Annotated in this window: 36 protein-coding genes and 1 pseudogene (2 of these 37 only partly in view); 25 read left to right on the top strand and 12 right to left on the bottom strand. The window is 61.9% G+C overall.

The window, feature by feature from the left end; genetic code table 11:
- From AC0Z4S_RS20105 to AC0Z4S_RS20125, 5 genes are all read right to left on the bottom strand, one after another.
- Positions 1–10,496 carry the 5' portion of a non-ribosomal peptide synthase/polyketide synthase gene (locus AC0Z4S_RS20105; RefSeq protein ID WP_485624346.1) on the bottom strand. Its footprint begins 1,819 nt before the window's first position, so the window shows 10,496 of its 12,315 coding nt (coding positions 1–10,496); the start codon lies at positions 10,494–10,496; its stop codon lies beyond the left edge, outside the window.
- 13 nt (positions 10,497–10,509) lie between these two features.
- The gene (locus AC0Z4S_RS20110) at positions 10,510–18,333 is read right to left on the bottom strand and encodes an amino acid adenylation domain-containing protein (RefSeq protein WP_485624347.1); all 7,824 of its coding nucleotides are present in this window, start codon (positions 18,331–18,333) and stop codon (positions 10,510–10,512) included.
- On the bottom strand, positions 18,330–21,731 hold the full coding sequence (locus AC0Z4S_RS20115) for an amino acid adenylation domain-containing protein (protein WP_485624348.1): 3,402 nt from the start codon (positions 21,729–21,731) through the stop codon (positions 18,330–18,332). Before AC0Z4S_RS20115 ends, AC0Z4S_RS20110 begins: the two co-directional genes overlap by 4 nt.
- 187 nt (positions 21,732–21,918) lie before the next feature.
- Positions 21,919–22,902, bottom strand: a complete 984-nt coding sequence (locus tag AC0Z4S_RS20120; RefSeq protein ID WP_485624349.1) for a TauD/TfdA family dioxygenase — start codon at positions 22,900–22,902, stop codon at positions 21,919–21,921.
- A gap of 39 nt (positions 22,903–22,941) precedes the next feature.
- Positions 22,942–23,682 carry a thioesterase II family protein gene (locus AC0Z4S_RS20125; RefSeq protein WP_485624350.1) on the bottom strand — a complete coding sequence of 247 codons (741 nt, stop codon included), beginning with the start codon at positions 23,680–23,682 and terminating at the stop codon, positions 22,942–22,944.
- A 135-nt stretch (positions 23,683–23,817) separates the two neighbouring features.
- Here AC0Z4S_RS20125 and AC0Z4S_RS20130 point away from each other — a divergent pair, with 135 nt between their 5' ends.
- The gene (locus AC0Z4S_RS20130) at positions 23,818–24,951 is read left to right on the top strand and encodes a cupin-like domain-containing protein (RefSeq protein WP_485624351.1); all 1,134 of its coding nucleotides are present in this window, start codon (positions 23,818–23,820) and stop codon (positions 24,949–24,951) included.
- Positions 24,952–25,096: 145 nt separating this feature from the next.
- Here the strand turns inward: AC0Z4S_RS20130 and AC0Z4S_RS20135 are convergent, their stop codons facing one another.
- A complete protein-coding gene (locus AC0Z4S_RS20135) occupies positions 25,097–26,278 on the bottom strand; it encodes an MFS transporter (protein ID WP_485624352.1) in 1,182 nt (393 codons plus the stop codon).
- A 245-nt stretch (positions 26,279–26,523) separates the two neighbouring features.
- Between AC0Z4S_RS20135 and AC0Z4S_RS20140 the strand changes: the two genes are divergently transcribed.
- The 5 genes from AC0Z4S_RS20140 to AC0Z4S_RS20160 all read left to right on the top strand — a co-directional run bounded on the left by AC0Z4S_RS20140 (position 26,524) and on the right by AC0Z4S_RS20160 (position 31,920).
- A complete protein-coding gene (locus AC0Z4S_RS20140) occupies positions 26,524–27,528 on the top strand; it encodes a family 2 encapsulin nanocompartment cargo protein terpene cyclase (protein ID WP_485624353.1) in 1,005 nt (334 codons plus the stop codon).
- A 90-nt stretch (positions 27,529–27,618) separates the two neighbouring features.
- On the top strand, positions 27,619–28,419 hold the full coding sequence (locus tag AC0Z4S_RS20145; RefSeq protein WP_485624354.1) for a glucose 1-dehydrogenase: 801 nt from the start codon (positions 27,619–27,621) through the stop codon (positions 28,417–28,419).
- Entirely contained in the window at positions 28,412–30,238 is a 1,827-nt protein-coding gene (locus AC0Z4S_RS20150) for a glycoside hydrolase family 15 protein (protein WP_485624355.1), read from the top strand. The genes AC0Z4S_RS20145 and AC0Z4S_RS20150 overlap by 8 nt, the downstream gene beginning before the upstream one ends.
- A gap of 307 nt (positions 30,239–30,545) precedes the next feature.
- Positions 30,546–30,935: a hypothetical protein gene (locus AC0Z4S_RS20155; protein ID WP_485624356.1), complete on the top strand. Its 390-nt coding sequence runs from the start codon at positions 30,546–30,548 to the stop codon at positions 30,933–30,935.
- A 97-nt stretch (positions 30,936–31,032) separates the two neighbouring features.
- The gene (locus AC0Z4S_RS20160) at positions 31,033–31,920 is read left to right on the top strand and encodes an alpha/beta fold hydrolase (RefSeq protein WP_485624357.1); all 888 of its coding nucleotides are present in this window, start codon (positions 31,033–31,035) and stop codon (positions 31,918–31,920) included.
- Here the strand turns inward: AC0Z4S_RS20160 and AC0Z4S_RS20165 are convergent.
- Positions 31,889–32,872, bottom strand: coding sequence for a GlxA family transcriptional regulator (locus AC0Z4S_RS20165; protein ID WP_485624358.1), 984 nt, complete (start codon positions 32,870–32,872; stop codon positions 31,889–31,891). The genes AC0Z4S_RS20160 and AC0Z4S_RS20165 overlap by 32 nt on opposite strands.
- A gap of 89 nt (positions 32,873–32,961) precedes the next feature.
- Between AC0Z4S_RS20165 and inhA the strand changes: the two genes are divergently transcribed.
- The 3 genes from inhA to AC0Z4S_RS20180 all read left to right on the top strand — a co-directional run bounded on the left by inhA (position 32,962) and on the right by AC0Z4S_RS20180 (position 36,334).
- On the top strand, positions 32,962–33,648 hold the full coding sequence (gene inhA / locus AC0Z4S_RS20170) for an isonitrile hydratase (protein WP_485624359.1): 687 nt from the start codon (positions 32,962–32,964) through the stop codon (positions 33,646–33,648).
- 226 nt (positions 33,649–33,874) lie between these two features.
- Entirely contained in the window at positions 33,875–34,666 is a 792-nt protein-coding gene (locus AC0Z4S_RS20175; RefSeq protein WP_253500667.1) for a CPBP family intramembrane glutamic endopeptidase, read from the top strand.
- Positions 34,667–34,768: 102 nt separating this feature from the next.
- A complete protein-coding gene (locus AC0Z4S_RS20180; protein WP_042608406.1) occupies positions 34,769–36,334 on the top strand; it encodes a methyl-accepting chemotaxis protein in 1,566 nt (521 codons plus the stop codon).
- Positions 36,335–36,598: 264 nt separating this feature from the next.
- Here AC0Z4S_RS20180 and AC0Z4S_RS20185 read toward each other — a convergent pair whose 3' ends face one another.
- From AC0Z4S_RS20185 to AC0Z4S_RS20195, 3 genes are all read right to left on the bottom strand, one after another.
- On the bottom strand, positions 36,599–36,952 hold the full coding sequence (locus AC0Z4S_RS20185; protein WP_485624360.1) for a DUF6124 family protein: 354 nt from the start codon (positions 36,950–36,952) through the stop codon (positions 36,599–36,601).
- Between the two features lie 1,058 nt (positions 36,953–38,010).
- Positions 38,011–38,364, bottom strand: a complete 354-nt coding sequence (locus AC0Z4S_RS20190; protein WP_471879408.1) for a DUF6124 family protein — start codon at positions 38,362–38,364, stop codon at positions 38,011–38,013.
- 1,047 nt (positions 38,365–39,411) lie between these two features.
- Positions 39,412–40,092, bottom strand: coding sequence for an alpha/beta family hydrolase (locus AC0Z4S_RS20195; protein ID WP_485624361.1), 681 nt, complete (start codon positions 40,090–40,092; stop codon positions 39,412–39,414).
- 92 nt (positions 40,093–40,184) lie between these two features.
- On the opposite strand from AC0Z4S_RS20195, the gene ccoN (AC0Z4S_RS20200) reads away from it, so the two are divergent.
- The 10 genes from ccoN (AC0Z4S_RS20200) to AC0Z4S_RS20245 all read left to right on the top strand — a co-directional run bounded on the left by ccoN (AC0Z4S_RS20200) (position 40,185) and on the right by AC0Z4S_RS20245 (position 48,283).
- Positions 40,185–41,609: a cytochrome-c oxidase, cbb3-type subunit I gene (gene ccoN, locus AC0Z4S_RS20200; protein ID WP_263469602.1), complete on the top strand. Its 1,425-nt coding sequence runs from the start codon at positions 40,185–40,187 to the stop codon at positions 41,607–41,609.
- Positions 41,610–41,619: 10 nt separating this feature from the next.
- Positions 41,620–42,228 (top strand): cytochrome-c oxidase, cbb3-type subunit II, encoded by a 609-nt coding sequence (gene ccoO / locus AC0Z4S_RS20205; RefSeq protein WP_459728046.1) that lies wholly within the window; start codon positions 41,620–41,622, stop codon positions 42,226–42,228.
- 5 nt (positions 42,229–42,233) lie between these two features.
- The gene (locus AC0Z4S_RS20210; protein ID WP_485624387.1) at positions 42,234–42,431 is read left to right on the top strand and encodes a cbb3-type cytochrome oxidase subunit 3; all 198 of its coding nucleotides are present in this window, start codon (positions 42,234–42,236) and stop codon (positions 42,429–42,431) included.
- A complete protein-coding gene (gene ccoP, locus AC0Z4S_RS20215; RefSeq protein WP_485624362.1) occupies positions 42,428–43,381 on the top strand; it encodes a cytochrome-c oxidase, cbb3-type subunit III in 954 nt (317 codons plus the stop codon). Before AC0Z4S_RS20210 ends, ccoP (AC0Z4S_RS20215) begins: the two co-directional genes overlap by 4 nt.
- Positions 43,382–43,862: 481 nt before the next feature.
- A complete protein-coding gene (gene ccoN, locus AC0Z4S_RS20220) occupies positions 43,863–45,305 on the top strand; it encodes a cytochrome-c oxidase, cbb3-type subunit I (protein ID WP_253500661.1) in 1,443 nt (480 codons plus the stop codon).
- On the top strand, positions 45,305–45,913 hold the full coding sequence (gene ccoO, locus AC0Z4S_RS20225) for a cytochrome-c oxidase, cbb3-type subunit II (RefSeq protein WP_042558541.1): 609 nt from the start codon (positions 45,305–45,307) through the stop codon (positions 45,911–45,913). Before ccoN (AC0Z4S_RS20220) ends, ccoO (AC0Z4S_RS20225) begins: the two co-directional genes overlap by 1 nt.
- 5 nt (positions 45,914–45,918) lie before the next feature.
- A complete protein-coding gene (locus AC0Z4S_RS20230) occupies positions 45,919–46,104 on the top strand; it encodes a CcoQ/FixQ family Cbb3-type cytochrome c oxidase assembly chaperone (RefSeq protein ID WP_016775513.1) in 186 nt (61 codons plus the stop codon).
- Positions 46,101–47,084, top strand: coding sequence for a cytochrome-c oxidase, cbb3-type subunit III (gene ccoP, locus AC0Z4S_RS20235; RefSeq protein WP_253500660.1), 984 nt, complete (start codon positions 46,101–46,103; stop codon positions 47,082–47,084). The genes AC0Z4S_RS20230 and ccoP (AC0Z4S_RS20235) overlap by 4 nt, the downstream gene beginning before the upstream one ends.
- A gap of 525 nt (positions 47,085–47,609) precedes the next feature.
- A complete protein-coding gene (locus tag AC0Z4S_RS20240) occupies positions 47,610–47,864 on the top strand; it encodes a type II toxin-antitoxin system Phd/YefM family antitoxin (RefSeq protein WP_253505171.1) in 255 nt (84 codons plus the stop codon).
- Positions 47,864–48,283, top strand: a complete 420-nt coding sequence (locus AC0Z4S_RS20245; protein ID WP_485624363.1) for a PIN domain-containing protein — start codon at positions 47,864–47,866, stop codon at positions 48,281–48,283. The genes AC0Z4S_RS20240 and AC0Z4S_RS20245 overlap by 1 nt, the downstream gene beginning before the upstream one ends.
- Positions 48,284–48,319: 36 nt before the next feature.
- Here AC0Z4S_RS20245 and AC0Z4S_RS20250 read toward each other — a convergent pair.
- A pseudogene (locus AC0Z4S_RS20250) lies at positions 48,320–49,319 on the bottom strand (metallophosphoesterase family protein).
- A 486-nt stretch (positions 49,320–49,805) separates the two neighbouring features.
- Here AC0Z4S_RS20250 and ccoG point away from each other — a divergent pair.
- The 6 genes from ccoG (at position 49,806) to hemN (ending at position 57,454) form a co-directional block, all read left to right on the top strand.
- Entirely contained in the window at positions 49,806–51,221 is a 1,416-nt protein-coding gene (gene ccoG / locus AC0Z4S_RS20255; RefSeq protein WP_253500657.1) for a cytochrome c oxidase accessory protein CcoG, read from the top strand.
- Between the two features lie 13 nt (positions 51,222–51,234).
- Positions 51,235–51,774: a FixH family protein gene (locus AC0Z4S_RS20260; protein WP_485624364.1), complete on the top strand. Its 540-nt coding sequence runs from the start codon at positions 51,235–51,237 to the stop codon at positions 51,772–51,774.
- Positions 51,775–51,987: 213 nt separating this feature from the next.
- Complete coding sequence (locus AC0Z4S_RS20265; protein WP_485624365.1) at positions 51,988–54,447, top strand: heavy metal translocating P-type ATPase; 2,460 nt, start codon at positions 51,988–51,990, stop codon at positions 54,445–54,447.
- Between the two features lie 23 nt (positions 54,448–54,470).
- Complete coding sequence (ccoS, locus tag AC0Z4S_RS20270) at positions 54,471–54,683, top strand: cbb3-type cytochrome oxidase assembly protein CcoS (protein ID WP_039763029.1); 213 nt, start codon at positions 54,471–54,473, stop codon at positions 54,681–54,683.
- A complete protein-coding gene (locus AC0Z4S_RS20275; protein ID WP_083353207.1) occupies positions 54,676–55,359 on the top strand; it encodes a sulfite exporter TauE/SafE family protein in 684 nt (227 codons plus the stop codon). The genes ccoS and AC0Z4S_RS20275 overlap by 8 nt, the downstream gene beginning before the upstream one ends.
- Before the next feature lie 712 nt (positions 55,360–56,071).
- On the top strand, positions 56,072–57,454 hold the full coding sequence (gene hemN, locus AC0Z4S_RS20280) for an oxygen-independent coproporphyrinogen III oxidase (RefSeq protein WP_485624366.1): 1,383 nt from the start codon (positions 56,072–56,074) through the stop codon (positions 57,452–57,454).
- On the opposite strand, the gene AC0Z4S_RS20285 is transcribed toward hemN, so the two are convergent.
- Positions 57,451–57,671, bottom strand: partial view of a hypothetical protein gene (locus AC0Z4S_RS20285; protein ID WP_485624367.1) — the final stretch only. 262 nt of this gene lie beyond the right edge of the window; the window shows 221 of its 483 coding nt (coding positions 263–483); the start codon falls outside the window, past its right edge; its stop codon occupies positions 57,451–57,453. The two genes, hemN and AC0Z4S_RS20285, sit on opposite strands and share 4 nt — an antisense overlap.

Raw genomic sequence — 57,671 nt, forward strand, 5'->3', positions numbered from 1 at the left:
CTGACCGCCGGCAACTGCCGCAGACTGGCCTCGACTTCGCCCAGTTCGATGCGGAAGCCGCGCACCTTGACCTGATGGTCGATGCGTCCGACGTAATCAACCACGCCGTCCGGGCGGCGGCGCACCAGATCGCCGCTGCGGTACAGGCGTTCGCCCGGCGCAAACGGGTTGGGCACGAAACGCTCGCCAGTCAGATCGGGGCGCCCGTAATAACCGCGGGAGATACCGTAGCCGCCGATGTACAACTCACCGGCAAAACCCGGCGGCAGCGGATTCAGATCGTCGTCGAGCACGTACAGCGAACGCGCACCGACGGCGCGACCGATCGGCGCGTACGCCGCTTCGCAGTGCTGGCTGATGGCGACTTTCCAGAGCATCGGCGTGACCACGGTTTCGGTCGGGCCGTAGCCGTTGGTGAAGTACTGCGGACGCAAAGCGGCTTTGACCTGTTCGAAGGTTTGCTCCGGCACCGCATCGCCACCGAAGCAGTAGATGCGCACCGCTGGCGGCGCGATGCCGCTGGCTGCCGCGTACTCGGCCAGTTGCTTGAGGTAGGCCGGCGGGAAGCAGGCGATGGTCACGCCGTAATCGTGAAGGGCCTGATAGGTCTGCTCCGGGGTCCACAGGCAACCGTCGCGGATCACCAGACGACCGCCGCTGTACAACGTACTCAGCCAGCGTTCATGAGCGCCGTCGAAAGCGAACGACATGAAGTGCAGCTCGCAACTGCTGGCGTCCATTTCGTACAACTCGGCTATGGCCTGGCAGTGCATGCTCAGCGGGCCCTGGGTGACGGCCACGCCTTTCGGCCGCCCGGTCGAGCCGGAGGTGTAGACCAGATAGGCCAGGCTCTGCTCGTCAACATCGCAGATCGGAGCGGCATCGCTGTACAGACTGCGATCGAGCTGATCGATTTCCAGACGCAGCAGGCCTGGCGGCGTCGGCATCGTCGCGCGCAGGCTGGTTTGCGTCAGCAGCAGGGCCATGTGCGAATCTTCGATCATGTACGCCAGACGCTCCGGCGGATAATCGATATCCAGCGGCACGTACGCCGCGCCGCTCTTGAGCACGGCGAGGAAGCTCACCAGCATTTCCAGCGAACGCGGCAACGCCACGCCGATCACCACTTCCGGCCCGGCGCCGTGGGCGATCAGGCACTGCGCCAGTCGATTGGCCTGCCGCTCCAGCTCTGCGTAGCTCAGGCTTTCGCCGGCGCATTGCACGGCGATCGCATGGGGTTGCTGTTGCGCATGACGACTGATCAGCTCCGGCAGCAACTGCGGCGCGTGGCGGTGGGAAGGCTCAGCGCTCCAGGCCTGCGCCGCTTGCCATTGCTCGGCGGACAGACGCTGCAGATTGCCCAGCCGCTCATACGGCGCGGCCATCATCGCCGCGAGGGTGTTTTCCAGGGTCAGGCGAATGCCTTGCACCGCCTCGGCACTGAAGTGGCTGCGCAGGTACAGGTATTCGATCGACAATTCATCGCCGAGCATCACCGCAAGGTCCATCGGCACGTTGGTCACGCCATGGCCGATGGATTTGCCGAAAGTCAGCTCGGTGTCGGTTTCTTCCTGCAAGCGCTCGTCGATCGGGAAGTTTTCGAACACCACGATGCTGTCGAACAGCGCCTGCCCCCCGAGGTTCGACCAGCGCTGCACATCCGCCAGCGGCGCCTGGGAGTAATCACGAATGTCGAGGTTGTAGGCCTGCACTTCGCCCAGCCAGTCGGCCAGGCGCTGATCGGCCTGCGGCGTCTGAATGATCGGCAAAGTATTGATGAACAGGCCGAGCATGTTGCCGACGTTCGGCAGGCTTTCCGGACGTCCCGACACCGTGGCGCCGAAGGTCACCGTTTGCTGGCCGGTGTAGCGCTGCAACAGCAGCAGCCACGCACCCTGGATCAGCGTGTTGGGGGTGATGCGCAGGTCGCGGCAGAACTCCAGCAGACGCGCGGTTTGCGCCTTGTCCCAATTCGAATAGAGCGCATCGTGGCCGGTAACGTCGGCGCTGTGGCGCGGGTGCATCGCCTGACTCAGCGCGGTCGGTTCGTTGACCACCGCCAGACGCGCCTTCCAGAACAGCTCCTGGGCGTCCTGATCCTGCGCCTGCAACCAGGCAATGAAGTCGCGATAGCGGCCATTTTCGCCAGTCACCTGGCCCGTGGAGTAATACTGCAAGACCTCGCCGAACAGCCGCGAACTGCTCCAGCCGTCCATCAGAATATGGTGGCTGGTCCAGATCATCTGGTACTGCTCGTCGCCCAGATGCAACAGGGTCACGCGCTGCAAACGCGCTTCGGACAAATCAAAACCCAATGCGCGGTCGGCGCTGGCGAATTCGGCAATCGCCGCCTCGCTGCAGTCCTGCGCACGCCAATCGAGCACCTGCATCTGCAGCGGCGCATGGCGATGCACGACCTGCAACGGCTTGGCCAGCCCATCCTGCCAATGGAAACTGGTGCGCAGGATCGCCTGCCGGACGATGACGAATTCCCAGGCCCGGCGGAAACGCTCCACGTCGAGACCCTTGATCGGCAGGCTGACCTGTTGCACGTAGAGGCTGCTGCCGTTATCCGACAGCGTATGGAACAGCATGCCTTCCTGCATCGGCGACAGCGGGTAGACGTCTTCGATCAGCTCCGCTGGCACCGGCAAGGCATCGAGCTGGGCCTGATCCAGTTGCGCCAGCGGGTAGTCGGCAGCGCTGGCGGCTTGCGCGTCTTCAAGCGAAACCACTGCGGCGAGTTTCTGCACCGTCTGCTGCTGGAACAGGTCTTTGGGCGTGAAGCAAATGCCCTGCTGCCGCGCGCGGCTGACCAACTGGATCGAGATGATCGAATCACCGCCGAGGGCGAAGAAATTGTCGGTCACGCCGACCCGCTCTATCTTCAGAATGTCCTGCCAGACCTCGGCCAGTTGCTGCTCCAGCGGTGACGACGGCGCGACGAAATCGCGTTGCGACTGACTGGCGTCCGGTGCCGGCAAAGCCTTGCGATCGAGTTTGCCGTTGGGCGTCAGCGGCAATTGCTCAAGGAACAGCCACTGCGCCGGCACCATGTAGTCCGGCAGATGCGCCTTGAGTGCGGCTTGCAGTTCGGCGCTCATCGCGTCCAGTTGCGCGGGGCTTTGATCGGCTTCGGCCGGCACCACATAAGCCACCAGTTGCTGGCCGCCAACGCCGTCCACCGCCAGCACCACGCCTTCGCGCACGCTGGTTTGGGCCAGCAGACGCGCTTCGATTTCGCCCAGTTCGATACGGAAGCCACGCACCTTGACCTGATGATCGATGCGGCCGACGTATTCGATACGGCCGTCATCCAGCCAGCGCGTCAGGTCGCCAGTGCGGTACATGCGCTCGCCGTTGCTCGCCAACGGGTTGGGCACGAAACGTTCGGCGGTCAAGCCTGGGCGCAACAGATAGCCACGGGTGATGCCATCGCCGGCCAGATACAGCTCCGCTGCGATGCCGAGCGGCGCTTCCTGCAATTGCTCATCGAGCAGGTACGCGATGGTGTTGCGCAGTGGCCGGCCGATATTGGCCTGGCCGCCGAGTTCGCGACGGGTCCAGGTCGAATACGTGGTGTCTTCGGACGGCCCGTACAGATCGTAAACGTGGGCGACCGAAGTCTCGCGGTACAGGGTGTCGACCAGCGCCTGCTTCAGCGGCTCGCCGGCCAGATTGATGATGCGCACGCCCGGCGGGATCTGGCCGATGCGTTGCAGCGCGGCAATCGCCGACGGCACGGTGTTGATCAGGCGCACCTGATCACGCTCGGGCAAGTCCGGCAGTTCCAAGGCATTGCGCGCCATGACCATGGAGCCGCCACGCGCCAGGGTGACGAAAATCTCCCACACCGACAGGTCGAAGCACACCGACGTCGAGGCCAGCACGCCGTGCAGGTCGTCTTCGCTGTAGACCTCGGCGGACCAGTGAATCAGTGCCTGCACGTTGCGATGGGCGATGGCCACGCCTTTCGGTTTGCCGGTGGAACCGGAGGTGTAGATCACATAGGCAAGATTGGCCGAGTCAGCGCGCGCCGGCAGGTTGTCCGGTTCCTGCGCGGCAAACGCCTCGCCGCCGGCCTCGACCAGCACCACCTGCGCTTGCGTCGATGGCAATTGCGCCAGCAATGCTTGCTGGGTCAGCAGGACTTTCGCCTGGCTGTCGTCGAGCATGTAGGCCACGCGGTCGGCCGGGTAGTCAGGGTCCAGCGGCACATAGGTGCCACCGGCCTTGAGCACCGCCATCAGGGCGATCACAAGCTCTGTCGAACGCGGCAGCGCCACGCCGACGCGCACCTCGGCCGTCACGCCGAGCGTCAACAAATGTCGGGCCAACTGGTTTGCACGCCGATTCAGTTCGCCGTAGCTCAAGGCCACGCCGGCATGACTCAACGCCAGTGCCTGCGGATGTGCCGCCACCCGCGCTTCAAAGCTCTGCGAGATCAGGCGCTCGGCCGAATAAGCTGCGTGATTGTCGTTCCACTGCGCCAGCGTCTGACGCTCGGCCAACGGCAGCAGACCGATCTCGCCAAGTGCCCGCTGCGGGGCCTGGATAAATTGCTCGAGCACTTCGCGCAAATGCCCGGCCAGAGCGAGCACGCTGCGCTCGGCAAAGTGCTCGGTGAGGTAATTGAAATCGAGGTTGAGCACTTCGCTGGCGCCAGCGATCAGGGTCAGACCGTAGTTGGTCTGCTCGCGATGCTCCAGGCCGGAGAAACGCAGGCCGCCCGGATTGGCCTCCAGCGCTTCGGAGACCGGGTAGTTCTCGAACACCAGCAAGGTGTCGAACAACGCTTCGCCGCTCAGGGCGGCCAGACGCTGAATGTCCTGCAACGGCGTCTGTTCGTAATCGCGTAGCAGCAGGTTCTTGTCCTGAACGCTGCGCACCCAGTCACCCACGCTGAGGGCGGCCTGCGGGCTGGCGATCACCGGCAAGGTATTGATGAAAAGCCCCAGCTGCTCCTCGATGCCCGGCAAATCCACCGGACGCCCGGATACCGTGGCGCCAAATGCCACGGTGGCCTGACCGGTGTAGCGCTGCAACACCAGCAGCCATGCCGCTTGCACCAGACTGTTGAGCGTCACCTGTTGCTGACGGGAAAAATGGTTCAGACGCTGGGTGAGTGCTTCGTCGAAGTGCAGACGATGCATCTGTTTGCCCGGCCCCGGCACTGTGCGTCCGTGGCAGGCCGACGCCAGTCGGGTCGGTTCGTCGAGTTCGGCCAGTTGCCCGCGCCAGAAGTCCTGCGCAGCCGCCTTGTCCTGGCCCTGCAGCCACACCAGAAAATCGCGATAGCGACCCTGCGCGCTCGGCACTGGCTGGCCGGCGTAATCCTGCAGCACCTCGCCGAACATCCGCGAGTTGCTCCAGCCATCCATGAGGATGTGGTGGCAGGTGAAAATCAGCCGATGGCGATCGTCAGCAGTGCGCAGCAGGCACAGGCGCAACAGCGGTGGATTCTGCAGATCGAAGCCGCGTTCACGGTCAGCCTGCGCCCGTGCTTCAAGCACCGCCGGCAGATCGGCGACATCGCGCACATCGATTTCCGGCATTTCCAGGGTCAGTTGGCGGTTGATCACCTGCAACGGCGCGTCGAGGCCATCGCGGCCCCAGATGAAACCGGCGCGCAGCACTTCATGGCGATCGACCACGCGCTGCCAGGCTTGCTGGAACCGCACGACGTCGAGGCCGTCGATGTCCAGCAGCATCTGATAGACATAGGCGCTGGCGTCCGCGTCGTACAGGCTGTGGAACAGAATGCCTTGCTGCATCGGCGCTAGCGGATAGATGTCCTCGATGCGCTGGGCGGCGATCGGCAGGCTGTCCAGATGCGCCTGGGACAAACCGGCCAGCGGCACATCGGACGGCGTGAGGCCGCCCGCATGGCTGAGGCAGTGATCGATCAATTCGCTCAACGCCGTTTCGTAGGCGCGGGCCAGAGCGGCAATCGTCGCCTCTTCGAAGACGTCGCTGCTGTAGGTCCAGGTCAGGCTCAACTGGCCCTGATAAACCCGGCCATCGATGGTCAGCCAATTGGCCATCGGCGCGTTTGCGTCCTGACCGGCGCCTTTGTCTTCGGTGGCCGGCCGCCACAAAGCGTCTTCGTCGAAGTTGTTATCGAACTGCCCGAGGTAGTTGAACGTCACCTGTGGTTGCGCCAGTTCATGCAACGCCGCTTGTGCGTCGGGCGTGCCGAGATAACGCAGCAAACCGTAGCCGATGCCCTTGTTGGGGATCGCGCGCAGTTGTTCCTTGATGGCTTTGATCGAGGTTTCCAGACTGGCGTTTGGCGTCAGGCGCACCGGGAACATGCTGGTGAACCAGCCCACGGTGCGGCTCAGGTCGATGTCATCGAAGAGGTCTTCGCGGCCGTGTCCTTCGAGCTGCACCAGCGCACTGTCGCTGGCCGTCCACTGACACAACACTCGCGCCAGTGCCGTCAGCAGCAGGTCGTTGACCTGGGTGCGGTAGACCGCCGGGGCCTGTTGCAGCAACTGGCGGGTACGTTCGGCGTCCAGCCGGGTGTCGACGCTGCGCTCGAAGCGGTTGTTCAACTGGCCCTGCGGATTATCCAGCGGCAAACCGAGCGGCGCGTCGCGCAACTGCTCGCGCCAGTACGTCAGTTCACTGTCCAGCGCCGCGCTGCGCGCATGCTCTTGCAGGCGCAAGCCCCAGTCCTTGAACGCGCTGGTCTTCGCCGGCAGGTGCACGCCCTGTCCGCTGCTGATCTGTTGATAGGCGCTTTGCAGGTCTTCCAGCAGGATTCGCCACGACACGCCGTCGACTACCAAGTGATGAATCACCAGCAACAGACGCTGACTGGCGTCCGGCAAATCGATCAGCGCCGCGCGGATCAGCGGGCCGTTGTGCAGGTCGAGGCTGCGTTGCAGGTCCAGGCACAGCGCTGGCAAGGCCGCGCTGTCGTCCAGCGCAAAGGTGCGCAGCAAGTCGTGTGGCTGATCCGCCGCGCCGTGACTTTGCTGCCAGCCCTGCTCGGTTTGGCGATAACGCAGACGCAAGGCGTCATGCTGTTTTTGCACCTGCGCCAGGGCCTGTTGCAGCGCAGCGGCTTGCAGGGTTTTCGCCGGGGTCAGCAGGATCGACTGGTTCCAGTGATGGCGCGCCGGGATGTCGCTGTGGAAGAAATAATGCTGGATCGGCGTCAGCGGCGCGTCGCCGAGCACCTCGCCCTGTTCCGTTTGCACGGCGTCGCTCTGTTGCGCGACGGTGGCCAGACGCTGCACGGTCTGGTGCTGGAAAATGTCTTTGGGCGTGAAGCGAATGCCGACCTGCCGCGCGCGACTGACTACCTGAATCGAGATGATCGAATCGCCGCCCAGCTCGAAGAAGTTGTCGTGCAGCCCTACCCGTTCGACCTTGAGCACGTCCTGCCAGATCTCGGCCAGACGCTGTTCCAGCTCACTGCGCGGCGCCGCGTAGGCCTCTTGCACTTGGGCGACGTCCGGCTGCGGCAGTTGCTTGCGATCGAGCTTGCCGTTGGCGGTCAGCGGCAGCCGGTCGAGGAACGCCCAACTGACCGGAACCATGTAATCCGGCAGGGTTTCGCGCAGGTGCGCTTTGATCGAATCGCGCAGGGCGCCCTGCTCGTCCGCGTTCACTGCCTCGACGGGCACGACCCAGGTTGCCAGTTGCTGGCCGCTGAGGCCGTCCACCGCCAGCACCACCGCTTCGCGCACCTGCGGATGCTTGAGCAGTTGCGCTTCGATTTCGCCGAGCTCGATACGGAAGCCACGGATCTTCACTTGGTGGTCGATACGACCGATGTACTCGATCACCCCGTCGCCGCGCAGCCGTGCGAGGTCGCCGGTGCGGTACAGGCGCTCGCCGGCCTTGCGGTTGAACGGATCGGGCACGAAGCGGCTGGCGCTCATGCCGGACTGATTCAGATAACCACGGGCCAGACCGGCGCCGGCGATGTACAACTCGCCGATGCAACCTTGCGGCACCAGATTGAGCGAACTGTCGAGCAAGTACCACGACAGGTCGACAATCGGCGCGCCGATCGGGCTGCTGTGATTGCTGTGCAGATCCGCCAGTGACAACGGCCGGTAAGTCACGTGCACGGTGGTTTCGGTGATGCCGTACATGTTGATCAGCGTCGGCGCGCGGTCGCCAAAACGCTCGAACCACGGGCGCAGATTCTGCACTTTCAGCGCCTCGCCACCGAACACCACGTAACGCAGGGCATTGCTGCGCGAGGATTCACAGGCGACCTGCATCAACGGCTTGAATGCCGACGGTGTCTGGTTCAACACCGTGACATTTTCATCACACAGCAGCGTGTAGAAATCTTCCGGCGAACGGCTGACATCGTGGGGCACGACCACCAGTTTGCCGCCGTACAACAGCGCCCCGAAAATCTCCCACACCGAAAAGTCGAATGCGTAGGAATGGAACAGCGTCCAGCTGTCCTGCGCGCCGAAATCGAACCAGTGCTCGGTGGCGCTGAACAGGCGCATGACATTGCCGTGCGGCAGCAACGCGCCTTTGGGTTTGCCGGTGGAACCGGAGGTGTAGATGACGTAGGCCAGATTGTCCGGCGTGGTCAGGCATGGCGGGTTGCTTTCGATGCTGTGTTCCGGCGCCTGATCCAGATCGAGGCAGACCAGCCCCGACGGAATCGGCAACTGCCCGAGCAAATGACCCTGGGTCAACAGCAATTGAATGCCGCTGTCGTCGATCATGTAGCTCAAGCGGTCATCCGGGTAGCTCGGGTCCAGCGGCACATAGGCGCCGCCCGCTTTCAGCACCGCGAGAATGGCGACGATCATGTCCAGCGAACGCTCGACCGCAACGCCGACGCGCACATCAGGGCCGACACCCCGCTCGATCAGCGTATGTGCCCATTGGTTGGCGCGGCGATTGAGTTCGGCGTAGGTCAGGCGCTGTCCGGCAAAGCTCACCGCCACCGCATCGGCATGCCGCGCGGCCTGGGCTTCGATGGCTTGCTGGATGCACTGGGTCAGCGGTTGTTCGACCCGCGGCGGATTCCATTGCGCCAACAGCTGTTGCTGCTGGCCGGCGTCGAGCATCGGCAACTGGCCAATGCGCTGGCTCGGCTCGGCGACGATCGCCTGCAACAGCGCAGTCCAGTGTTGCGCAAGGCGCTCGATAGTCGCCGCGTCGAACAGGTCGGTGGCGTACTTGAGCACCGCTTCGATGCCGTGGGCCTGTTCGGTGGTGTTGAGGGTCAGGTCGAATTGCGCGGTCTGGCTCTGCCATTCCAGCGGTTCGATGTTCAGGCCGTTCAGGCGCGTCGCAACGCTCGCACGGCGCTCGGCCTGGTGGTTGAACATGACCTGGAACAACGGACTGTGACTGAGGCTGCGGCCCGGTTCCAGCGCTTCGACCAGTTGCTCGAAGGGCAAGTCCTGATGCGCCTGCGCCTCCTGCGCCGTCTGTTTGACCTGACGCAGCAGTTCGACAAACGGCAGCTCTGCGTCGATGTCCGCCTTGAGCACCTGGGTGTTGACGAAGAAGCCGATCAGCCGCTCGATTTCCACCCGACCACGGTTGGCCACCGGCACCCCGACCCGGATGTCGCTTTGCCCGCTGTAGCGATGCAACAAGGCCTGAAACGACGCCAGCAGCACCACGAACAGGGTGACGTTTTCCTGCCGGGCAAATGCCTTGAGGGCGTGGCTCAGCGCCGGTTCGAGAATCAGGTTATGACTGGCGCCGGCGAAGCTCTGCTCGACCGCGCGCGGGCGATCCAGCGGCAGCTCCAGTACCGGCTGTTCGCCGCCGAGTTTTGCCTGCCAGTAGGCCAGTTGGCGCTCCTGCTCCCCGGCCTCCATCCACTGGCGCTGCCACAAGGCGTAATCAGCGTATTGGATCGGCAGTGCCGGCAGACCGGCGTCGTGACCGAGGTTGAAACCGGCGTAGAGCTGCACCAGTTCCTCGATCATCACTTGCAGCGACCAGCCATCGGAAACGATGTGGTGCAGGGTCAGCACCAGCACATGCTCAGCGGGGCTGACCTGCAGCAGCGCGGCACGCAGCAACGGGCCGTGCTGCAGGTCGAAAGTCTTCTGGCTCTGGGTCTGGACGAAGGCCTGGATCGAGGTGTCCGGGTCGTTCGCCAGATCAGCGCTCAGGTGATGAATCTCCAACGCAAAAGGTCCTGCGGGCAAGACCACTTGCAAGGGTTGTGCACTGTCTTGAGTGAATACCGTGCGCAAGGTTTCGTGGCGTTCGATCAGCGCCGCGATGCTGCGTTCCAGTGCCGGCACATCCAGCGGGCCCTGCAAGCGCAGGGCCGTCGGAATGTTGTAGGCCGCGCTGTGCGGTGCCCACTGCCAGAGGAACCACTGGCGCTGCTGAGCGTAGGACAGCAGCAACGGCTCTTCAGCCGTGCGCTTGAAAACCGGGGCAATGTCAAAGAGGTTGACGCCTTTCTGCTTGAGCAGAACCGCCAGAGCCTTTCTTTGCTTAGCCGAAAGTTGTCCTACCGACTCGATTAACTCTTGCACGCGTTTTTCCCTCTCAAGAAATCAGTTTTTCCAGATCATCGAGGGATAGACGTTTGAGGGCCTCCAGTGATTTAGCCAATTCATCCTGAACGGGCGACATTTCGACACGCAGCGCTTCGATCCGCGCGCAGAACTCCTTGAGCGTGTCGGTTTCGAACAACGCCTTGAGCGGCACCTTGTCGCCGAGGCGCTCCTGCACCCGGGTCACCACCAGCGTCGCCAGCAACGAATGGCCGCCGAGCTGGAAGAAGTTGTCCGTCAGCCCTACCCGCTCGACTTCCAGCACTTCCTGCCAGATCGTCGCGACCTCCCATTGCAGATCGCTTTGCGGCGCCTGGTATTGCTCCTGCATCGGGCTCTCGGCCAACGCCATCAGCGCCTTGCGATCGAGCTTGCCGTTGGGCGTCAGCGGGATCGCGTCGATCAGGTGCAAATGCCCCGGGACCATGTGCGCCGGCAAGCGGCTGACCAGTGCACTGCGCACCCGCTCGGTCAGGGTCGACCGCTCGCTGTCCGGCGCGGCGACGAGGTAGGCATGCAGGTGTTTGCCGGCGGCGCCGTCCTGCGCCAGCACCACCGCTTCGCCGATATCGTCGAGCTCCAGCAGGCGCGCTTCGATCTCGCTGAGCTCGATGCGGAAGCCGCGAATCTTCACTTGATGGTCGGCGCGACCGATGTACTCGATATTGCCGTCATCGCCCTGACGCACCAGATCGCCAGTGCGGTAAAGGCGCTCGCCGTCGGTCGCGTAGGGATTCGGCACAAAGCGTTCGGCGGTCAGCGCGGCGCGGCGCAGATAGCCGCGCGTCACCCCGGCACCCGCCAGGTACAGCTCAGCCGGCACACCCGCGGGCAGCACCTGCAGCTGACTGTCGAGCAGGTACGCCACGGTGTTGTCCAGCGGCCGGCCAATGTTCGCCCGCCCCTGCGGCGTGCGCAGGGTGAAGGTCGAATAAGTGGTGTCTTCCGACGGCCCGTAGAGGTCGTAGACCTGCTGCACTTGGGTGCTGGCATACAGGCTGTCGACCAGACTCTGTTTGAGCGGCTCGCCGGCGAGATTGATGGTGCCAACCGAAGCCGGAATCTGCCCGGCCCGTTGCAACGCGGCAATCGCCGACGGCACCGTATTGATCAGCGTAACCTGATCGCGCGCCGGCAAATCGGCCAGCGCCAGGGCGTTGTCGGCCAGCACCAGACAGCCACCGCAGGCCAGCGTGACGAAGATTTCCCACACCGACAGATCGAAGCAGATCGACGTCGAGGCCAGCACGCCGCGCAATTGCTCTTCGCGATAGACCCCCGCCGACCACTGAATCAGTGCCGACAGATTGCCGTGGCTGATGGCTACGCCTTTCGGTTTGCCAGTGGAGCCGGAGGTGTAAATCACGTAGGCCAGATTGTCTGCGGCGAGATTAACCAGCGGCGCAGTGGCCGGGCATTCGCTGGCGACGTTTTCGTCCACCAGCAACACTTGCGCGTCCAACGATTCAGGCAGCATGGCCAGCGCCGCTGGCGCAGTGAGCAGCACGGCTGCGCGGCTGTCGTCGAGCATGTGCAGCAAGCGTTCCTGCGGGTAATCCGGGTCCAGCGGCACGTAGGCGCCACCGGCCTTGAGGATCGCCAGCAAGCCGACCAGCATGTCCGGCGTGCGGCGCATGCACACACCGACGCGCACTTCCGGCCCGACGCCCATGCCTTGCAGCTTGTGCGCCAGACGATTGGCCCGGATATCGAGGCTTTGGTAATCGATGCACTGCTCGGCGAACAGCACCGCGCTCGCCTGCGGCTGTCGCCGCACCTGCGCGGCGATGTGCGCCAGCACCGTGCGTTGATCCGGCGCGGTAACCGGCGCCTTGCCCCACGCGATTGCTTGTTGCCGTTGTGGCTCGGCGAGCAGTTGCAGCGCACCCAGCGGCTGGGTGGCGTCGGCGAGGAACTGCTCGAGCAGACCTTGCAACTGCGCATTCAATGCACTGATCGCTTGAGCGTCGAAACTGGCCTGATCGTAACTCACGCGCAGACTCAGTTCGCGGCCGGTAACCGCCACCAGCGTCAGCGGATAATTGGTCTGCTCCTGGCGGCGGATTGCAGAGAACTTCAGGCCGGTCTCCGGCCCCTGCGCCAGCGCTTCGGCCATAGGGTAGTTTTCGAACACCAGAATGCTGTCGAACAACGCCCCGGCACCCGCCCCGGCCCAGCGCTGAATGTCATACAGCGGCGTGTGTTCGTGCTCGCGCAACGCCAGATTGAGGTCCTGCACCTGTTGCAGCCATTGGCTGACGTCGATCTCCGCCGACGGCGCCGCCACTACCGGCAAGGTGTTGATGAACAGACCGATCTGTTGCTCGACACCCGGCAAATCCGTCGGCCGCCCGGCCACGGTCGCGCCGAATGCCACGTGATCCTGCCCGGTGTAACGCTGCAACAGCAGCAGCCACGCCGCTTGGACCAACGTGTTGAGGGTGACTTTCTGTTCGCGGGCGAAGCGGTTCAGTTCGGCCGTCAGCTGTTCGCTGAACACATGCTGGTGATCGGCATAGCCGCTGGCCGCGTGCCTGACCGGCATGGCGCTGGCCAGTCGCGTCGGCTCTTCGAGATTCGCCAGCGCCGCGCTCCAGAACTGCCGACTGGCCTGCTGATCGCGCTGCCCGAGCCATTCGATGTAATCGCGATAACGCCCCGGCCCTGCGCTCGGCGTGATGCCGGCGTAGCGTTGCAGCACTTCGCCGAACAATTGCGAAGTACTCCAGCCATCCATGAGGATGTGATGACAGGTGTAGATCAGGTGATGAGTGTGCTCATCGGTGCGCACCAGCGTCACGCGCAACAGCGGTGCCTCGAGCAGATCGAAACCGTTGTGCAGGTCTTCAGTGGCCAGATGATCAAGCGCTGAATGGAGGCCATCGCGACCGCGCCCGTCCTGCACCTGCCACGGCATCTGCACACGGCTGCGCACCACTTGCACTGGCGCGGCGGCATCCTGCGGCCAGACGAACGCGGTACGCAGGATATCGTGGGCGTCGAGGGTCTGCTGCCAGGCCTGGCGGAAGCGCTCGGCGTCAAGCTGCTCGACGTCGACGCGTAGCTGATTGGTGTAAGCCGGGCTGTCCGGCTCGTTGCGGCTGTGGAACAGAATGCCTTGCTGCATCGGCGACAGCGGGTACAGATCAACGATGTCACGCGGCGCGATCGACAGCGCCGACAGCTGCGCCTGCGTGAGGTTGGCGAGGCCGAAGTCCGAGGGTGTCACGCCACCGGCGCCGCTCTCGCAGCAATGTTCGATCAGGCGTTCCAGTTCGCGGCGATAAGCCTCGGCCAACGCCTCGATGGTCTCGGCGCGGTACATGCCGGTGCCGAAGGTCCAGCTCAGTTCCAGCTCTCCGCCGAAGACCTGACCGTCAACACTCAGCCAATTGCCCAGCGGCGCCTGCCCATCCTGATTGGCACCAGTGCTGTCGCTGCTCGGCAGGAACAACGCGCCTTGCTCAGCACTGAAGGCGCCATCGAACTGGCCGAGATAATTGAATGTCACCCGTGGTTGCGCCAGCGCCTGCAACTCGGTGGAACGCGTGAGGTAACGCAGCACGCCATAACCGATGCCCTTGCCCGGCACCGCGCGCAGTTGCTCCTTGATCGCGCACAGCGACGCAGCCGGATTTGCTTGCGGGGTCAGGCGCACCGGGAACAGGCTGCTGAACCAGCCGACCGTGCGGCTCAGGTCGATGTCGTCGAACAGGTCTTCACGACCATGGCCTTCGAGCTGGATCAACACCGACGGCTGCTCGCTCCAGTCACACAGCACCCGCGCCAATGCGGTCAGCAACAAGTCATTGATCTGCGTGCGATACGCCGCCGGGGCGACTTTCAGCAGCTTGTCGGTCAGTGTCTGGCTCAGGCGCGTACTGGCGCGGGCGGCCTGGGCGCGGGTCTGGCTGTCCTCGGCGAAATCCCGTGGCAGGGCCGCGTTGTCGGCAGCCAGGATCTGGCGCCAATAAGCGCTTTCGGCCGCCAACGTTTCGCTCTGTGCATAACGGTGCAACCGCTCTGCCCAGTTGTGCAGCGAACTGCTCTGGCCCGGCAACACCGGCGCCGTCCCCGCCGCCAATGCCTGGTAAGCCTGCTGCAAGTCCTCCAGCAGAATGCGCCACGACACGCCGTCGACCACCAAGTGATGAATCACCAGCAACAGACGCTGCTCGGCATTCGGCAGAGTGACCAGCAAAGCGCGCAGCAAATGCCCGCGTTGCAGATCGAGACTGCGCTGCGCCTCGTCGGCCAGTGCGGGCAAGGCGTCGAGACTCTCCAGCTGGCGAACCCAGAGCAGTTCGGCATCGCGCTGAGTTTGCGGCAACGCCTGCCAGCTATCGCCCGATGGCACGAAGCTCAGGGCCAGCGCCTCGTGCTGTTCGACCAACGCCGCCAGCGCCGTGCGCAGATGCGCGGCGTCCAGCGCCAGGGTCGGTTGCAACATCACCGACTGGTTCCAGTGCTGGCGCTGGGCAATCGGCGTGTCAAAGAAACGCTCTTGAATCGGCAGCAACGGCAATGGCCCGCGTGCCACAGCTGCGGCAGCGGCAGCCGGTTTGGCCTCGATCAGTTTGGCCACGGCGGCCAATTGGCCGATGGTCTGTTTTTCGAACAACTGCTTGGGGCTCAGCTTGATCCCCTGGCGCTTGGCCCGGGCGATGATTTGCAGACTGAGAATCGAGTCGCCACCCAGTTCAAAGAAGTTATCGCTGCTGCCGACCCGCTCGAGCTTGAGCACCTCGGCCCAGATGGCAGCCAGTTTCTCTTCGATCTCACCGACCGGCGCGACGAACTGCTGGCTGACCACGCCGGGCACGGGCAAGGCGCGTTTGTCGAGTTTGCCGTTGGCAGTCAGCGGCAGCTTTTCCAGCAACAGCAACTGCGCCGGCACCATGTAGTCCGGCAGCCGCGCCTGCAATTGCTCGCGCAGCTCCTGCGCCTGCACTTTCGCGCGCGCTAGCGGCACGCACCACGCCAGCAGTTGCAGGCGCGCCGGATCGTCATCCAGTGGCAGCGCGAGCACGGCGGCTTCGCTGACGCCATCGAGGCTGAGCAACAGCCGCGCGACTTCCGCCGGCTCGACGCGATAGCCGCGCACTTTCACTTGATCGTCGGCGCGACCGATGAATTCCAGCGCCTGCTCGCGGTTGCGCCGGACCCGGTCGCCGCTGCGGTACACCCGCGCGCCCGGTGCGCCGAACGGGTCGGGCAGGAAACGCTCGGCGGTCAGCCCAGGCTGATTCAGGTAGCCCAGGGCAACGCTGTCACCGCCGATATACAACTCACCGGCAACCTGATCGGCCACCGGGTTGAGCACATCGTCGAGCACATAAACATGCGCACCGGCCAACGCCGTGCCGACAGGAACGCTGCGCGTCTGCGCGGCAAGTGCTTCGACCTCATGGGTCAGCACGCCCACGGTGGTTTCGCTCGGGCCATAGTGGTTGATCAGGCGGCAGCCCGGTTTCAGCTGCTGCACGCGCTCGACCAGCGCCGGCGAACAGGCTTCGCCGCCGACGATCAGTGCATGTTCCGGCAGCACGTCGGCTGGCTCGGCCGCCTGCAACAGCGCGGCGAGATGGCCGGGAACGATTTTCAGCACGCCGACGCGATGGCGGGCCATGTAGTCGGCAAAGCGGTCCGGGTCGAAACCGAGCTCTTCCGGCAGCACATGCAGCAGGCGGCCCGAGCACAATGCGCCGAACAGCACGGTGAAGCCAAGGTCGGCGGCGATGGTCGAAACCAGCGCCATGCTCGCCTCGGGCGCCGGCGCCAGACGTTCGAGTACGCCGCGCACATAACTGCCCAGCGCGCCGTGGCTGACCAGCACGCCCTTGGGTTGCCCGGTGGAACCGGAGGTGTGAATCACATAGGCCGGCGATTGTGCATGTAGCGTCAACTCAGGCGCAGACGCCGGCAGCGACTGCCATTGCTCCGGCGCAAATTCAAGACCCTGACAGCCCTCGACCGCCAGTTCGCTGACCCGCGCATCGCCTTCGGCACCGATCAATGCCCCTGCCTGTGCAGCGCCGAGCATCTGTTTCAGCCGCGCGCTCGGCGCCTTGACGTCGAGCGGCATGTACACCGCGCCAGCCTTGAGAATCGCCAGCACACAAGTCAGCCAGTCCAGCGAACGCTCCAGCAGCACCGCCACCGGTTCGCCGACATTGACGCCCTGCGCACGCAAATAATGGGCGAGACGATTGGCTTGCTCATCCAGTGCCTGGAACGTCATCGTCTGCTGGAGATCACGAGCGGCCAGCGCTTGCGGCTGCCGGGCTACTTCACGCGCCCAGTGCTGCAACACGGTCAACGCCGGCTCGCGTTGAATGGCGAGCGCAGCGGGCCGTTGCGTGGCGACCGTGTGCAGCGGCGCCTGCGGCGCATTGAGCAATTGGCTGAACAGGTCGAGCAACATCGGCACAAAACCGCCGACCGTTTCCGCCCGATAGAGATCGCTGGCGTAGGTCATCTGACCGTGGATCAGTGCGCCGTCGTCGGTGATGTCCAGGGCCAGATCGAAATGCGTGCCGTCCTTGGCCAACGGATATTCGCTGACGGTCAGACCGGGCAAGGCCATCGAGCGTTGTTTCTGCATGCCGACGTTCTGATTGAACTTGGCCTGGAACAACGGGTTGTGACCGAGGGTGCGCTCGGCGACCAATTCGTCGACCAGTTGCTCGAACGGCAATTCCTGATGCGCCTGCGCGCCGAACGCCGCTTCACGCACCTGCGCCAGCAGATCCGCGAAACTGCCGCGCTCATCGACCTGGCAACGCAGCACTTGGGTGTTGACGAAGAAACCGATCAACCCTTCGACTTCGGCACGGCCACGGTTGGCATTCGGCACGCCAACACGAATGTCGCGCTCGCCGGCCAGACGCGAGAGGAACAGCGAGAACCCGCCCAGCACCAGCATGAACAGGCTGATGCCCTGGCTGCGGGCAAAAGCATTGAGCTGGCGCGACAGGTCGGCACCGAAATCGAAGCTCAGGGTCTGCCCCGCGAAACTCTGGGTCAGCGGTCGGGCAAAGTCCGGCGCCACGTCCAGCAGCGGATGCTCGTCGCCCAGTTGCTGACGCCAGTAGTCGAGCTGGCGTTCACCCTCGCCTGCTTCCAGCCAGCGTCGCTGCCAGATCGCGTAGTCAGCGTATTGCAACGGCAGCGCCGGCAATTGCGGTTCGCGCTGCAGGCTGAAAGCCTGATAGCACTGGACGAATTCCTTGACCATGACGTCCATCGACCAGCCGTCGGAGACGATGTGATGCATGCTCACCACCAGCACGAACTCATCCTCGGCCAGGGCAAACAGACTGGCGCGCAACAGCGGGCCGTGGCGCAGATCGAACGGTTGCGCGGTGACCTCTTGCACTTTTTGCGCGAGCGCCGACTCGCGCTCTTGCGTGGCGATGCCGGTCAGGTCGAAGCGTTCCAGGGCAATACTCTGCTGCTCGAGAATCACCTGATGGGGCTGATCGCCGTCAGTGTGGAACACCGTGCGCAACACTTCATGGCGCGCCAGCAGATGATCGAACGAACGGCTCAGTGCCGACTCGTCCAGCAGCCCCTTCAGACGCAAGCCGGCGGCCATGTTGTACGCGGCGCTGTGCGGTTCCAGTTGCCAGAGAAACAACAGGCGCTGCTGGGCGAACGACAGGGGAATCTGTGCGCAGTCGTGGCGGCTGACCGGCAGCGGCAGCAGGCTGAAATCCTTGCCCTCCTCACGTAGCCTGGCGAGAAACAGCCGACGCTGTTCCAGCGGCAGGCCGACGAATCTTTGCGCAATACGTTCCGCCATCGTGCCGCTCATACTTCTTCTCCTTGCAAAGCATTCATGAACTGATCCATGTCGGACCAGTCGTCGTCGCCGCTCGCCTCGGCCAGTTGCCCGAGCACCTCGGCCAGATCCGCCAGCAGCGGTTTTTCGAACAGACTGCGCAGCGGCAGCACCACACCCATCTGCTCCTTGACCCGCGCGATCACCTGCGCGGCCAACAACGAATGGCCGCCCAGTTCAAAAAAGTGATCGTCCAGACCCACACGCGGCACCTGCAGCACCTCGGCCCAGACCTGCGCCAGACACTGCTCGGCAGGCGATTGCGGGGCACGGTAATCGCCCTGCAACTGCGCCGGGTCCGGCGTCGGTAGGGCCTTGCGGTCGAGCTTGCCACTGGGCGTCAGCGGCAAATTCGCCAGCAACAGCAGATGCCCCGGCACCATGTAATCCGGCAGGCAGGCTTGCAGCGCGGCGCGGGTTTGCTGGCGGAACGCCGCTTGCGTCGCCGCACTGGCGAGCGCTGCCGGTTCCGTCACCACGTAGGCGACCAGTTGCGTACCGCCGGCGAACGGCACCGCCAGCACCACCGCTTCGCGAACCCCGGGACATTGCTGCAGGCGCGATTCGATCTCGCCCAGTTCGATGCGGAAGCCGCGAATTTTCACCTGATGATCGACCCGACCGACGTACTCCAGCGCGCCATCGCCGCGCAGCCGCGCACGATCGCCGGTGCGGTACAGGCGCTGACCGTCGGCGAACGGGTCGGCAATGAAACGCTCGGCGCTGAGGCTCGGCTGGCGGTGGTAACCCCGCGCCAGTCCCGGCCCACCGATGTACAACTCGCCCACCGCGCCTTGCGGCAGCAGGTTCAGGTCATCGTCGAGCACGTACAGGCGCCGCGCTTCAAGCCCCTGGCCGATCGGCATGCCGCGCCACGACACATCCTGCGCGGTCAGCCCGGTGCAGTCATGAATCGTCGAGACCACCGTGGCCTCAGTCGGCCCGTAGGTGTTGAGCAGGCGCACATGGCCAAGCCCGGCCTGCTGCCACAGGCGCAATCCGTCCACCGCCATGGCCTCGCCGCCAACGTGAACCTGGCGCAGCGCGGCGAAACTTGCCGGCGGTTTCGCCGCGTATTCCTGCACCAGCCAATACCAGTAGGCCGCCGGAAGGTCGGCGAGAGTGATGCCCTGATCGACGATGACCTGATGCAGCGTCGCGCTGTCCCACAACGGCGCGTCGCGCATGACCACGCTGGCGCCATGGCACAGCGGCGGGAAAAACTGCTCGACGAAACCGTCGAAACTGCTGGTGGCAAATTGCAGGACCCGGTCGCCTTCGCGCAGATCGCTGTAATCGATGGCGCGGGCGATGAACTCGCTCAGTGCGCCATGACTGACCGCCACGCCTTTCGGCCGCCCGGTGGAGCCAGAGGTGTAGATCACGTAAGCGAGGTTGTCGGCTTCGACCGTGACCAGCAGGTTGTCGCTCTGCTCGCTGTCGGGCAGTTGCTCGAGACACAGGCACTCGATGCCATCGAGCGGCGGCAGGCTGGCGAGGCTTTGCCGGTCGCTGAGCAACAGTTTCAGGCCACTGTCATCGAGTACATGGCGCAGGCGTTCGGCCGGGGTCTGCGGGTCCAGCGGCACATAAGCACCACCGGCCTTGAGCACGGCCAGTAGCGCCACCGCCAGTTCCAGCGAACGCCCCAGCGCGACGCCGACCAGCACGTCCGGGCCGACACCCTCCGCGCGCAACTGATGGGCCAGACGATTGCTGCGAGTGTTGAGTTCGGCGTAGCTGAATGCCGGCGCAGGCGCAGTGGCCAACCGCACCGCCGGCGCTTGCCCAGTGCGCGCGACCTGCGCTTCGAACAGGCTTTGCACGCTGGTGAAACGAGGCGAAGGCGCGGCGGACTGAATCAGCGCGTGCCGTTCGCTGTCGGCGAGCATCGCCACGTCGCCGATCAACTGCTGCGGGTTGCGGCACACCGACTGGAGAATATTGCGCCAATGCCCGGCCAGCGCGGCGATGGTTGCGGCGTCGAAAATATCCGTGGCGTAAGTGAAGGCGGCAAACAGTTGCTCGCCCTCCTCACGGGTGTCGAGCATCAGGTCACTGGTGGCCGCGTGTTGTCGAGCGCTGCCGGCCAGTTGCTCTTCGCTCAGATAGCCCACGCGCAAGCCTGACGCGAGTTGCGCCTGATGCAGATCGGTGACCAGCGGCTGATGGTTGAACATCACCTGAAACAGCGGATTGTGGCTCTGGCTGCGCGCCGGTTGCAGGGCTTCGATCAGGGCGTCGAATGGCAGATCCTGATGGGCCTGGGCGCCGAGTGCAGCCTGGCGCAGGTTCTGCAAAAGCTCGGCGAACGGCGTCTGTGCGGTGACCACGCTGCGCAGAATCTGGGTGTTGACGAAGAAGCCGATCAGGCCTTCGGTTTCACTGCGGGTGCGGTTGGCGATCAGCCCGCCGACACGAATATCGGTCTGGCCGCTGTAGCGATGCAACAGGGTTTTAAACGCCGCCAAAAGCACCACGAACAACGTCACGCCCTGGCGCTGGGCAAGGCTTTTCAGCTCTTCACGCAGGGTCGCGTCGATCACCGTTTCCAAGCGTGCGCCCTGATGGCTGGATTGCGCCGGATAGGCGCGGTCGGTGGGCAATTCCAGCACGGGATGTTCGTCGCCCAGTTGCGTGCGCCAGTAGTCCAGTTGCCGCTCGCGTTCACCGGCCTCCAGCCAGCTGCGCTGCCACAGCGCATAGTCGCGGTAATGCACGGTCAGCGGCGCCAGCGTCGGTTCGCGCCCGGCGACCAACGCGTCGTAAGTGCGCATGAATTCGTCGATCAGAATGTTCATCGACCAGCCGTCGGCGATGATGTGATGCAGGGTCAGCAGCAGCACGTGTTCCCGCTCGGCCAGGCGCAACAGCCGCAGACTCAGCAGCGGGCCGTTCTGCAAGTCGAAGGCCTGGGTCGCCTCGGCCATCATGTGCTGCTGCGCGAGCGGCCAGCGCTGCGCTTCGGGCAACCCGCTCAGGTCAGTCACGGGCAACTTGAGTGGCTGCGGCTCGGCCACACGCTGGAAGGCACGCTCGCCGTCCTGGCCGAAGGTGGTGCGCAGACATTCGTGGCGCGCCGCCAAATGGCTGAAAGCCTGTTCCAGCGCCTCGACGTTTAGATCGCCCTCCAGACGCACCGCCATCGGCAGGTTGTAGGCTGCGCTGGTCGGCTCCAGCTGCCAGAGAAACCACATGCGCTGCTGCGCGTAAGACAGGCCGTCGCGCTCAGCGAGGCCGTCGCAGGCAGTCATGGGAAGCTGCGCAAAATCGATGCCTTCGCGGGCCATGCCGGCGAGGAACAAACGACGTTTGTCCTCGGGCAATTCGATAAAGCGGCGGGCTAGTTTCTGTGCGTCTGCGGCATTCATGCGTGGAGTCCTTGCTGATCGGCGGCGTGACCTGGAGACCCGGTCGTATCAACAAGAACGAATGGCCCGCGCGATGATTTAGCGCGCCGGCGGCAATCGCGGCCCGACGGTACGAAGGCCAGACACGCAAATGCCGAAGCCAGTACAGACCCGACTTCGGCATTTGCCAAAAAACGCTGTGAAGTGCTTAGAGCGCGTCCTGCGAATGCCCCTCGGCCATCGCCACAATCACTTTGCGCGGCCCTTCGAACGGTGAACGTGCATGCGCGGACAACATGTTGTCGAGCATCAGCACATCGCCCTCCTGCCAGGGGAAACTGATCGCACAGTCGTCGAGCACCGCGCGAATCTGCGCCAGCACTTCGTCTTCGATCGGCGAACCGTCGCCGTAGTAGACATTACGCGGCAGGTCTTCTTCGTCGACGATGTCGAGCAGGCTTTCGCGCACTTCCGCTTGCAGGTTGGAGATGTGAAACAGGTGCGCCTGATTGAACCAGACGTGCTCGCCCGTCACCGGGTGCACTGCCACCGCCTGACAGGTCTGGCGCGTGCGCAGCTCGCCGTCGTCCTTCCACTCGCAGACGATGCCGTGGGCCTTGCAGTAGGCCTCGACGACTTCGCGGTCTTCGGTGTTGAACACGTCTTCCCAGGCGACATCGAGGCCGTTGCCGAAGTTGCGCACGTACATCAGGCCTTTACTGACGAAACGCTCGCGGATCGCCAGCGGGATGCGCCGGTAGACTTCGCGGCTGTCGGCGATCGGCGTCTCGCCGCCGGACTTGGCGGCGATCATGCTGTAGAACCAGATCTTCATCGGCCAGTCGCGGGAATACGCCTGTTCGTTGTGCAACGGAATGCTCTGGTGCGCCGGGTATTCCGTGGAGGTATACACGCCTTGGGTGACGTTGGTACGCGGGGTCGAGCCGAACTCGTAGTTCAGCAATGGATGGCCGAAGCTCGCGGCGAACTGGCGGAACTGCTCAGCGCCGTCGAGGCGGAAGCCGCGAAACAGCACGCCACCGTCGCGCAGCAGATGTTCGTCGACCAGCTCCTTCAATTCATCGAATACCGCCAACAGATCAGTGTCGGCATCGCTCGCCTCGATCAACAGCGGCAAGCGTCCGCGCTGCGGCAGCAATGGCCGAACGGAAAATCCCAAAGCAACAGCCATGACTGGCCTCCTGACTATGCGTGATGGATGAGTCGCCTCTCAGAACACCGGTTGCACGGCCTGCGCAAGGCGCCGGTGATGCACTTCCAGATGGCTCTTGATCGTGCGAATGACCCGCGCCTCATGTTCGTGAATGAAGAAATGCCCGCCGGTCATCATGTCCACCGAAAAACTGCCCAGGGTCTCTTTGCTCCAGCCGATCAGTTGTTCGGTGGTAGCCCGGTCTTCCTTGCCACCGAGCACGTGCACCGGGCAATTGAGCAAGGGCCGCTCGGCGGGGGTGAAGCGCCCGCACATCATGAAATCGGCGCGCAGCACCGGCAGGGTCAGGCTCATCAATTCCTGATTGGCGAGGATTTCTTCGCTGGTGCCCTGAAAGGTACGCAACTGTTCGATGAGCTCTTCATCGCTGCGCGGCTCGGCAAAGCCGCGATCGTAGTCGCTGCGCATGCTCGGTGCGGCGGTGCCGGAGGCGAACAGCGCCAGCGGCTCCGGCACACCCAACTCGCGAAAGGCATGGGCCAGTTCGCAGGCGAGCAACGCACCGAGGCTGTGCCCGAACAACGCATACGGGCCTTGCAGACCCGGTTTGTGTTCGCGCGCCAGTTGCCGCGCCAACGCGCGCATGTCGGTTTGCAGAGGTTCGTCGAACCGCGCGCCACGCCCCGGCAGTTCCACCGGTTGCAATTGCAGCCACGTCGGCAGTTGACGCCGCCAGCGGCTGTAAACCATGGCGCTGGCACCCGAATAGGGCAGGCACAGCAATGTCAGCTTGGTCACCGCGCTTTCCTTGAAAAATGTGTCTGCAAGAAAGACGGATCACTGGCCGGACAAATTAGTCGCCGGCCGCTAAATTCCCCCGCGAGCCGCTCGTTGCCTGTTCAGGAAAAAAACAACAATCGCGAGGGAATCACCGTGGACCTGCAGAGCATTCTGGGCAAGTTGTTCGCCAACGCCGGCGCAGTCGGCATCGAGGGCGTTTTCCAGTTCATCTTCAGTGCGCAACAGGCGTACTGGTATGACATCAAGACCAGCCAGCGCACGGCAGCCGGGCGCCACCCTCGCCCAGACGTGACCATTGAAGTCGCGGAAAAGGATTTTTTGGGGATCATGGCGGGGGTGGTCAACGTCGAGGAACTGTTCGCCAGCGGTCGGCTGAAGATCGGCGGCAACATGGGCCTGGCGACAATGCTGCCGCAGATCATCGACCACGCCCGCCAGGGAGGCGGCACGGTGGAAAAGGTCGACATGAACAAGCGCTACCCGACCCCGCCGCGCTTCAGCGAAAAGCTCACTGCCGCGCTACCTCCGCAGACCAGCGTCGAACGCCGGGCACGCGCCGAATTGAGCCGACATGAATTCGAAACCCGTTATCTGCCCAATGGCATTCCGTTGGTGATCAGCAACGCCCTGCACGACTGGCCGCTGTTCAGCCTGAGCCGCGAGGAATCGCTGGTGCATTTCGCCGAACTGCAGGGCATCACCCGCCATGGCGATTACGTGAAAAAGACCTTTTCCACCGAGCGTGATTTCCGCTCGACCTCGATGGCCGAGTTCATCGCCTCGCTGGACCGCCCGGCGATCAAAGCCGCGGACGGCGAGCCGCCGGCGTACATGGGCAACAACATCCTGCCCGCGCAGTTGTTGCAACAGATTCAATACCCGCCCTACTTCGACACGTCGCTGTTCATCCCGCCACGCATCTGGATCGGCCCCAAGGGCACGCTGACGCCGTTGCACCGCGATGACACCGACAACCTGTTCGCCCAGGTCTGGGGGCAGAAAAAATTCACCCTTGCCGCACCGCATCATCGCGAGGCGCTGGGCACCTGGTCGACTGCGCCCAAGGGCGGTCTGGATGGCTGCGATTTCAACCCGGACGCGCCGGACTATGAGCGTTTCCCGGCGGCGCGGGAGGTGACGTTTCTGCGAGTGACGCTGGAGGCTGGGGACCTGCTGTTTTTGCCCGAGGGCTGGTTCCATCAGGTTGAATCGGTGTCGACCTCGCTATCCGTCAACTTCTGGGTCAACTCAGGACGAGGCTGGTAACCCGATCCCTTGTAGGAGCTGACGAGTGCAACGAGGCTGCGATCTTTTGATCTTGATCTTGATCTTGATCTTGATCTTCAAAATCCAAAGTCAAAGTCAAAGTCAAAAGATCGCAGCCTCGTTGCACTCGTCAGCTCCTACGCTCCTACGCTCCTACCCGGAGGTGGCGGTAGCTCTGGAACGCGGAAATCAGCACCACTGCCCCCGCCGCTATCGCCAGCCAGAATCCGCTACGCGCACCAAACGCATCGACCAGCGCGCCGGAGCCAGCGGCGCCGATTGCCACGCCGATGCTCAGTCCGGTCACCAGCCAGGTCAGGCCTTCGGTCAGTTTGGCCGGTGGCACGATGCGTTCGATCAACGCCATCGCGACAATCAGCGTCGGCGAAAAGAACAGCCCGGCGATGAATACCGCCACTGACAGGCCGAGAATATTGCTCGCCAAAAGCAGCGGCAGCGTGGTCACCGCCGTCGCCACGCCGCCGTAGAGAAACAGGCGCGGCAGCGGCAGTTTCGAACGCATCGCACCGAAGGCGATCCCGGCCAGGCATGAGCCGATTGCGTATACCGACAAGACAATACTCGCCGCTGCCGGCTGGCCCTGGTGCTGGGCGAAGGCGACGCTGACCACGTCGATCACCCCGACGATCACGCCCATCGCCAGCATCAACGCCAGCAGCCATTGCACGTCGGTCGAGCGAATGATCGAACCCTGATGCTGCGACTCCTGCGCGTGCACCGGCGGCTCGGTGCTGCGCTGGGCGACAAACACCGTCACGCCGATGGCCAGGGCCAACAACGCCGCCAACGGCCCGGCCTCGGGAAACACTGCAACGGACAGGCCCACCGATAGCGGCGGCCCGACGATAAAACACACTTCATCGAGCACCGACTCCAGCGCATAGGCCGTCTGCAATTGCGGCTGCCCCCGGTAGATTTCGGTCCAGCGCGCCCGCACCATCGCCGACATGCTCGGCATGCACCCGGCCAGCGCGGCGAAGACGAATAACGTCCAGTTCGGCGCCTGCACACGCGTGCACAGCAGCAACATCAACAACCCGCCGCCACCGGTCAGCGCGGCGATTGGCAAAACCCGCCCTTGGCCGTAGCGGTCAACCAGCCGTGACACCTGCGGCGCGCAAAACGCCGTGGCCAAGGCAAAGGTCGCCGCCACCGCACCCGCCAGCGCATAACCGCCGTTCAACTGCGCAAGCATGGTGATCAGGCCGATGCCCGTCATGGAAATCGGCATGCGCGCCAGCATCCCGGCCAACACAAAAGCACGGGCGCCGGGGGCGGTGAACAATTCGCGGTAGGGGTTTGCCATCGATTGCAGCCTCATCAGGGGCGGCCAAGTTGCCATAGGCTTGAATGCCGTGGAAGCGCGCAATTGTTGGTGGAGTGTGAAAGCCCCTGATCTTTCCAGCGCTGAAAGGCGATGACCATTGGTCGAAAACTGGCGTTGACCTGTCAGACCTGACAGGTGCGCTTCATTGTCGTTTGCGCTCTGATGAAGCCTCGGATCTTCGCGTATCACCTTGGAACCCTGCAAACACACTCAGGAGCCTCGCCATGGCCGAATCGTCAATGCTCGCCTCACCCGAAGCGGAAAAGGCGCCGTGGGCCGTGCCCGCCCTGTATGGACTGGCGCCCTCTCGCAACGACGCCGCGCTGGCGGCTGCGGTGGATGATCGACTGATGCCGTGGATCGAGCAGGTGGGGATTTTTCCGGGGCGGCACGACAAGGTCCGCGCCATGGCTTTCGGTCGCTTCGCCATGCTGTGTCATACCGACACCGATGAGCCCGATCGGCTGTTGCTCGCGGCGCAATGTTTCGCCGCGCTGTTTGCCGTGGACGATTACTACTGCGACGACGAGCGAACCGGGTCCGAGCCGAGAATGGTCGGGCCGCGCCTCTCTCTGGCGCTGGCAGCGCTGGAGCCGGTTCACTTGAGCGAACGGTTCCGCGCGGGGCTTGAGCAGGCCTTGAACAGCGATCCGGTGCTGGTCGCACTGCGGGCATATCTGAGGCGGGTCGAGACGCTCGCGACCGCGGCGCAGGTTGCCCGCGTACGCCATGAAATCATTGCCATGTTCGTCACCATGACCGCCGAAGCGGCGTGGCGTGTCGAAGGGCTCAAGCCCGCACTCTGGGAATATCTGGCTCAGCGTCAGGTCAACAGTTTCCTGCCGTGCCTGTCGCTGATCGACATCATCGGCGGGTATGAATTGCCCGCCAATGTCTACAGCGCACCCGAGGTGCGCAAGGTGACGGCGCTGGCCGCCAGCGCCACGATCATTGCCAATGACCTGTTTTCCGCGCTGAAGGAACAGCAGGCCGGTATCGGCGATTTCAATCTGCCGTTGTTGCTGATCCGCGAACAGGGCTGCTCGCCCGCGCAGGCGATGGCGCAAAGTGCTGCCGTTCACGATGACATCATGCATCTGTATGAGGCGGCAGAACGGGTGGTATTGCCGCACGCCTCGCCGCGGCTCGAACGCTATCTGCGCGGAATCAAGAGCTGGCTGGCCGGCAATGTCGAATGGCATCGCCGCAGTGGCCGCTACCAGGTCTGACGCTGGCGAACTTTTCCTGGTTGCAGATGAACTCTCGCCGCCGGCGATCAGTCAGCTATTTAAGTCTCTGGAACCAAGGCGTGAATCGTCATGCAGATTTCCCTCGCTCATCAGGTAGCGCTGGTCACCGGCGCCAGTTCCGGCATCGGTCACGCTGCCGCAAAAGCCCTCGCTGCGGCCGGTGCTGCGGTCGTCATCAATTACAACAGCAGCGCTGAACCTGCCGAAGAACTGGCCGCGCAAATCAACGCCGAGGGCGGTAAGGCCCTCGCCATCGGCGCCGATGTTTCGAAAGAAGAAGAGGTCGAGCGGCTGTTCGCCAAGACCGTCGACGCGTTCGGCTCGCTGGACATTCTGGTGGCCAATTCCGGTCTTCAGAAAGACGCAGCTGCCGTGGACATGACGCTCGACGACTGGAACACGGTGATCGGCGTCAACCTCACCGGGCAGTTCCTCTGCGCGCGTGCGGCGCTACGGATTTTCCAGCGTCAGGGCGTGCGCGAAGGCGTGTCGCGCGCGGCGGGCAAGATCATTCACATGAGCTCGGTGCACCAGCGCATTCCGTGGGCCGGGCATGTCAATTACGCGGCGTCCAAGGGCGGCGTCGATCAATTGATGCAGAGCCTCGCCCAGGAAGTCAGCCACCAGCGCATCCGCATCAACAGCATCGCGCCCGGTGCGATCAGCACTGCGATCAACGCTGACGCCACCGCAGGCGAAGCCGGCAAAAAGCTTCTCGAACTGATCCCCTACGGCCGCATTGGCGATGTCGAAGATGTCGCCAATGCTGTGGTTTTCCTCGCCTCCGATCTGTCCGATTACATCGTCGGCACCACCCTGTTCATCGATGGCGGGATGAGCCTCTATCCGGAGTTTCGTGGCAATGGCTGAGCCTGAAATGGAACAACAAAGCGCCATCGGTGCTCACGGCATCATCGGTGACATGCGCAGCGCGGCGCTGGTCAATGACAAGGGCAGCGTGGATTTTTTCTGCTGGCCGGAGTTCGATAGCCCGACGATTTTCTGCTCGCTGCTCGACACTCCTGAAGCAGGCATTTTCCAGCTCGCGCCGGACTTGCCTGATGCGCGCCGGGAACAGATTTATCTGCCCGACACCAACGTCTTGCAGACCCGTTGGCTGAGCGAACATGCGGTGGTGGAAATCACCGATCTGTTGCCAATAGGTGACGATGTCGATGCCCTGCCACTGCTGATGCGCCGGGTGCGCGTGGTCAGCGGCTCGGCGACGTTCAATCTGCGTTGTGCGGTGCGCCACGACTACGGCCGCGCCGACACTCATGCAGAGATGGACGAAAAAGACGTAACGTTCCGCGCCACTGGCCAGCCGTCGATACGCCTGGCTTCAGATCAAACCCTGCAGGTCGACGCACAGGCTGCCGTCGCGCAATTCACCCTCAAGCACAATGAAACCGCCGCGTTCATGCTCGGCGGCATTGATGATCCGCGTTTCACCGAGGGCGCTGCCGAGCTGTGCATGGAGCGCACCTTGAAATACTGGCGCGGCTGGATCAGCCAATCCAACTATCGCGGTCGTTGGCGGGAAATCGTCAATCGCTCCGCCCTCGCTCTGAAGCTGCTGACCTCGCGTCGCCAAGGTGCGATCCTCGCCGCCGCTACCTTCGGCCTGCCGGAAACCCCCGGCGGCGAGCGCAACTGGGATTACCGCTACACGTGGATCCGCGACGCGTCGTTCACGGTGTATGCATTCATGCGTCTGGGCTTCGTCGATGAAGCCAACCACTACATGCAATGGCTGCGCGGAAGGGTCAGCGACTGTTGCGGCAAACCGATGAAGCTCAACATCCTCTATGCCATCGACGGCCAGCAGGAGTTGCCGGAAACCGAGCTCACGCACCTGGCCGGCCACGGCGGCGCGCGACCGGTGCGTATCGGCAACGGTGCTTACGAGCAGATCCAGCTGGACATCTTTGGCGAGCTGATGGACGCGGTGTATCTGGTCAACAAATACGGGGACGCGATTTCCCACGAAGGCTGGCGGCACGTCGGCGAAGTGGTCGACCAAGTCTGTGAGAACTGGCAGAGCGAAGATGTCGGCATCTGGGAAATGCGCGGTGAGACCCATCATTTCCTGCACTCGCGGCTGATGTGCTGGGTGGCGCTGGACCGCGCAATCCGTCTGGCTTCCAAGCGCTCGCTGCCGGCACCGTTCGCCCGTTGGGATGACACCCGGCAAGCGATCTACACCGATATCTGGGACAACTTCTGGGATGAAGAGCGTGGGCATTTCGTCCAGTACAAGGGCGGCACCGCGCTGGATGGCTCGATGCTGCTGATGCCGCTGGTGCGTTTCGTCAGCGCCAAGGATCCGCGCTGGCTGTCGACTCTGGAAGCGATCGAAAAAACCCTGGTGCGCGACGGCATGGTCTATCGCTATCGCAATGAAGACGCCAACATCGACGGCCTCAACGGCACCGAAGGCGCATTCGCCGCGTGTTCGTTCTGGTACGTCGAATGCCTCGCGCGCGCCGGCCAGGTGGAAAAAGCCCATCTGGAGTTCGAGCAGTTGCTGCGTTACGCCAACCCGCTGGGGCTGTACGCCGAGGAGTTTGACAGCCATGGCCGCCATCTGGGCAACACGCCACAAGCGCTGACGCATCTGGCGTTGATCAGTGCAGCGAGTTTTCTTGATCGCAAGTTGAGTGGCGAGAAGAGTTCCTGGCAGCCATAGCGCTGTTTTTTCGTCAGCGCATGTCAGACCGATCCCTGACTGGAAGGGATTTTTCCACAACGGGCCTGCCCGCCAGCCAACGGGAACAGGCCCATACCCAACGTGAAACCTGCGCGGCGGTTACGTCTGGCGACAGTCTGTGTAAAAACTGCGCCTACAAAAGCCACACACGTTAGGTTGAAACGCTTCCCGCAACGTACGCTTACACGCCGAAATACCTTGTTGCCAGCCGTTACATCCACACCTACCATCCAACGCAACGGGCACAGCGGAGCTGTCCAACCACCCCCGAATTCAAGGAACCGGAATGCCTCACCACGTCCAGCGCAGCATCGACTCCCCTCTTCGCACCGGACTGAGCCGCACCCAGCTCTGGGAAGCCGCCGACAAAGGCCTGATCAAATGCTGGGAAATCGGCCGCCAGCGCGCCGAACGCTTCCCCGAACTGGCGCAGCGTTGCCTGGCCGGTGAATTGCCGGTGCTTGGCTGGAAGGGTGGCGTCAGTCGCAGCCTGAAGAAAAACGAGAAATACGGTTCGCTGAAATATCTCGCGCAGTGGCAAGGCTTGCGTGGCGACGATCTGGATATTGATCTGGCGCAGGAGCGTTCGCTGACGTGCTCACGGACGAAGATGAAGGTGACGTTTACCCCGGACCGGACGAAGTATTTCAATCAGGTGGCGGAATTTGAGGCCTAGTGGCGCGCCAGGCATGCGTTTCGTCGACTGAGTTGAGCCGGGCAGTCCGTGCGCGGGTCCAGAGTATTTGCATGCGTTTCAAACGGAGTGGTTAGTCATGATCGAGTCCGCCCTCACCCCAACCCTGACCATTGCCTACGAAATTCATGGCCCGGACAACGGCGCGCCGGTAATTCTGCTCCACGGCTTCCCCTATTCCCCCCGCGCCTTCGACGAAGTCGCCCCGGCGCTGGCCGCGCAAGGCTATCGCGTTATCGTGCCGTATTTGCGCGGTTATGGGCCGACCCGGTTCAACAGTCCGCAAACGCCGCGCTCAGGCCAGCAAGCTGCGCTCGCGCAGGATCTGCTCGATCTGATGGACGCGTTGGGCATCGAACAGGCGACGCTTTGTGGCTACGACTGGGGCGGTCGGGCGGCGTGTATTGTCGCGGCGTTGTTTCCGGGGCGGGTACGCGGGTTGGTGACCGGCGATGGCTATAACCTTCAAGACATTCCCCATTCGACTCAGCCACTGGACCCTGAGACCGAGCATCGGCTCTGGTATCAGTACTACTTCCACACGCCGCGTGGCGCCGAAGGTTTGAGGCAAAATCGCCGGGCATTGTGTCAGTTGCTCTGGCGGCTGTGGTCGCCGACATGGTCGCTAAGGGACGAACGCTACCCGCTGAGCGCTGGCGCGTTTGATAATCCTGATTTTGTCGATGTGGTGATTCATTCCTACCGGCATCGCTTCGGCTACGCCCCGGGCGATCCGGCCCTGGAGTGGATGGAAGAAGCGCTGGCCAGACAGCCGGCGATCAGCGTGCCGAGCATTTCGCTGTGCGGCGCCGATGATGGCGTCGGCCCGCCTCCGGTGATTGATGAAGATGCCGAGCATTTCAGCGGCTTTTATGAGCGGCGGGTGCTCGCGGGTGTCGGCCATAACATTCCCGAAGAAACGCCGCAGGAAACCCTCAAGGCAATACTGGATCTGTTACAGGGCTGACGGAAAACCGCTCGCGATACGCCTGCGGCGTCACGCCAATGGCACGGAGAAAACTGCGCCGCAGCGTCTCTTCGCTGCCAAAGCCGCAATTGGCCGCAATGCGTTTGACCGGCAGGCCGGTATCGCTGAGCAGTCGCCGGGCGGTTTCGACGCGGATCAATTCGATCGCCCGCGCCGGGGTCTGGCCGGTATCGGCGCGGTAGTGGCGGATGAAGCTGCGCTCGCTCATGCCGGCCTGTTCGGCGAGGGTCGGGATGCCGAGATCACAGGTCAGGTTCTCGGCGATCCAGGCGTGCAGTTCATCGAAACGGTTGCCCTGTTGTTGCAGCGACAGCGTCACACTGAATTGCGACTGCCCGCCCGGGCGTTTGAGGAACACCACTAAATGCCGGGCCACGTCGAGGGCAATGTCGCGACCGAGGTCTTCTTCGACCATCGCCAGCGCCAGATCGATACCCGCCGTGACCCCGGCGGAAGTCCACACCGGGCCGTCGTTGATGAAAATCGGGTTGGCTTCCACGCGCAGATTCGGATGTTGCTCGGCCAATTGTTCGCAGCGGGTCCAGTGCGTGACCACGCGGCGGCCGTCGAGCCAGCCGCTGGCCGCGAGCAGAAAGGCCCCGGTGCACACCGAAGCCACGCGCCGGCAGCCGTGCGCGTGTTCGCGCACCCAGTCGACCAGTTGCAGATCTTCCGATGCCGCATAAATGCCCCAGCCGCCGGCGATGATCAATGTGTCGCTGGGCGTTTGCGGCAACGGTTCGGCGAGCACCGCCAACCCCGCCGACGACAGCACCGCCCCGCCACCGCTGGCGATCACGCTCGGCGCATAAGGCGTCGGCAACCCGCGCTGACGGGCGAGATCATTGGCCGAGGCGAACACCTGCAACGGTCCGGTGACATCAAGAATCTGCATGTTGGCAAACGCGAGGACGTGAATGGCTTTGGGCATTTGGCGTAATTCGTGGGGTGATTGGCGTATGCGCCAGAACCTACGCACCTAGAGTGAAGCCGTCCACTTCTTTCAACGGAGCAAGAACGATGACGCTGCAGATCGGTTTTCTGTTATTTCCGCAGGTTCAGCAACTCGACCTGACCGGCCCCTACGACGTACTCGCCTCGTTGCCCGGCGTGCAAGTGCATCTGGTCTGGAAGGACCTGATGCCGGTGACGTCCAGCACCGGCCTGCTGCTGAAACCGACGATAACCTTCGACGATTGCCCGGAGCTGGATGTGATCTGCGTGCCCGGCGGTGGCGGCGTCGGGCCGTTGATGGAAGATCAACCGACGCTGGATTTCATCAAGCGTCAGGCCGCACAGGCACGTTACGTGACTTCGGTGTGCACCGGCTCGCTGGTACTTGGCGCGGCGGGTCTGCTGCAAGGCAAACGCGCGACCACCCATTGGGCGTATCACGAGTTGCTGCCGAAGCTGGGGGCGATTGCGGTGAAGGATCGGGTGGTGCGCGACGGCAATCTGTTTACCGGTGGCGGGATCACCGCCGGGATCGATTTTGCCTTGGTATTGGCCGCTGAATTGGTTGATGCGGATACCGCGCAGCTGGTGCAGTTGCAACTCGAGTACGCCCCGGCGCCGCCGTTCAATGCCGGCAGCCCGGACGTGGCGCCGAGTGCGGTTGTGGCTGAAGCGCGGTTGCGCGCGGCGCCTTCGTTGAAGCTGCGTACCGAGATTACCGAGCGCGCGGCGGCCAAACTGGGCCTGCACTAATTTCCCCGCCAAATGCAAAACCTGTGGGAGCGAGCCTGCTCGCGAAGACGGAGTGTCAGTCGCCAGTGATGTCATCTGGAAAACCGCTTTCGCGAGCAGGCTCGCTCCCACAGGGCTCCGTGTCGACCATAGATGTGAGTTATCCCCAATTGACCATACCTTCCCTTGTCCCACCGCCCTCGCCCGTGTAGAAAGCCCCTTCCAGAATTTCGCACAAGGACTTTCGATGAAGGCGCTGCCCTGGCTCTATCTTGCGCTGCTCGGCCTCGGTTACGGACTGGCCCTGAGCTACGGCCAACTCGGTTGGCTGGCATTGATCTCCGTGGGGCTTTTGCTGTTCGCCGCGTTCGCCGTGCGCCAGCAACAGGTGCCGGTCGCGCGCTGGCTCGGCCATGGTCTGTTTGTCGTCCTGGCCCTGGCATTGGCGCTGCACTGGCTGCCGGGCTTCGCCAACGGCCGCGCGATCGATCCGCAACGTTTCACTGAAAACGCCGTGCCGTTCGCGATGTACCTCAATCTCGACAAACCGCTGGTGGGCTTCTGGTTGCTGCTGGTTTGTCCGTGGATTGTCGCGCGGCGCTCGTTGCGCCTGACGGTCTATGCCACCGCCCTCGCCCTGACGCTCTGCGCAATCCTTGCCCTCGGCGGTGCGCTGTTGCTTGGCGTGATTGCCTGGGCGCCAAAGTGGCCGGATCAGGCTTGGCTCTGGGTGCTGAACAATCTGCTGCTGGTGACGCTGGTCGAGGAAGCGCTGTTTCGCGGCTATATACAGGGCGGACTCAGCCGTCGTCTCAAGCACCTGCCCTACGGCGACAACCTCGCGCTGCTGTCGGCGTCGCTGTTGTTCGGTCTGGTGCATGCCGGCGCTGGCTGGACCTGGGTGTTGCTGGCGGGACTGGCCGGGGTCGGCTATGGTCTGGCCTACCGTTTCGGCGGACTGGGCGCGGCGATCGCCACGCATTTCGGCCTGAACCTGCTGCACTTCGGCCTGTTCACCTATCCGATGCTGGCCAGTTGACGCAAGCGCCGTTTTGCGACGCCGTACTTAATTCTGAAAAAAAACTTCAATAAAAACCTGTCAGCGCCGACAACCTTTGAAAGCCTTGCGGATTGAAAAACCATGCGTAACAACCAGCCCATTACACAACGCGAGCGGACCTTTCCAGCTCAGCAACGGTTGATTTCCACCACCGATGCCAAGGGCGTGATCACCTACTGCAACGACGCGTTCGTTGAAATCAGCGGGTTTTCGCGGGAGGAACTGATCCGGGCGCCGCACAATCTGGTCCGTCACCCTGACGTGCCGTCGGCGGTGTTCTCGCACATGTGGGGCACACTGAAACAAGGCTTGCCATGGATGGGCATTGTCAAGAATCGCTGCAAATCCGGTGACCACTATTGGGTTAATGCCTACGTCACACCGGTGTTTGATGGCAGCCAGGTGATCGGTTACGAGTCGGTGCGCGTCAAACCCACCGCCGAACAGATCCGCCGCGCCGAAGCGCTCTACCAACGCATCAATCAGGGCAAGTCGGCGATTCCTTCGACGGACAAATGGCTGCCGATCCTGCAGGACTGGCTGCCGTTCATTCTGGTCAGCCAGTTGAGCTTCATGATCGGCGCGACGCTGAACTCGCAGTGGGGCTTCGCCCTCGCCGCCGGTCTGTCGGTGCCGCTGGGCCTGATGGGCCTGCAATGGCAGCAACGCGGGCTCAAGCGCCTGCTGCGCCTCGCCGAGCAGACCACCTCCGACCCGCTGATCGCGCAGATGTACACCGACAGCCGTGGCGCCCAGGCGCGTCTGGAGATGTCGATCCTCAGCCAGGAAGCGCGCCTGAAAACCTGCCTGACCCGTCTGCAGGACACCGCCGAACACCTGACCGATCAGGCCAAGCAGTCCGACGCCCTGGCGCACAACAGCTCGACCGGCCTGGAACGCCAGCGTGTGGAAACCGAACAGGTCGCCACCGCCGTCAACCAGATGGCCGCCACCACCCAGGAAGTCGCCAGCCACGTACAACGCACCGCTGACGCCACCCAGGAAGCCAACCGCCTGACCGGTCGCGGCCGTGACATCGCCGGGGAAACCCGCGAAGCGATCCAGCGCTTGTCGGTGGTCGTCGGCGAAACCGGCCTGACCGTGACCCAACTGGCCAAGGACAGCGACGAAATCGGCGGTGTGGTCGACGTGATCAAAGGCATCGCCGACCAGACCAACCTCCTCGCCCTCAACGCCGCCATCGAAGCGGCACGTGCCGGCGAAATGGGCCGTGGTTTTGCAGTCGTGGCTGACGAAGTCCGCCAATTGGCACAACGCACCAGCGAATCCACCGGGCAGATTCATGCCCTGATCGCCAAGCTGCAACAGACCGCCTCCAGCGCCGTGCAAACCATGGAAGCCGGCCATCGCCAGGCTGAAGAAGGCGTGGCACGGGTGCTGGAAGCGGATCAGGCGCTGGTCGGCATCAGCGAAGCGGTGGCCAACATCACCGACATGACCACCCAGATCGCCGCCGCGACCGAAGAGCAAAGTGCCGTGGCTGAAGAAATCAGCCGTAACATCAGCAATATCTCGGAACTGGCGGATCAGACCTCGGAACAGGCGCACAACTCGGCATTGTTGAGTGAAGAGCTGACCAAAACTGCGAATACGCAGTACTCGTTGGTGGAGCGGTTTAACCGCTAACAGCAAAAGATCGCAGCCTGCGGCAGCTCCTACGGATAATCGGGGTAGGAGCTGCCGCAGGCTGCGATCTTTTGACCTTGAAAGCCTGGACGGCGAAAGCTGCCCGGGCTTTTTGTTATTGATCTGGAATTTTTGAAGTCTGGCAAGCCGCCATCGCGAGCAGGCTCACTCCATTGGATCTGCGGTGTTCACAGATTAGGTACCAGACACCAATCCCCTGTGGGAGCGAGCCTGCTCGCGAAGAGGCCATAACAGCCAGCGAAATTACTGAGGCAACTTCAACTTATCCAGCAACCGATTGACCAACAGTTCGTTGAGCATGATCACCTGTTGCAGCGCCAGCAGTGGTTTGCGTTCCGGGCCGCCTATCGAGTTGGCGATGTTACCGGCCATGGCATGCGCGTATGAAAGTGATTCGCAGGCTTCGATCAACAGGGTTTCGTCATCCAGCGTGGGGTCCACGACATAGACCGGGCGATATTTTGGAGAGCTTGGCGGGGCTGCCAGGTCTTCGGGTTTGAGGTAATAGTCGAGGGCGCGGTCGGTGGCTTCTTTGACTTTTTGCGAGTCGAGATCGGGGCCGTGGGGGATTGGCGGGTTGGGGGTTACTTTGAACATGGGCGTGCTCCAGTTTCGAGTATTGGGAGCCAGCACCCTCGCTACCAAACGAAGGGTGGTGGCCATACGCAGGTTGGTAGACCGGTCGAAACGGGAAACCCGGCGCTCACAAAGGAGCCCCACGCATGCCCACCATAAAAGCCGAGCCCCGAATCGGGACTGCATATGGTGACGCTATACAACGGTTTCGACGCGGGCTACCAAACCCCATCACTGTTTTCCAGTGACCGAGAAACGATATAGCCAACCTCATAGCCGTGTAAGCCGGCGGATTCTGGCGTACGCGTAGGCAACGGCGCAAGGAGTTGTAGCCGGGATGGCGTAACGGATCGTGTAGTTTAAACATTGGTCTTTGATGATGTTTAAGCGCGGGATTGTCTCTGACACTCAGGCGGTTTGACGTCGTCTGGAAGACAGCTTTCGCGAGCAGGCTCGCTCCCACACTGGATCTGCGCCAATCACAAATTATGTGCCCGACACCGAGCCCCTGTAGGAGTGAGCCTGCTCGCGATGAGGCCTTCTTTGCCGACGGAGATCTCACTCAAGCACTGCAGAAACTGCCTACAACTGCGCCAGAATACGCCGACTGGTGCGGGTCGAGGCCAGGTTCTACCGTTTGCCGATCGCTACTCAATCACGCAGACCGGCCAGCATGAATACAACCCCCGCCCGAAAACCCGCTAAACAGAAAATTCGAAATGAGCTGACATTCCTTGATGTTCGGCAAGCCGCACGTGATGGGCAGAACGTGTTCGATAAATTTGTGATCACTGGCAGGCTACCCATCACCAGATGAATCAAAAAAATCGCAGCCTTCGGCAGCTCCTGCACGGTTACTGTAGGAGCTGCCGAAGGCTGCGATCTTTTTATCTTGGAAGCCCGGAAGCGCAAGCTTCCGGGCTATTTATTACCTGTCTGAATTTGATGTCGCTTGGCAGATCGCGTTCGCGAGCAGGCTCGCTCCCACCGGGATCATTTTCGAGCACAAAGAAGGTGGCTACCGCTAATCCAATGTGGGAGCGAGCCTGCTCGCGAAAAAGCCATGACAACCAGCGCAATTATTGAGGCAACTTCAACTTGTCCAGCAACCTATTGACCAACAGTTCGTTGAGCATGATCACCTGTTGCAGCGCCAGCAGTGGTTTGCGTTCCGGGCCGCCTATCGAGTTGGCGATGTTACCGGCCATGGCATGGGCGTATGAAAGCGACTCGCAAGCTTCGACCAACAGGGTTTCGTCATCCAGCGTGGGGTCCACGACATAGACCGGGCGATATTTTGGAGAGCTTGGCGGGGCTGCCAGGTCTTCGGGTTTGAGGTAATAGTCGAGGGCGCGGTCGGTGGCTTCTTTGACTTTTTGCGAGTCGAGATCGGGGCCGTGGGGGATTGGCGGGTTGGGGGTTACTTTGAACATGATGAAACTCCTATCGCAGACTGAAGGAGCCATCACCTTCGCTACCAAACGAGGGTGGCGGCCATACGCGGGTTGGTAGACCGGCTGCAATAGGAACCCGGCGCCCGCGAACGAGCCCCACGCATGACCACCATATAAACCAAGCCCCCAAAAAAGGACGGTCTGAAGGCGTAGACATACGGCCATTACAGACGGGCTACCAAACCCGATCACTGATATTTTTCAGTGACCGAGAAACGATATAGCCAACCTCATAGCCGCGTAAGCCGGCGGATTCTGGCGTAGGCGTAGGCAATGGCGCAAGGAGTTGTAGCCGGGATGGCGTAACGGATCGTGTAGTTTAAACGCGCGAACAAAATCATGTTTACACACAGGAAATGCCGGACCGAGCACGCTTCCGGCTCTTTATCGTGTCAGCGAAATCGCCCCTCACCCTAACCCTCTCCCGGTGGGAGAGGGGACTGAACCGAGGTGTTTGGGAGAGCTACGCCGACGTGCAATACCGCGTTGAACTCAGGCTTTGAAAACCACACATATCGGCCCCCTCTCCCTCGGGAGAGGGCTGGGGTGAGGGGCAGCAGCAACACAAATCAAAAGCCGAACACCCACGCTTTTCACCACTCAATAGGCCGAGTTTCAGCTCGCCTGCTCTTGATCTTGATCCACCGGCGACGTCGGAAGGCTGAGTGGAGGGATTGATCCGGGCGTGGGAGCGCAGCGACCGTTTGGCGCAGCCAAACACATCGAGAGGAGGTGCAGCGAAGCAAACCGGAGGCGATGCGCCCGGATCGATCCCGCAGCGAAGGGACCCCGAGCCCCAGCGAGCGGGCCGAACGTAGGAGCAAGCCTTTTTGGTTACTTTTTCGGCGTTTGGAAAAAGTGACCCGCCGTAAGGGCGGAACCCTAAGCAGCCGTTACCGCAGCAACGGATATGCCCCCAAGAGCAAGATCAACAGCTACCCCCTCACCCCAGCCCTCTCCCCCATGGGGGCGAGGGGGAAAGGGAGCAGATCTTCATGCAACGCAAAAATCCGGCCCGGCTCAAAATCAGTCACGGAGAAATTCAGCCACCTTCTGCGCAGCACCCGCCAAATGATCGGAATGCGTAAAGCCAGAAGCTTTGAGCGGCTTCAAATCATGATCCCCCGCCACCAACCAAAACACCTCAATCCCCGGCGCTAACGAATACCCCTCAACCGCCTCGCGATTCCCCAGAGCATCCCGCTCCCCCTGCACGATCAACGCCCGCGTACGCAATGCAGCCAAATGCTCAACCCGCGGCTTCTCCGGCTTCCCAGCCGCATAAAACGGATACCCCAGACACACCAACGCATCAACACCCAACTCATCCGCCACCAGACTCGCCATCCGCCCGCCCATCGATTTCCCGCCAACCGCCAAAACCCCAGCGACATGACGCCGCACAACCGCAAACACCTCGCGCCAACATTCCTGCAACTTGCCAGCAGGATTCGGCGGCCGCTTCACCCCATCCACCCGCCGCTGCGCCATATAAGGAAACTCAAAGCGCAACACATTCACCCCAAGCCCCGCCAGCCGCCCAGCCATGTCGTTCATCCAATCGCTATCCATCGGCGCCCCCGCCCCGTGCGCCAGAATCAGCGTCGCCGAGGCCTCACCAACAGCGGCATCCCACAGCCACCCATGATCACGCACACACTGCGCCCATTGATCCCCGTCAATACTGGCCTTGTGCTGTTTGTCCATGCTTGCCTCGCTTTTAGTCTGCCTTTAACTCCAGGCGAAGGATTCGCGCCGTTTGCGCGCGCTCACTTCGACTGAACCGTGGATGGGGAACCATGAACACTTCTATCAGTACCGCCTACAACTACAAGGTGGTCCGCCAATTCGCCATTATGACGGTGGTGTGGGGCATCGTCGGCATGGGCCTCGGGGTTTTTCTCGCGGCGCAATTGGTCTGGCCGGAACTCAACTTCAATCTGCCCTGGACCAGTTTCGGCCGTCTGCGCCCGCTGCACACCAACGCGGTGATCTTCGCCTTCGGTGGCTGCGCGCTGTTCGCCAGCTCTTTCTACTCGGTACAACGCACCTGCCAGACGCAATTGTTCGCGCCGAAAATCGCCGCGTTCTGCTTCTGGGGCTGGCAACTTGTGATCCTGCTGGCGGCGATCAGCCTGCCGCTGGGTTACACCAGTTCCAAGGAATACGCCGAGCTGGAATGGCCGATCGACATTCTGATCACCATCGTCTGGGTCGCCTACGCGATCGTGTTCTTCGGCACGATCATGCAGCGCAAGACCAAACACATTTATGTCGGCAACTGGTTCTTCGGCGCGTTCATCATCACCGTGGCGATTCTGCACATCGTCAATAACCTTGAGTTGCCGGTGAGTTTCACCAAGTCTTACTCGGTGTACGCCGGTGCCACCGACGCGATGGTGCAGTGGTGGTACGGCCACAACGCTGTGGGCTTTTTCCTCACCGCCGGTTTCCTCGGCATGATGTATTACTTCGTGCCGAAACAGGCCGAGCGCCCGGTGTATTCGTATCGCCTGTCGATCGTGCACTTCTGGGCCTTGATCACCCTGTACATCTGGGCCGGCCCGCACCACTTGCACTACACCGCGCTGCCGGACTGGGCACAGTCGCTCGGCATGGTGATGTCGCTGATTCTGCTGGCACCGAGCTGGGGCGGCATGATCAACGGCATGATGACCCTCTCGGGCGCCTGGCATAAGTTGCGCAGCGACCCGATCCTGCGCTTCCTCGTGGTGTCGCTGGCGTTCTACGGCATGTCGACCTTCGAAGGGCCGATGATGGCGATCAAGACCGTCAACGCCCTGTCCCACTACACCGACTGGACCATCGGCCACGTACACGCCGGCGCACTCGGCTGGGTGGCGATGATTTCGATCGGCGCGCTGTACCACATGATCCCGAAAATCTTCGGCAAGGCGCAGATGCACAGCGTCGGCCTGATCAACGCGCACTTCTGGCTGGCGACCATCGGCACCGTGCTCTACATCGCTTCGATGTGGGTCAACGGCATCGCCCAGGGCCTGATGTGGCGCGCGGTCAACGAGGACGGCACGCTGACCTATTCCTTCGTCGAAACCCTGGTGGCCAGCCATCCGGGCTTTGTCGTGCGCCTGATTGGTGGGGCGATTTTCCTCAGCGGCATGTTGCTGATGGCTTACAACACCTGGCGCACCGTGCGGGCCTCGCAGCCTGCCGAAGTCGTCGCTGCCGCGCAGATGGCCTGAGGAGTCCGCCATGAAACACGAAACCATTGAAAAGAACGTCGGCCTGCTGATGCTGCTGATGGTGTTCGCCGTGAGTATCGGCGGCCTGACCCAGATCGTCCCGCTGTTCTTCCAGGACGTCACCAACAAACCGGTGGAAGGCATGAAGCCCTACACCGCACTGCAACTGGAAGGCCGCGACATCTATATCCGCGAAGGCTGCGTCGGCTGCCACTCGCAGATGATCCGCCCGTTCCGCGCCGAAACCGAGCGTTACGGGCACTACTCGGTAGCGGGCGAAAGCGTCTGGGATCATCCGTTCCTGTGGGGTTCGAAACGCACCGGGCCGGACCTCGCTCGCGTTGGCGCGCGCTACTCGGATGACTGGCACCGCGCGCACTTGTACAACCCGCGCAACGTCGTGCCGGAATCGAAGATGCCGGCTTATCCATGGCTGGTCACCCAGGCCGTCGACAGCAGTCACACCGAAACCAAGCTGAAAACCATGCGCACCCTCGGCGTGCCGTATACCGACGACGACGTCAGCGGCGCGGTGGCCAGCCTCAAGGGCAAAACCGAAATGGACGCACTCGTTTCGTATCTGCAAGTGCTCGGCACTGCGATCAAGAGCAAGAGGTGAGCACGATGATCTTTGAGATGAGTGCAGGCCTGATCCGCGGCCTCGGCACGGTCGTGGTGTTCGTCGCCTTCGTTGGTTTGACGCTTTGGGTGTTCAACCGCAAGCGCACCGCGGAATTTGCCGAAGCACGTCTGCTGCCGTTCGCCGACGAGCCGCAAGCTGAAACAACCCAAGCAAATGAGACAAGGAGTACCCGGCCATGACCACCTTCTGGAGTACGTGGATCTGCGTACTGACCATTGGCAGCCTGATCGGCCTGACCTGGCTGTTGATCGGCACGCGCCGGGGCGAGACCAAGGGCAGCGTCGACCAGACCATGGGCCACAGCTTCGACGGCATCGAGGAATACGACAATCCGCTGCCGCAGTGGTGGTTCATGCTGTTCGCCGGCACGCTGGTGTTCTCGGTGGGCTATCTGATCCTCTATCCGGGCCTGGGCAACTGGAAAGGCATCCTGCCCGGTTACGAGGATGGCTGGACCGGCGTGCACGAGTGGGAAAAGGAAATGAACAAGGCAGACGCGCGGTTCGGGCCGATCTTCGCCAAATTCGCTGCCATGCCCGTGGAAGAAGTGGCCAGGGATCCGCAGGCGCTGAAAATGGGCGGTCGCTTGTTCGCCTCCAACTGCTCGGTGTGCCACGGTTCGGATGCCAAAGGCGCGTTCGGCTTCCCCAACCTCGCCGACAGCGACTGGCGCTGGGGCGGCGATGCCGAGACGATCAAGACCACCATCATGGGTGGCCGCATGGCGGCGATGCCGGCCTGGGGCGAAGTGCTCGGCGAAGCCGGGGTGAAAAACGTGGCTGCGTATGTGCGCCACGAACTGGCCGGCCTGCCGCTACCCGCCGACAGCACAGCGGATGTGCAAGCCGGGCAGCAAGCGTTCAGCACTACGTGCGTCGCCTGTCATGGCGCCACCGGCCAGGGCACCGCAGCGATGGGCGCGCCAAACCTGACCCACCCGGCCGGCTTTATCTATGGCACCAGTCTGACCCAACTTGAGCAAACCATTCGCCATGGTCGCCAAGGACACATGCCGGCGCAGAACGAGTTGTTGGGCAACGATAAAGTGCAATTGCTTGCCGCCTATGTGTACAGCCTTAGCCATGGATTGAATACAGAAAGAATGGCAATTGAAGACATAAAGAAATAGATCCTGTGCACACAGCTGCCGCGACTTTTCCGTTGCGGCAGTTTCCCGTCCCATTGCGACGCATTGTCGCACCCCTTCCCACCTCACCTTTCGGTTCGCCTGATTCGGGTCTACGCTTGTTCGAAAGCGGACTGGCGCGTGACAGTTTCAGATCACTCCCGGGCGATGCGTCCGATGAACCGGCTGATGGATTCGCCGCAAGGGCAGGCAGTTGACGGCTGTTGCGCCGATCACCCTCCATCCCCCGATCACGACGTTGAAAAAGACGCCGTCGGCGGCGATCCGAACCCTGCGCTTTTTTCACTCACTGCGACATTTTGACAGGGGCCATTTTTGACCCTACGCGGCGCATGGAAAGGCCGCAGAATCAGCGTTGGAAAGCATTGACCCGGGTCATGGCGCGTTGCAATGACCCCCTGCTCTCTGCATACTTGCGGCCGATTCCAATCCTAATAAAACACCCAAACCGTGGAACCTTAGAATGAGCACAGCAATCAGTCCGACTGCTTATAACTATAAGGTAGTCCGCCAGTTCGCCATCATGACGGTGGTCTGGGGGATCCTTGGCATGGGGCTCGGTGTCTTCATTGCCTCGCAACTGGTCTGGCCGGAATTGAACTTCGGTCTGCCGTGGACGAGCTTTGGACGCCTGCGCCCGTTGCACACAAACCTGGTGATTTTCGCCTTCGGCGGTTGTGCACTGTTTGCCACCTCCTACTATGTCGTGCAGCGAACCTGCCAGACGCGACTGATTTCCGACAGCCTCGCGGCCTTCACCTTCTGGGGCTGGCAAGCGGTCATCGTCGGCGCCATCGTTACCTTGCCGCTGGGTTACACCACCACCAAGGAATACGCGGAACTGGAATGGCCGATCGCCATTTTGCTGGCCATTGTCTGGATCTCCTACGGACTGGTGTTCTTCGGCACTATCACCAAGCGCAAAACCAAGCACATCTATGTCGGCAACTGGTTCTACGGCGCGTTCATCGTCGTGACCGCGATGCTGCACATCGTCAACCACATGTCGCTGCCGGTCAGCCTGTTCAAGTCGTACTCGGCCTACTCGGGCGCGACCGACGCGATGATCCAGTGGTGGTACGGCCACAACGCGGTGGGCTTCTTCCTGACCACCGGTTTCCTCGGGATGATGTACTACTTCGTGCCGAAACAGGCCGAACGTCCGATCTATTCCTATCGTCTGTCGATCGTGCACTTCTGGGCGCTGATCACTCTGTACATCTGGGCCGGCCCGCACCACCTGCACTACACCGCCCTGCCGGACTGGGCCCAATCGCTGGGCATGGCGATGTCGATCATCCTTCTGGCGCCAAGCTGGGGCGGCATGATCAACGGCATGATGACCCTGTCGGGCGCCTGGCATAAATTGCGCACCGACCCGATCCTGCGCTTCCTCGTGGTATCGCTGGCGTTCTACGGTATGTCGACCTTCGAAGGGCCGATGATGGCGATCAAGACCGTCAACTCGCTCTCGCACTACACCGACTGGACTATCGGCCACGTACACGCCGGCGCGCTCGGCTGGGTGGCGATGATTTCCATCGGCGCGATCTATCACATGATCCCGAAATTGTTCGGCCGGGCGCAGATGCACAGCGTCGGGCTGATCAACGCGCACTTCTGGCTCGCGACCATCGGCACCGTGCTCTACATCGCCTCGATGTGGGTCAACGGCATCACCCAGGGCCTGATGTGGCGTGCAATCAACGATGACGGCACCCTCACCTACTCGTTCGTCGAAGCACTGCAGGCCAGCCACCCGGGCTTCATCGTCCGCGCGCTGGGCGGCGCTTTCTTTGCCAGCGGCATGCTGCTGATGGCTTACAACGTGTACCGCACCGTCCGTGCGTCGGATCCGGTTGAAGCCGAAGCCGCCGCCAAGATTGCCGTCGTTGGAGCTCACTGATGAAGCATGAAGCTGTCGAGAAGAATATTGGCCTGCTGGCCTTCTTCATGGTCATCGCCGTCAGCGTCGGTGGCCTGACCCAAATCGTTCCGCTGTTCTTCCAGGACGTCACCAACAAGCCGGTCGAGGGCATGAAGCCTCGCACGGCGCTGGAACTGGAAGGCCGCGACGTGTACATCGCCAACGGTTGTGTCGGCTGCCACTCGCAGATGATCCGCCCGTTCCGCGCTGAAACCGAACGCTATGGCCACTATTCGGTTGCCGGTGAAAGCGTCTGGGACCACCCGTTCCTGTGGGGTTCCAAACGTACCGGTCCGGATCTGGCCCGTGTGGGCGGTCGTTACTCCGATGACTGGCAACGTGCGCACTTGTACAACCCGCGCAATGTGGTCCCCGAGTCGAAAATGCCGGCTTACCCGTTCCTCGTGGAAAACAAGCTCGACGGCAAGGAAACCGCAAAGAAAATGGAAGTGTTGCGCACCCTCGGCGTGCCTTATACCGACGAAGACATCGCCGGTGCTCAGGACGCCGTGAAGGGCAAGACCGAAATGGACGCGCTGGTGGCCTATCTGCAAGGCCTGGGCACCATCATCAAAAGCAAACGGTGAATCTGATGGATATCGGGATGATTCGAGGCCTGGGCACCGTTGTCGTGATGGTGGCCTTCATCGGTCTGGCCTTGTGGGTGTTCAGCCCCAAGCGCAAGTCGGAGTTTGACGACGCGACCATGTTGCCTTTTGCAGATGATCCCGAAGCCATCAAGCACGTCGAGCAAGCTTCTAGGAGTAACAAAGAATGACTACATTCTGGAGTCTGTACGTCACAGTCCTCAGTCTCGGTACGATCTTCGCACTGACCTGGCTGCTGCTGTCGACCCGCAAGGGCCAGCGCAGCGAACAGACGGACGAGACGGTCGGCCACTCCTTCGACGGGATCGAGGAGTACGACAACCCGCTGCCGAAATGGTGGTTCATGCTGTTCGTTGGCACCATCATTTTTGCCTTGGGTTATCTGGTGCTGTACCCGGGCCTGGGCAACTGGAAAGGTCTGTTGCCGGGTTACAACTATCTGGATACCGAGAAGCAGACCGCGTTCGCCAATGGCCAGACCGGCTGGACCGGCGTCCACGAGTGGGAAAAGGAAATGGCCCGTTCGGACGCTCGCTTCGGTCCGATCTTCGCCAAGTTCGCGGCAATGCCGATCGAAGAAGTCGCCAAGGACCCGCAAGCACTGAAGATGGGTGGCCGTCTGTTCGCATCCAACTGCTCGGTGTGCCACGGTTCCGACGCCAAGGGCGCCTATGGCTTCCCCAACCTGACCGACGCCGACTGGCGCTGGGGCGGTGAGCCGGAAACCATCAAGACCACTATCATGGGCGGCCGCCACGCGGTGATGCCGGCGTGGGCGGAAGTGATCGGCGAGCAAGGCGTGGCCGACGTAGCGGCCTTCGTGGTGACCAACCTCGACGGGCGCAAACTGCCGGAAGGCACCAAGGCCGACCCGGCCAATGGCGGCAAACTCTTCGCCGCCAATTGCGTGGCCTGCCACGGCCCTGCCGGTAAAGGCACGCCGGCCATGGGCGCGCCTGACCTGACCCATCCGGGCGCATTCATCTACGGCTCGAGCTTCGCGCAACTGCAACAGACCATCCGTTACGGCCGTCAGGGCCAGATGCCGGCGCAGGAACAGCTGCAGGGCAACGACAAGGTTCACTTGCTGGCTGCGTATGTTTACAGCTTGTCGCATGGGGAAAAAGCACCGGAAGCAAAGGCTGAATAAGTCCAACGCTTGAAGCATAAAAAGGCCCCGCCAATGAGAATTGGCGGGGCCTTTTTTTTGGTGGCATTCATGATTCGAAACGGTTACTCAATGGACCTGAGCAGAGATGCACGGTAGGTTTTTTCGCCCCGATAAGCCATATCGGGACCACTTCAAGGATGAAGATCGAATGTCGAAAGCTGACCTGATAAAACTGCAAAATCCGCCTCAACCCAGCTCAACCGATAGGGCAAGGTTCGAACGAATATCTGTTAAACCGTTACTCGAGGTATCGCACAAAACCATGAACAGCCCAGGTAACGGTGGCGGGCTCGACGGCCTCGGGGGCGGTAGATTGCTCTGACAAGGGCAGCAAAAACACCGAATTCAAGTCCATATCCAGCGCCTCGCGCCTCGGCGGGAGGCGCTCTAACCGGTGCCCTTATGAAAGTGACAAACCGATCGTCCTCGACCCGCCTTTCCGATTGCGGGGAAAATCTCAAAGTAGTAACGTTCCTACATCAGAATTTCTGGAGGCCAAACATGATGGCCATCACCACCATTTCCAGCCGCGAGTTCAATCAGGACACCAGTGCAGCCAAAAAAGCCACACATCAAGGTCCAGTTATCATTACTGACCGAGGCAGGCCTGCCCACGTATTGCTCAGCATCGAGGAGTATCAAAAACTGACTGGGTGCCAGACCAGCATCGTTGAGCTACTGGCGATGCCGAATGCGGCTGAAATCGAATTCGAACCCGAGCGCGCCGTCATCTCTCCTCGCAGCGTGGACCTTTCCTGATGTTTCTACTGGATACTAATGTAGTTTCCGAACTGCGGAAATCCCAAGCCAACCAGCATGTAGTGACATGGGCAAAAAGCATTCCACCGGCCAGCCTGTATCTATCCGCAATCACTGTACTGGAACTGGAAACCGGGGTTCTACGTATAGAACGTCGTGATCCTTCACAAGGCCAGCTGCTGCGCAACTGGCTGGAACATCGCGTCAAACCGGCGTTCTCTGGAAGAATCCTGCCTGTCGATACCAGCGTCGCCACCCGGTGCGCACAATTGCATGTTCCCGACCGCAGCAGTGAATGCGACGCCTTGATCGCCGCCACCGCGCTTGTGCACGGGCTTACGTTGGTGACCCGTAACATTGCGGACTTTCAACTCAGCGGCGTCCATCTGATCAACCCATGGATCGCTGCCAATAATTGATTGATGAATACCCCGCCCTATCACCGGCGGGGCTTTTCATCGGCGTTGGGCAAAAACCGAATGCACTGGCGTGGTGTCGATCAGAGTCCGCTCACGCCATTGGTTGTTCTCCACCAGATAGATCTGCAACTGCTTGCGATCCTCGGTAAAGCTCGCAGTCAGGTAGGTCTGCTGGGACGTACTGCCGCTCAGGTACATCGGCACACTGCCTGCCAGTAGGCATCAATGTCATCTGTGTGCAAATGGCCGGCAAAGATCGCCGTCACCTGGTATTTGTTGACCATGTCACGGAAACGGTTCAGTTGCTCGGGGCTGCCCTTGTGCCTCAGCGGTTTATGCATATTGATGATGATTGCATAGCCCTGAGCTCGCGCTAACCTGAGATCTGTCTCAAGCCAGTCCAGTGCGTCTGTGATTTCGAATGTCGTCGGGTTCAGCGCATGGGCAATCCGTGTGGTGTAGGTCGGCTCGTTATTGAGCTGGACCAAGTGCACTTCGCCGACATTTTTCGAATAGGCGAGACTGCCGGAATACGTTTTGCTCAGAAAGCCGCTACTAATCTCCAGATCGAAGTTATCGACTTTACCTTCATGATGTTCTTTGAACTGGACGATGCTGCCTGCTGCACAGCTATTACTGAAACAGTCATCGACATTATTTTCATAGTCGTGGTTACCCAGCCCGTACAAGTAGTCACCACCGAAATACTTGTTCAATGCCGCCTTCATGTAAGACCGCTGCCAGCCATGACCAAAAGCGGTGATATCGCCATTGATCATCAACGGCACCTGCGCTAGCGAGCCGTGTTGATTCCTGAATTCGGCAATGCTTGCAAGTTGGCTGTCAACCAGCCATTCCAGCGTTCCTTGAATTCGGAATCGGATTCGGGTTGGCGACTATCGGTCTTGTCTGTCCACGGATATTGAGTGTCTGAAGCAAAGACCATGTGTTTTGGCATGCCAGCAGCCTGAGCAGTAATAGCCGAAGCTATCAGACAAGCACCCATAAAGATGCTCACGAGTTTATTCAAAGCCATGTTTTAAATTCCATTTCAATTAATTTTCAATACTCAAAATGATTTTCGCGAAAACAGAACTTATTCAAATACAGCAAAAACCTGAAAGTCTTCCCGAACAACAATCAAATGAATATATTTCAGACCGGACAACTTACAACATACAGTTCAGTAAAAACCTGGTGCTTACTGCTAAATCTGGCACCGCGGCAATAATGACCGACTGCTTATTATTCAACTTGCGAAATCAACAACGGTAGCGTGCACAGTCAATTGAACGATGGAACTAGCCGCCTCGGCAAAACCGTCCATACTCAACAAGTCAATTGATCTGCATCAGGCTTTTCTGCAATCGCTACACCATCTGCATTTTTTACCCAACGCGACCAAAGGTCGCACCCTTGAGGCAGAGCGGCAGGCGTATCATCGCGCTACTGCAACAGCCCTTTTTGACCTCGGTTGGCACGTATCGACCGAGGCATTTTTCCACTGCCGTGGGATGCAATGATGAGCAATCAGATTCCGGTACACGACGTCACGCCGCCGAGCAAGAACGCGAACAACAGCGTCGATCTTTATGCCTCACGAGAAAAAATCTACACCCGTGCCTTCACCGGCCTGTTCCGCAATCTGCGGATGCTCGGCGGTGCGGCGTTGTTTCTGCTGTATTTCGGTACGGTGTGGCTGAACTGGGGCGGCCACCAGGCGGTGTGGTGGAACCTGCCGGAGCGCAAGTTCTTCATCTTCGGCGCGACATTCTGGCCGCAGGATTTCATCCTGCTCTCGGGCCTGTTGATCATTGCCGCGTTCGGCCTGTTCTTCATCACCGTTTATGCCGGCCGGGTCTGGTGCGGCTATACCTGCCCGCAGAGCGTGTGGACGTGGATTTTCATGTGGTGCGAAAAGGTCACCGAAGGCGACCGCAACCAGCGCATCAAGCTCGACAAGGCGCCGATGAGCGCCAACAAATTCCTGCGCAAACTGGCCAAGCACTCGCTGTGGCTGCTGATCGGCTTTGTCACCGGCATGACCTTTGTTGGCTACTTCTCGCCGATCCGCGAACTGGTCATCGAGTTCTTCACCGGCCAGGCCGATGGCTGGTCGTATTTCTGGGTCGGTTTTTTCACCCTCGCCACGTACGGCAATGCCGGTTGGCTGCGTGAGCAAGTGTGCATTTACATGTGCCCGTATGCGCGCTTCCAGAGCGTGATGTTCGACAAGGACACGCTGATCGTTTCCTACGACCCGCGCCGTGGCGAAAGCCGTGGCCCGCGCAAGAAAGGCATCGACTACAAGGCCCTGGGGCTGGGCGATTGCATCGACTGCACGATGTGCGTGCAGGTCTGCCCGACCGGCATCGACATCCGCGATGGCCTGCAGATCGAGTGCATCGGCTGCGCCGCGTGCATCGACGCCTGCGACAGCATCATGGACAAGATGGATTACCCGCGCGGGCTGATCAGCTACACCACCGAACACAACCTCTCCGGGCAGAAAACCCATAAACTGCGCCCGCGCCTGATCGGCTACGCCGTGGTGCTGCTGGCGATGATCAGCCTGTTGGTCGGCGCGTTCTTCATGCGCTCGCTGGTCGGTTTCGACGTCAGCAAGGACCGCGTGCTGTACCGCGAAAACGCCGAAGGGCGGATCGAAAACGTCTACAGCCTGAAGATCATGAACAAGGATCAGCGCGACCACACCTACCTGCTGCAAGCCGAGGGCCTGCCGGACCTGCGCCTGCAAGGCAAACGCGAGATCAAGGTTGCTGCCGGGGACATCGTCAGCATGCCGGTCGAATTGTCGAGCGCACCGGAACAACTGCCATCGAGCACCAACGAGGTGAAATTCATCCTCAAGGACGCCGATGACGACAGCGTCCACGTTGAAGCCAAGAGCCGATTCATCGGCCCACAAATCCGTTGAGAGAATTTTGAACATGCCCGCTGCAAACGCCGCAAGTCCTTGGTACAAGCACCTCTGGCCGTGGATCATCATCGCGATTCTGGCCTGCTCGGTGGCCTTGACCCTGTCCATGGTGACCATCGCGGTGAACAACCCGGACAACCTGGTCAACGACAACTATTACGAAGCGGGCAAAGGCATCAACCGTTCACTGGACCGTGAACTGCTGGCGCAAACCCTGAAACTGCGCGCGGCGGTGCATCTGGATGAGGTGACCGGCGAAGTCGACCTGCGTTTGAGCGGTGACAGCCAGCCGCAAACCCTGGAACTGAACCTGATCTCGCCGACCCAGCCGGAGAAGGATCGCAAGATCGTTCTGACCCGCAGTGACAGCGAGAGCAGGCGCTACATTGGCCAGTTGAGCGACAAGGTCGAAGGGCGGCGCTTTGTCGAGTTGCTCGGCAGTCAGGATGAACACGTGTGGCGCATGTTCGAAGAAGAACTGGTCAGCCATGACAAGGAACTGCTGCTGGGTGATGAGCCATTGCAGGGTGCGGAAGACCTGAAGAAGTGAATCAAGGTCTAGAGCCCCTCACCCTAGCCCTCTCCCTGAGGGAGAGGAGACTGATCTCGGCTGCCTGGAAGCGTGGCGTATGACAGTGACAATGTCGGCGACTGAAGCCGCTTTTCCGGCTCACACCGATCGGCTCCCTCTCCCTCCGGGAGAGGGCTGGGGTGAGGGCAAGCGGATACACCCAATGCAAGGGCTCACACCCTCAACGATGCCATGACCACCCCACTTGCCTGCTACCACTGCGCCCTGCCCGTCCCGTCCGGCAGCCGCTTCACCGCCGTCGTCCTCGGGCAGGCCCGTGAGTTCTGCTGCCCGGGCTGTCAGGCGGTGGCCGAAGCCATCGTCGCCGGGGGTCTGGAAAGTTATTACCAGCATCGCAGCGAAGCCTCGGCCAATCCCGAAGCGCTGCCGGTGCAACTGAGCGATGAACTGGCGCTGTACGACCGCGCCGACGTGCAACAACCCTTCGTTCGACATGAAGGCGATGTGGCCGAAACCACCTTGTTGATGGAAGGCATCAGTTGCGCCGCCTGCGGCTGGCTGATCGAGAAACACCTGCGCACCCTGCCCGCCGTCGCCGAGGCGCGGCTGAACCTGTCCAACCATCGCCTGCACGTGCGCTGGGCCGACGCTCAACTGCCGCTGAGCCAGATCCTCGCTGAGTTGCGCCACATAGGTTACGCCGCCCATCCCTATCAAGCCGACCGCGCCAGCGAACAACTGGCCAGCGAGAATCGCCTGGCCCTGCGCCAACTCGGCGTCGCCGGGTTGCTGTGGTTTCAGGCGATGATGGCAACCATGGCCACCTGGCCGGAATTCAACATCGACCTCAGCCCCGAACTGCATACGATTCTGCGCTGGGTCGCGCTGTTTCTGACCACGCCGATCGTGTTCTACAGCTGCGCGCCGTTCTTCAAAGGCGCGATGCGCGACCTGCGCACCCGCCACCTGACCATGGACGTCTCGGTGTCGCTGGCAATCGGCAGCGCCTACATCGCCGGGATCTGGACATCGATCACCGGGGTCGGCGAGCTGTACTTCGATGCGGTCGGCATGTTTGCGCTGTTTCTGCTTGCCGGACGTTATCTGGAACGCCGCGCCCGCGAGCGCACCGCCGCTGCCACTGCGCAACTGGTCAATCTGTTGCCGGCCTCGTGCCTGCGCCTCGATGCGAATGGTCAGAGCGAGCGCATCCTGCTCAGCGAACTGCGTCTCGGCGAGCGGATTCTGGTGCAGCCGGGCTCGATTCTGCCGGCGGACGGCAAGATCATCGACGGCCAGTCGAGCATCGATGAATCGCTGCTGACTGGCGAATACCTGCCGCAGCCACGCACGCCGGGTGATGCGGTCACCGCAGGCACCCTCAACGTCGAAGGCGCGTTGACCGTGCAAGTGCAGGCGCTCGGGCAAGACACGCGTCTGTCCGCCATCGTGCGCCTGCTCGATCGCGCTCAGGCGGAGAAACCGCGCCTGGCGGAAATCGCCGACCGCGCCGCGCAATGGTTTCTGCTGTTGTCGCTGATTGCGGCGGCAATGATCGGCGTGCTGTGGTGGCAACTGGATTCATCGCGGGCGTTCTGGATTGTTCTCGCCATGCTGGTGGCGACCTGCCCGTGCGCACTGTCGCTGGCGACGCCGACCGCCCTCACCGCCGCCACCGGCACGCTGCACAAACTCGGGCTGCTGTTGACACGCGGGCACGTGCTGGAAGGCCTGAACCAGATCGACACGGTGATCTTCGACAAGACCGGTACGCTCACTGAAGGTCGCTTGGTGCTGCGATCGATTCGTCCGCTCGGCACGCTCGACAGCGAGCAATGCCTGAGCCTTGCCGCCGCGCTGGAAAACCGCTCCGAACACCCGATTGCCCGGGCCTTCGGCCGCGCACCGCTGGCCGCTGAAGACGTGCACAGCAGCCCGGGCCTGGGCCTTGAAGGCATGGTCGGTGAACACCGCTTGCGCATCGGTCAGGCGTCATTCGCCTGTGCCCTGAGCGGCGCGGCGTTGCCGGCGATGCCCGACGAGGCCGGGCAATGGCTGCTGCTCGCCGACACCCACGGGCCGCTGGCGTGGCTGGTCCTCGATGATCGCCTGCGTGATGACGCCCCCGCCCTGCTCGCGGCCTGCAAAGCGCGGGGCTGGCGTACGTTGCTGTTGTCCGGCGACAGTTCGCCGATGGTCGCCAGTGTCGCCGCCGAACTGGGTATCGACGAGGCCCGCGGCGGTTTGCGCCCCGATGACAAACTGCAAGTGCTGCAGCAACTGCACAAGGAAGGGCGCAAGGTGCTGATGCTCGGCGACGGCGTCAACGACGTGCCGGTGCTGGCGGCGGCGGACATCAGCGTGGCGATGGGCTCGGCCACCGATCTGGCGAAAACCAGCGCCGATGCGGTGTTGCTGTCCAACCGTCTCGGCGCCCTGGTGCAAGCTTTCACACTGGCGCGGCGCACCCGCAGGGTAATCATCGAAAACCTGCTGTGGGCGGCGCTGTACAATGGCCTCATGTTGCCGTTCGCCGCCCTCGGCTGGATCACTCCGGTGTGGGCGGCGGTCGGCATGTCGATCAGTTCGCTGACCGTGGTGCTCAACGCCCTGCGCCTGACTCGCCTGACTCGCCTGCCGAGCGCGCCGGTCGTCGGCAGCCCGACCCACACCCGCCCGCTGCCGGCCTGAGCCGCGCGGGCCTGGAGTTACCGATGCCAGCTCTCTACGTGATGATTCCCGCTGCCTTGCTGATCGTCGCCATCGCCGTGTACATCTTCTTCTGGGCGGTGGACAGCGGCCAGTACGACGACCTCGACGGCCCGGCCCACAGCATCCTCTTTGACGATCAGGACCCCAACCACACCGCCGCGGTGGACGAAGCCAACGCCGGCAAACCGGACGACAAGGCGCCACCCCATGCTTGAGCTGGCGCCCCTGCTGGTTTCGGCACTGATCCTCGGCCTGCTCGGTGGCGGCCATTGCCTGGGTATGTGCGGGGGGCTAATGGGCGCGCTGACCCTGGCGATCCCCAAGGAACAGCGCAGCCGGCGCTTTCGCCTGTTGCTGGCTTACAACCTCGGGCGGGTTCTCAGTTACGCCACGGCGGGATTGCTGATCGGCCTGGCCGGCTGGGCCGTCGCCAACAGCCCGGCGGCGCTGTTCATGCGCGTGCTGGCCGGGCTGCTGCTGATCGCCATGGGTTTGTACCTGGCCGGTTGGTGGAGCGGGCTGACCCGTATCGAAGCGCTTGGGCGTGGTTTGTGGCGCTTCATTCAACCGGTGGCGAACCGTTTGCTTCCGGTGTCCAGTTTGCCGCGAGCCTTGCTGCTCGGTGCGCTGTGGGGCTGGCTGCCGTGCGGACTGGTTTACAGCACGCTGTTGTGGAGCGCGAGTCAGGGCAACGCGCTGGACAGTGCGCTGTTGATGCTTGCGTTCGGCCTCGGCACCTGGCCGGTGCTGCTCGCCACCGGGCTGGCGGCTGAACGGGTCACCGCGATCCTGCGCAAACGCAGCGTGCGCATGGCCGGTGGTTTGTTGGTGATTTTGTTTGGCCTGTGGACCTTGCCCGGGCCGCATCAACATTGGCTCATGGGGCATTAGGTCGGCGGTGCGGCGTTTGCGAGCAGGCTCACACAAGAACAATTCGCCGTAGTAGAAATCTGAAAGCCGCGTTGTTCAACAGGATGAGCGTTAGCTCGGCTATAGCGCATGAAACATCAAAAGCCCCTCACCCTAGCCCTCTCCCGGAGGGAGAGGGGACTGACCGAGGTGTTTGGGCGGGATACGCCGACCTGAGATACCCATTTGAATGTAGGTTTTGAACACCACACAAACCGGCTCCCTCTCCCTCGGGAGAGGGCTGGGGTGAGGGGCATCAACAACGCAAATCAAAAGCCGAACACCCACGCATTTCCACCACTCAATAGGCCGAGTGTCAGCTCGCCTGCTCTTGATCTTGATCCACGGGCGACTTCGGAAGGCTGAGTGGAGGGATTGATCCGGGGGTGGGAGCGCCGCGACCGTACGACGCAGTCGTACACAACGGGAGGAGGTGCAGCGAAGCAAACCGGAGACGCTGCGCCCTGATCGATCCCGCAGCGAAGGAACCCGAGCGCGCGAGGGCCGAACGCAGGAGCAAGCCTTTTCGGTTACCTTTTCGGCGTTTGGAAAAGGTGACTCGCCGTAAGGGCGAAACCGCCAGCCGCAGCACCGCAAAAACCGGATATGCCCCCCCTTGATGCAAATCAACATGCCACACCAGGCACCCCGATAGACTCACCACACTGCCAGCCTATCCCGGGGGAATGCCCGCATGCTCGACGCCATTCGTTGGGACTCTGATCTGATCCGCCGTTACGATCTGGCGGGGCCGCGCTACACCTCGTACCCGACTGCCGTGCAATTTCACGGTCAGGTCGGCACCTTCGACCTGTTCCACGCCCTGCGCGACAGCCGCAAGGCCCAGCGGCCGTTGTCGCTGTACGTGCATGTGCCGTTCTGCGCGAACATTTGCTACTACTGCGCCTGCAACAAAGTCATCACCAAGGATCGCGGCCGCGCGCAGCCGTATCTGCAACGTCTCGAGCAGGAAATCCAGTTGATCGCCTGCCACCTCGACCCGGCGCAAAAAGTCGAGCAACTGCATTTCGGTGGCGGCACGCCGACCTTTCTCAGCCACGACGAACTGCGCCAACTGATGGCGCACCTGCGCAAGCATTTCAATTTGCTCAACGATGATTCGGGCGATTACGGCATTGAAATCGACCCGCGCGAAGCCGACTGGTCGACCATGGGTCTGTTGCGAGAACTGGGTTTCAACCGGGTCAGCATTGGCCTGCAAGACCTTGACCCGGCGGTGCAGCGCGCGGTCAATCGCCTGCAAAGTCTGGAAGAGACGCGCGCGGTGATCGATGCGGCGCGAACCCTGCAATTTCGCTCGATCAACATCGATCTGATCTACGGCCTGCCGAAGCAGACCCCGGACAACTTCGCCCGCACCGTCGACGAAGTGATCAGCCTGCAACCGGATCGCCTCTCGGTGTTCAACTACGCGCATTTGCCGGAGCGCTTCATGCCGCAACGGCGGATCAACAGCAGTGAATTACCGAGCCCGGCGCAGAAGCTGGAGATGCTGCAGCGCACCATTGAGCAACTGACCGCTGCCGGTTACCGCTACATCGGCATGGACCACTTCGCCCTGCCCGATGACGAGTTGGCGATCGCTCAGGAAGAACACACCCTGCAACGCAATTTCCAGGGTTACACCACCCACGGCCATTGCGATCTGATTGGTCTGGGCGTGTCGGCGATCAGCCAGATTGGCGATCTGTACTGCCAGAACAGCAGCGACCTCAACGCCTATCAGAACAGCCTCCTCAGCGCGCAACTGGCGACCAGTCGCGGCCTGATATGCAACGCCGACGATCGCTTGCGTCGCGCGGTGATTCAGCAGCTGATCTGCAATTTCGAACTCGAATTCGCTGAAATCGAGCAGCAGTTCAACATCGATTTTCAGGGCTATTTCGGAGTGCTGTGGCCGCAGTTGCAAGGCATGGCCGAAGATGGCCTGCTCAGACTCGAGCGCGAACGCATCGAGGTATTGCCGGCTGGCCGATTGCTGGTGCGCTCGGTGTGCATGGTCTTCGATGCGTACCTGGAACAGCAGAACCGCCAGCGTTTCTCGCGGGTGATCTAAGGCTTGGTCAGCAAGGAGCCGACCTTGAGATTCTGATCAGGATTCAACGCCGACTGGTTCATCACTTTCGACAAGGCGAGGTTGGCGGTGATCAGGCCACTGTTGAGGGCGGCAATGGCACCGCGCAGTGCGGCGAGCTTGTTGATCTTTTCTTCGGTGGACAGGGTTCTGTCGGACATGACCGCCGCCATGCGCGCTTTCTTTTCGATAATTTCTT

Source organism: Pseudomonas sp. 1L-B-1-E-C1 (assembly GCF_057291835.1).

What these genes read in the sequence shown, in the direction of transcription:
- AC0Z4S_RS20175 (WP_253500667.1), top strand. Translation starts at nt 33,875, where the DNA reads ATGAAGGCGCTGCCCTGGCTCTATCTTGCGCTGCTCGGCCTCGGTTAC.
- inhA (WP_485624359.1), top strand. Translation starts at nt 32,962, where the DNA reads ATGACGCTGCAGATCGGTTTTCTGTTATTTCCGCAGGTTCAGCAACTC.
- AC0Z4S_RS20120 (WP_485624349.1), bottom strand. Translation starts at nt 22,902, where the DNA reads ATGGCTGTTGCTTTGGGATTTTCCGTTCGGCCATTGCTGCCGCAGCGC.
- AC0Z4S_RS20110 (WP_485624347.1), bottom strand. Translation starts at nt 18,333, where the DNA reads ATGAGCGGCACGATGGCGGAACGTATTGCGCAAAGATTCGTCGGCCTG.
- hemN (WP_485624366.1), top strand. Translation starts at nt 56,072, where the DNA reads ATGCTCGACGCCATTCGTTGGGACTCTGATCTGATCCGCCGTTACGAT.
- AC0Z4S_RS20190 (WP_471879408.1), bottom strand. Translation starts at nt 38,364, where the DNA reads ATGTTCAAAGTAACCCCCAACCCGCCAATCCCCCACGGCCCCGATCTC.
- AC0Z4S_RS20165 (WP_485624358.1), bottom strand. Translation starts at nt 32,872, where the DNA reads ATGCCCAAAGCCATTCACGTCCTCGCGTTTGCCAACATGCAGATTCTT.
- AC0Z4S_RS20210 (WP_485624387.1), top strand. Translation starts at nt 42,234, where the DNA reads ATGATCTTTGAGATGAGTGCAGGCCTGATCCGCGGCCTCGGCACGGTC.
- AC0Z4S_RS20135 (WP_485624352.1), bottom strand. Translation starts at nt 26,278, where the DNA reads ATGGCAAACCCCTACCGCGAATTGTTCACCGCCCCCGGCGCCCGTGCT.
- AC0Z4S_RS20230 (WP_016775513.1), top strand. Translation starts at nt 45,919, where the DNA reads ATGGATATCGGGATGATTCGAGGCCTGGGCACCGTTGTCGTGATGGTG.
- AC0Z4S_RS20265 (WP_485624365.1), top strand. Translation starts at nt 51,988, where the DNA reads ATGACCACCCCACTTGCCTGCTACCACTGCGCCCTGCCCGTCCCGTCC.
- ccoO (WP_042558541.1), top strand. Translation starts at nt 45,305, where the DNA reads ATGAAGCATGAAGCTGTCGAGAAGAATATTGGCCTGCTGGCCTTCTTC.
- AC0Z4S_RS20160 (WP_485624357.1), top strand. Translation starts at nt 31,033, where the DNA reads ATGATCGAGTCCGCCCTCACCCCAACCCTGACCATTGCCTACGAAATT.
- AC0Z4S_RS20195 (WP_485624361.1), bottom strand. Translation starts at nt 40,092, where the DNA reads ATGGACAAACAGCACAAGGCCAGTATTGACGGGGATCAATGGGCGCAG.
- AC0Z4S_RS20240 (WP_253505171.1), top strand. Translation starts at nt 47,610, where the DNA reads ATGGCCATCACCACCATTTCCAGCCGCGAGTTCAATCAGGACACCAGT.
- AC0Z4S_RS20180 (WP_042608406.1), top strand. Translation starts at nt 34,769, where the DNA reads ATGCGTAACAACCAGCCCATTACACAACGCGAGCGGACCTTTCCAGCT.
- AC0Z4S_RS20260 (WP_485624364.1), top strand. Translation starts at nt 51,235, where the DNA reads ATGCCCGCTGCAAACGCCGCAAGTCCTTGGTACAAGCACCTCTGGCCG.
- AC0Z4S_RS20275 (WP_083353207.1), top strand. Translation starts at nt 54,676, where the DNA reads ATGCTTGAGCTGGCGCCCCTGCTGGTTTCGGCACTGATCCTCGGCCTG.
- AC0Z4S_RS20115 (WP_485624348.1), bottom strand. Translation starts at nt 21,731, where the DNA reads ATGAATGCCGCAGACGCACAGAAACTAGCCCGCCGCTTTATCGAATTG.
- ccoN (WP_263469602.1), top strand. Translation starts at nt 40,185, where the DNA reads ATGAACACTTCTATCAGTACCGCCTACAACTACAAGGTGGTCCGCCAA.
- ccoS (WP_039763029.1), top strand. Translation starts at nt 54,471, where the DNA reads ATGCCAGCTCTCTACGTGATGATTCCCGCTGCCTTGCTGATCGTCGCC.
- ccoP (WP_485624362.1), top strand. Translation starts at nt 42,428, where the DNA reads ATGACCACCTTCTGGAGTACGTGGATCTGCGTACTGACCATTGGCAGC.
- ccoG (WP_253500657.1), top strand. Translation starts at nt 49,806, where the DNA reads ATGAGCAATCAGATTCCGGTACACGACGTCACGCCGCCGAGCAAGAAC.
- AC0Z4S_RS20155 (WP_485624356.1), top strand. Translation starts at nt 30,546, where the DNA reads ATGCCTCACCACGTCCAGCGCAGCATCGACTCCCCTCTTCGCACCGGA.
- ccoO (WP_459728046.1), top strand. Translation starts at nt 41,620, where the DNA reads ATGAAACACGAAACCATTGAAAAGAACGTCGGCCTGCTGATGCTGCTG.
- AC0Z4S_RS20145 (WP_485624354.1), top strand. Translation starts at nt 27,619, where the DNA reads ATGCAGATTTCCCTCGCTCATCAGGTAGCGCTGGTCACCGGCGCCAGT.
- ccoN (WP_253500661.1), top strand. Translation starts at nt 43,863, where the DNA reads ATGAGCACAGCAATCAGTCCGACTGCTTATAACTATAAGGTAGTCCGC.
- AC0Z4S_RS20185 (WP_485624360.1), bottom strand. Translation starts at nt 36,952, where the DNA reads ATGTTCAAAGTAACCCCCAACCCGCCAATCCCCCACGGCCCCGATCTC.
- ccoP (WP_253500660.1), top strand. Translation starts at nt 46,101, where the DNA reads ATGACTACATTCTGGAGTCTGTACGTCACAGTCCTCAGTCTCGGTACG.
- AC0Z4S_RS20245 (WP_485624363.1), top strand. Translation starts at nt 47,864, where the DNA reads ATGTTTCTACTGGATACTAATGTAGTTTCCGAACTGCGGAAATCCCAA.
- AC0Z4S_RS20140 (WP_485624353.1), top strand. Translation starts at nt 26,524, where the DNA reads ATGGCCGAATCGTCAATGCTCGCCTCACCCGAAGCGGAAAAGGCGCCG.
- AC0Z4S_RS20150 (WP_485624355.1), top strand. Translation starts at nt 28,412, where the DNA reads ATGGCTGAGCCTGAAATGGAACAACAAAGCGCCATCGGTGCTCACGGC.